Below are 55,392 nucleotides of genomic sequence, written 5' to 3'. Positions count from 1 at the left end.
TTCATCGGTGTAGCGTTCGCCGATCCAGGTACCGGTTACCGAGCGCGCAACGTTCTGTGGCGTGAGCTTGCTCAGGTCAACGCCTGGAGGCCCTCGAAAGCTGGCACTGGCGGAGAATTTTTCGTCGAGAAAACCGATCCCGTCGGCATAGCCATCACGGTACAGCCGGGTATAGGAGAGTGGCGCCGAGGGGGTGCCCAACAGTGGTTTGGGTGAGTAGGCGAACACGCTGTCGGGGTCGACGTCTTTCTGCTTGCGGCCGAGCAGGGCATTGAGGCTGAGCCTGGCGTGTGTATGCACGTAGTCGGTGAACGTCGTGAGGTTGGCTTCGGCATCGGGGCGTTGGTTGTAGGTGTGCAGCGCGCCGGCGGTATCTTCAGTCAGGCGGGTCAGGCGAGCTCTGTCGGGTGCGGTCGCCGAGCGATACCACAGCGGTGTGCCGTGTTGGTAATCGTCCACTCGTTCGGCATCGAGCAGATGCACCACCATGGCATCCAGGCAGTCGGTGTGGGCGCAGGATGGGCCGAATGTCACTTCGGCGTGTTCCTGGTCCGCGGGCTTGAAGCCGAGTCGCTTTAGGAATGCTGCCATTTTCGGGCGAAAGCGCAGAGGAACCTGCTCGATCAGGTAGTCGCTCATCGTGCGACCTTTCAGCCGAGTTCGAGTGTCCGCCCAGCCCAGGATGTGGGCCTGGCATGCCTGCACGCTGTCAAAGCCGATGAAGTGCTGGTTGCCGGGGGCTTCCGGCGTACACAGCAGCAGGCGGGCCACCTGGCCATTGGCATGTTCTGCGCGCAACACCCAGAGGTCTTTGAGCTGCGCGCCATGCAGCAGGACCGTTTGAGCCCGCAGATGGGGGTGATGGTTGGCGCGAAGCTGTTCGAAACGCTGGTGATCGGCGGCATTTAGATGACCTTGCAGCGTGGCGATGCGGGCCAGCAGTACCAGGCGCGCATCGAGCATTTCGCGCGCGGCCTGTTTGATTTCAGGGGTGCCCAGGTGTTGTTCCTGCACCACGGCGAAATCCACCCGCGGCTGCAGGTCCTGGATCAGCGTGAGCAGGCTCTGTGGCGTCAGCCCGGCATGTCGCCCCGTCAGTGCGGTGCCCGCGTAAGTCAGGGTCGTGTTGGCCAGGAATGCCGAGCCGGCCTGTTCGTCGCCACTGTGCAACCCCCGCAGGGCCAACTCAACCAGGCTGCGTGCCTGTTCATAGCGACCGACATTGGCCACCTGACGGTGGGTGAGGACATGCAGTTGGTCCGGTTCCAGGTCATGAATGTCCAGCTCATCGGCCAGGCGTTCCACCAGCGCCAGGCGTGCCAGGGCATGCGGGGTCGCGGCTGGACCGATCAGGTCGATGAATGCTTGACGCGCCTGGTTGTAGGCCTGGGCCTGCTCGCCCAGCAGTTGCCGTTGTGCGAGTGCGGCATTGCGGTACCAGTCCGGCAGGCTGTTGTACACCGCCTGTTCCAGCAGGCGCTGGGCGCGCAGGTCCAGCCGGGCAGCCAGGTCGGGGAGGGCAGCGCCGATGGCGCTGTCCAGGGCTTGCTGCAATTGGTGGGCGTTGCAGTGCCCCTCATCGGCCCGGTTCAAGGCCAGGTCAATATCGAGCCGACGCTTGTCGAGCAGCGCCTGGTAACTGTGTTCGAACAGCGGCAGGCCCTCAATGGCTTGCAACGTCAACGGCCAGATGCCGGCCACGTCGAGGTGTTGGTAATTTACGGGCAAGTGCCGCGTGAACTCTTCGCGGCCGGCTGGTTGCGCCATGAGCGTCTTCAGGCCTTGGTCAAGGTCGCGCAGCGTCTCGAACGCTTCGATGCCTCGGGAGGGACTGAACAGCAATACTGGCCCGACCTTTTCGTCGCCGCTCATGTGATCAACCCGCGGGATGGCCTGGCGAGTCAGTACGAACGCGCCGGCAAACACGACGTTCTGCGCCTGGTAGCTGAACGACAGTGCATACATACCGGGTCGCAGCGAGGGCCCCAGGGAGCAATCCTCGATCATGCGTTGATCGGCAGGCGACAGCAGCAGGTCTCGCACCTTCAGCTGCGCCTCCTGTTCCAGCGCCCTGATACCTGCGGTGTAGGTTAGAAAATGCTTGCGGCCCTGGTCGCCGACTTTGCGGGTGTCGTCCAGGTCCTGCAGTTGGGTATTCAGGTTGGTCTTGAGGCGGGCGAGCAGCGCTTTGCCGTCGATTGTCGTGAGGTCTGACTCGGTCAGTGCCTGATACAGCGTGCGTGCCTGGTTGAAGAAGTGAGTATTTGCGGTCGCCAGCGTGGTGCTGAGGTTTTCCAGTGCTATCGAGAGGGACGAACGAACGATCGGCGGTTGGCTTTGGGAGCTCAGGCCAGGGTCGATCTCGAACAGTTGATTGCGTAATTGCTCTAGCGTGGGTTGCGTCGTGCTCATCGGCATCGTCTCCAGGGTGAAGGAATGAACCTTCAGCATGGAGGGCGAAACCCACGGCCCAGCGGTAGATACGTAGGCGTTGGCCGGCCTGTACGGGGGCTCATCAGCGCCCGGTATTCTGTGCTAGTCTGCTGGCCCTTTTAGTTCTGGACGGTACCGGGGGCTCGGTATTCATGCCGGTTTTTCAGTGCCGTTCTACAGCGGAGCCTTTCATGTCCGAAGTTAACCTGTCCACCGACGAAACCCGCGTCAGCTACGGTATTGGCCGTCAACTGGGCGACCAACTGCGCGACAACCCGCCACCGGGCGTGAGCCTGGACGCGATCCTGGCCGGCCTGACCGACGCCTTCGCGGGCAAGCCAAGCCGTGTTGACCAGGAACAAATGGCTGCCAGCTTCAAGGTCATCCGCGAAATCATGCAAGCCGAAGCGGCTGCCAAGGCTGAAGCGGCTGCTGGCGCTGGCCTGGCCTTCCTGGCTGAAAACGCCAAGCGTGATGGCATCACCACTCTGGCTTCCGGCCTGCAGTTCGAAGTACTGACTGCCGGTGAAGGCGCCAAGCCGACCCGTGAAGATCAAGTGCGTACTCACTACCACGGCACCCTGATCGACGGCACTGTGTTCGACAGCTCCTACGAGCGCGGCCAGCCTGCAGAATTCCCGGTTGGCGGCGTGATCGCCGGCTGGACCGAAGCCCTGCAACTGATGAATGCCGGCAGCAAATGGCGCCTGTACGTGCCGAGCGAACTGGCTTACGGCGCTCAAGGCGTTGGCAGCATTCCGCCGCACAGCGTGCTGGTGTTTGACGTCGAGCTGCTCGACGTTCTGTAAGACCTGTTTTTGATTACCTGTAGGAGCGAGCTTGCTCGCGAAAAACGTCAACGATAACGCAGCGTGTTTGGATTAACGCAGCGGTTTCAAGTTCTTCGCGAGCAAGCTCGCTCCTACAGTGTTTTGCGTGGTGGCTCATGGATGGAACTTGCCATGCAGCTCCGTGGCCGGGCGCAACGCTCGGGCATAGCAGAACAGAAACAGATTGCGCACCACTTCCTTCAGCACCCCGGGTTCACTTGAACTCAGCCCGTTGACGTCCAGGTCGCCCTGGTCCTGCAGTTCATTCAGCGCTTCTTCTTCCAGCACCGCACAGACTTCACCGGTTTCCCGGTGCAGGATCCGCAGGTAAGGGTGTGGGCGATCCAGCCAGGCATCTATCAAATAAGTCATGGTCGTTCTCCTTGATGGGTTCAATGAGAATAATTCTTATTCGTAGAATAGCAAGTGCCTATTGGCGGTTTCTGGTTTTTTCTGTGTGGCGAGTGCGGGGGGATCAAACGAGAGGGCGAAACGCCATCCCGCGGCGGGCGCGGGATGGAGGCAGCAGGTTCAGACTTTGCGCACGAACTCGGACTTGAGCTTCATCGGGCCGATACCGTCGATCTTGCAATCGATATCGTGGTCGCCGTCGCACAGGCGGATGTTCTTGACCTTGGTGCCGACCTTGACCACCAGGGAGGTGCCCTTGACCTTGAGGTCCTTGATCACCGTAATGGTGTCGCCGTCCTGCAGCACATTGCCCACAGAATCTTTCTTCACGCTTTCATCACTGGCCGCTTCGGGCTCGCCACTGGCAGACCATTCGTGGGCGCATTCCGGGCAGACCAGCTGGGCGCCGTCTTCGTAGGTGTATTCGGAATTGCATTTCGGGCAGGGTGGCAACGTGCTCACTAAAGCTCCTTGGGAGTCAGGGATGGCTAAAAGTCGCACATTATATAGGGTTTTGTGGTCTTGCACGTTGTATGGGATCCAAATATGGGAGGGGGCAAGCCCCCTGCCACATTGGTTCGCGTCGTTTTAGTGAGTGCGGGCGACCGCAAACTCACTCAGCTCAACCAGGGCGTCCCGGTATTCGCTGGCCGGCAGCGCTTCCAGGCACTTGATCGCACGGGCCACGTAGTCACGCGCCAGCTGCGCGGTGTAGTCCAGGGAGCCCGAGGCCTCGACGGCTTCGCGGATGCTCTCCAGGTCTTCGATCCCGCCTTTCTGGATCGCCTTGCGCACCAGGGCCGCCTGTTCTGGCGTACCTTCGCGCATGGTGTAGATCAAAGGCAGCGTCGGCTTGCCTTCGGCCAGGTCGTCACCGACGTTCTTGCCCAGGGTCTCCGCGTCGCCCTTGTAGTCGAGCAGGTCGTCCACCAGTTGGAACGCCACGCCCAGGTGATCGCCAAAGGTGCGCAGGGCCTCGGCCTGTTCGGCGGTGGCACCGCACAGCGCAGCGGCACTGTGGGTGGAGGCTTCGAAGAGCATCGCGGTCTTGCCGCGAATCACTTCCATGTAGGTTTCTTCGGTGGTGCTGGCGTCGCGTACCTTCGACAGTTGCAACACTTCGCCTTCAGCGATGATGCGCGTGGCCTGTGAAAGGATCTTCATCACGGGCATCGAGCCCAGTTCGACCATCATTTCGAACGAGCGCGAGTACAGGAAATCGCCGACCAACACGCTGGGCGCGTTGCCCCACATGGCATTGGCGGTCTCGCGGCCACGGCGCATGCCGGACATGTCGACCACGTCGTCGTGCAGCAGGGTCGCGGTGTGCAGGAATTCGATGGTGGCGGCCAGCAGGCGCAGGTCGTCGCCCTCACGGCCCAAGGCCTTGCCGCACAGCAACACTAATAAAGGACGCAGGCGCTTGCCGCCCGCCGAGGTAATATAGTCGCCAATTTTGGAGACCAACGGCACTTTGGACGTCAATTGCTGCTTGATGATGCCGTCGACGGCGCTAAAATCGTCCGCTACCGCGCGGTAGAAAGCTTGGGGTTGCATCAGCGACAGTCGCTCCAGAAGGGTTGCGCGGCATGCTAGGACCCTGACCCCCGGGTGTCAAGGCACGATGGGCGGCCACTTGCAACGTGCCAAAGCCTTGCGTACAATCGCGCACCCTGAACTTCCTGGGCAGCACCTGCCTTACGCAATTGCATTCGGGACGTCCATCCCATGCAGCCATGCCAGCCAATACCTTTTCTTATAAAGCGCTGGGTGAGCAGGATTATCGGAGAAATACCATGTCGTATGCAGTAATTGTTACTGGTGGCAAGCAATACAAAGTCGCCCCAGGTGAATACCTGAAGATCGAAAAACTGGAAATCGCTACCGGCGAATCCGTTACTTTTGATCGCGTTCTGTTGGTCGCCAATGGCGATGACGTGAACATCGGCGCTCCAGTTGTTGCTGGCGCTACCGTTGTGGCTGAAGTGATCTCCCAAGGTCGTCACGATAAAGTCCGCATCATCAAGTTCCGTCGTCGTAAGCACCACATGAAGCGTATGGGCCACCGCCAGTGGTACACCGAGATCAAAATCACCGGTATTCAGGCTTAATTTCAGCCTAATTCCTCACTAGGAGAATTGACTCATGGCACACAAAAAAGCTGGTGGTAGTACCCGTAACGGTCGCGATTCAGAAGCCAAACGCCTTGGCGTCAAGATGTATGGCGGCCAGAAAATCATTCCGGGCAACATCATCGTGCGTCAGCGCGGCACCCAATTCCACGCCGGTTACGGTGTAGGCATGGGTAAAGATCACACCCTCTTCGCGAAAATCGAAGGCGTGATCAAGTTTGAAGTAAAAGGCGCGTTCAACCGCCGTTACGTGAGCGTTGTCGCAGCTTAATTGCGAGATCGCTGGAAAAGCCCTGTCTTGCGACGGGGCTTTTTCGTTTGTGGGGTGAGTCTCTTGCAAAGCTGTTTGTGATGGGCTCCAGCGTGGATTTGCGGTCGCTGATTGAGGTCGCTACGCTCATTTTTGCAAGAGTCTTATGTCTTGGTTTTTTAAGCTCGTCCGTGCGGCGAGAGGCGTTTTGTTATGAAGTTCGTTGATGAAGTTTCCATCCGAGTAAAAGCAGGCGACGGCGGTAACGGTTGCATGAGTTTCCGTCGCGAAAAATTCATCGAAAACGGTGGCCCCAACGGCGGTGACGGCGGTGACGGCGGTTCCATCTACATGATGGCCGACGAAAACCTCAACACCCTGGTGGACTACCGTTACACCCGGCACTTCGATGCCGAGCGTGGCTCCAACGGCGGCAGCACCGACTGCACCGGCAAAAAAGGCGAAGACCTGGTACTGCGCGTACCGGTCGGCACCACCATTATCGACTCCGCTACTCAGGAAGTGATTGGTGACCTGACCAAGGCCGGCCAGAAACTGATGGTTGTGCAGGGCGGCTGGCACGGTCTGGGTAACACCCGATTCAAGTCCAGTACCAACCGTGCACCGCGCCAGACCACGCCAGGCAAGCCGGGCGAGCAGCGTGATCTCAAGTTGGAAATGAAAGTACTGGCTGACGTCGGCCTGCTGGGCCTGCCGAACGCCGGCAAAAGTACCTTTATCCGCTCGGTCTCGGCCGCCAAGCCGAAAGTCGCCGACTACCCGTTCACCACCCTGGTGCCGAACCTGGGTGTGGTCAGCGTTGACCGCTGGAAAAGCTTCGTGATCGCCGACATTCCCGGCCTGATCGAAGGTGCTTCCGACGGCGCAGGCCTGGGCATTCGCTTCCTCAAGCACTTGTCCCGTACCCGTTTGCTGCTGCACCTCGTCGACATGGCGCCACTGGATGAAACCAGCGCACCGGACGCCGCCGAAGTGATCGTCAGCGAGCTGACCAAGTTCAGCCCGTCCCTGGCCGAACGTGATCGCTGGCTGGTGCTGAACAAGTGCGACCAGATCCTCGAAGAAGAGCACGAGGAGCGCGTCAAGGAAATCGTCGAGCGCCTGGAGTGGGAAGGTCCGGTCTACGTGATCTCGGCCATCGCCAAAGAAGGCACCGAGCGCCTGACCCGCGACATCATGCGCTACCTGGAAGACCGCGCCGACCGCCTGGCGGCCGACCCGGTGTTCAAGGCCGAACTGGCCGAACTCGACCAGCGCATCGAAGACGAAGCCCGCGCCCAGCTGCAGGCTCTGGACGACCAGCGTGCCCTGCGCCGCAGCGGCGTGAAGTCGGTCCATGACATCGGCGACGACGATTGGGACGAAGAAGACGTGGATGATGAAGACGGTCCGGAAATCATTTACGTGCGCGACTGATTCGTTGCAGTAAACTTGAACGCCGCTCCTTTTGGAGCGGCGTTTTAGTATCCGGGTTTAACGTTATGGGCCGCGCTGGGTCGCGCAGCCCTCAATCTAAGGTTGAAGATGATGCGGAGCAAAGTGACAGGTGCGCAGCGCTGGGTCGTAAAGATCGGCAGTGCGTTGCTGACGGCAGATGGCAAGGGGCTCGATCGCGCAGCCATGAGCGTTTGGGTGGAGCAGATGGTGGCCTTGCATGAGGCCGGTGTGGAGCTGGTGTTGGTGTCGTCCGGGGCGGTTGCCGCCGGGATGAGCCGCCTCGGCTGGACCGCGCGACCCAGCGCGATGCATGAGCTGCAAGCCGCCGCCGCCATCGGCCAGATGGGCCTGGTGCAAGCCTGGGAGTCCAGCTTTGCCGAGCACGGCCGCCACACGGCGCAGATCCTGCTGACCCACGACGACCTGTCCGACCGCAAGCGCTACCTCAACGCCCGCAGCACCTTGCGCGCGCTGGTCGAGCTGAAAGTCATCCCGGTGATCAATGAAAACGACACGGTGGTCACCGACGAAATCCGCTTCGGCGACAACGACACCCTGGCCGCCCTGGTGGCCAACCTGGTGGAAGCCGACCTGCTGGTGATCCTCACCGACCGCGACGGCATGTTCGATGCCGACCCCCGCAACAACCCCGACGCCCAGTTGATCTACGAAGCGCGCGCCGACGACCCGGCGCTGGATGCCGTGGCCGGCAGTGTCGGCGGTGCCCTGGGCCGTGGCGGCATGCAGACCAAGCTGCGTGCGGCGCGTCTGGCTGCACGTTCCGGTGCCCACACCATCATCGTCGGCGGGCGCATCGAGCGCGTGCTGGACCGTCTCAAGGCGGGCGAGCGTATCGGTACGTTGCTGTCGCCTGAGCGCGGCATGCTCGCGGCGCGCAAGCAGTGGCTGGCCGGCCATCTGCAAACCCGCGGCACGCTGGTGCTGGACGCGGGCGCCGTGTCGGCGTTGTCTCAAGGCAACAAGAGCCTGCTGCCGGTGGGCGTCAAGTTGGTGCAGGGCAGTTTCCGCCGTGGTGAGATGGTGGTGTGCGTCGCGCCCGACGGTCGCGAGATCGCCCGTGGCCTGGCCAATTACAGCGCCCTGGAAGCACAGAAGATCATCGGCCAGTCGTCTGATGCGATTGTGAGTCTGTTGGGTTACATGGCGGAGCCCGAATTGGTGCACCGCGACAACCTGATTCTGGTTTAACCAAAGGAATACACGATGCGCGTAATGAAGGGTTTGCTCGGCCTGTTGTTGGCCATGCCGTTGTTGGCCTCGGCCGAAGAAGTCGGCCAAGTGTCGACGGTCTTCAAGTTCGTCGGCCCCAACGACCGGATCGTCGTCGAGGCCTTCGATGACCCCAAGGTCGACGGTGTGACCTGCTACCTGTCCCGCGCCAAGACGGGCGGCGTCAAAGGTGGCCTGGGCCTGGCCGAAGACCGCGCCGAAGCCTCGATTGCCTGCCGCCAAGTGGGCCCGATCCACTTCAAGGGTGAGCTCAAGGATGGCGACGAAGTGTTCAAGGAACGCACGTCCCTGGTGTTCAAGACCATGCAGGTGGTGCGCTTCCTCGACAAGAAGCGCAACACGCTGGTTTACCTGGTGTACAGCGACCGCCTGATCGAAGGCAGCCCGCAGAACGCCGTGACCGCGATCCCGATTTTGCCCTGGCCGACCGCTCAGTAACCGGCGGGCGAGTTTTGCAATCGGCGTCTATGATTGCAGGCTTGTGGCCTGTAATCTCGAACAGCCGCTTTGCTAAGAACATGGGAAATCTGGAGTTCGTCATGAGTGCTTTCCACGACCTGAAACTCAAAGCTTTGGACGGACACGAGCTGCCGCTGGCGCCTTTCAAGGGGCATGTTGTGCTGGTGGTCAATGTCGCCTCCAAGTGTGGCCTGACCCCGCAATATGCGGCCCTGGAAAACCTCTACCAGCAATTCAAGGACCAGGGGTTTACCGTGCTCGGCCTGCCTTGTAACCAGTTTGCCGGGCAGGAACCGGGTTCCGAGGATGAGATCCGCGAGTTCTGCAGCCTTAACTACGGCGTGACCTTCCCTTTGGGAGGCAAGCTCGACGTGAACGGCCCGGACCGTCACCAGCTCTACCGCCTGCTGGCGGGCGAGGGCGCCGAGTTTCCTGGGGACATCACCTGGAATTTCGAGAAATTCCTGCTGGGCAAGGATGGCCGTGTGCTTGCGCGTTTCTCGCCCCGCACGGCGCCGGATGACCCCACCATTGTCCAGGCCATCGAAAAAGCCCTGAGCTGAAAACAGCTCCCGTGTAGGCGCGAGCTTGCTCGCGAAAAACCTGAGAGCGCCGCATTCCTCCAGAATGCCCGCGTTATCGTTGGTCACTTTCGCGAGCAAGCCCGCCCCACATTTAACCGGTCGCTTTTATCTCTTGATCATTCAAATCAATAGTGCTGTTAAGTCCTCTGAGCGACCAATATTATCCACGTCATAAACCCGCCTTACGTGGAGCACACCCATGCCTGTCCAAGCCTTGTTCAAACCCTTCCAGCTCGGTGCACTGCAATTGTCGACCCGCGTAGTCATGGCACCCATGACCCGCTCGTTCTCGCCGGGCGGCGTGCCCAATTCCAAAGTTATCGAATACTACCGCCGTCGCGCCGCCGCCGGTGTGGGCTTGATCATTACCGAAGGCACCGTGGTCGGCCACCAGGCTTCCAACGGCTATCCCAACGTTCCGCACTTCTACGGTGAAGCGGCCCTGGCCGGCTGGAAGAAGGTTGTCGATGCCGTGCATGCCGAGGGCGGCAAGATCGTCCCCCAGCTGTGGCACGTGGGCAGCGTTCGCCGTATCGGCACCGAGCCGGATGCCAGCGTGCCGGCCTACGGCCCGATGGAAAAGCTCAAGGACGGCAACGTGGTCGTGCACGGCATGACCCATCAAGACATCAAGGACGTGATCAACGCCTTCGCCCAGGCCGCCAAGGATGCCCAAGCCATCGGTATGGACGGCGTTGAAATCCACGGTGCCCACGGCTATCTGGTGGACCAGTTTTTCTGGGAAGGCAGCAACCAGCGCACTGACGAATACGGCGGCAGCCTGGCCAACCGCTCGCGTTTCGCCATTGAATTGATCCAGGCGACCCGCGCTGCCGTGGGCCCGGACTTCCCGATCATCTTCCGTTTCTCACAGTGGAAGCAGCAGGACTACACCGCGCGCCTGGTAAACACCTCCGAGGCGCTGGGTGAATTCCTCAAGCCGTTGTCCGACGCCGGCGTGGATATTTTCCACTGCTCCACTCGCCGTTTCTGGGAGCCGGAGTTTGAAGGTTCCGACCTCAACCTGGCCGGGTGGACTCGGCAGCTCACCGGCAAACCGACCATCACCGTGGGCAGCGTCGGGCTGGATGGCGAGTTCCTGCAGTTCATGGTCAACACCGATAAAGTCGCGCAACCGGCCAGCCTGGAAAACCTGCTGGAGCGCTTGAACAACGACGAGTTCGACCTGGTCGCCGTGGGCCGAGCCCTGCTGGTGGATCCGGAGTGGGCGGTTAAAGTGCGTGACGGCCGTGAGGGTGACATCCTGCCGTTCAGCCGAGAGGCGTTGACGAGCCTTGTATAAGGCAGGCTTGGAGCCCCGGATCGCCGTGTCCGGGGCCCCGCCTGTGTCGAGGAAGGCTTAAAAGGTGAGATGAGAAGGGTTTTGAGGGTAGTGTCCGGATGGAGGCAAGTTCGGATTGTTTTTCTGTTGTTCTAGAAATTTGGCCTCTTCGTCAGGTGTGGAGGCTCTGAAATTATCGGCTTGGAACCGGTTGTCCACGTTTGGAACCAGACCGGAGGCACTCGAGCAGTTGGTTTGCATAAGACGTTATTTCCTTGGGTAAAAAGTGCTTTGCACTTCCCTTCACGGGCCGACTGAACTGTCAGGACAAAACCGTACAGGTCCCTTTGAGTGTCTCTGAGCGGTAGTCAGGTCCAACTGGACGTTTACCAGACATGTCTCCCGCCCCATGCCCCGATGTGTTCAGATCAACCGGGACTGCTTGTCCGCCACAGGCTCGTCTTCGCAGGCACCCCGTAACTGTTGCTCGAATTGCTCGATGATCGCGGGCCAACCTTGGCGGCTGGCATGTTGGCGGGCATTCAAGCGGGCCCTGCGTAGATGCTCGCGCTCCTCCAGTAGCCAGTTGGCTGCATCGCAAAACGCAGCCTCATCCCCAGGCATCGCCAGCACGCCGCTGTAGCCATGGCGGATATGCTGGGTCGCGGCGGCCTGATCGTAAGCGACCACGCCGAGCCCTGACGCCATGGCCTCCAACACCACATTGCCGAAGGTTTCGGTGAGGCTGGGAAACAGGAACACGTCGCCTGATGCGTAGTGTCGCGCCAGTTCCTCACCCCGCTGGGTGCCGCAGAAGATGGCTTCGGGCAGGTCGCGCTCCAGCGCCGCGCGCTGTGGCCCATCCCCTACAATCACCAGTTGCAGCCGACGCTGTGGATAAGTGGCGCGCAAGGCGTCAAAGCTGCGCTTGAGCATCCCCAAATTCTTTTCCTGAGCCAGACGGCCTACGTGCAACACGGCAATATCGTCATTGCCCAGGCCCCAACGCTCACGCAGCGTGTTGTCGCGCCTCGCGGGGTGGAACAACTGGCTGTCAACGCCGCGCGCCAGCATGCCCAAACGCTCGAAATGCCTGCGCTCCAGCTCCAGGCGTTGGCTCACGCTGGGCACCAGCGTCAGGGTGGAGCGGTTGTGAAACCAGCGCAGGTAATGGGTGACCATCCGGCTCAGCAGGCTCAGGCCGTACTGGTTCGAATACTGCTGGAAATTGGTGTGGAAGCCGCTGACCACACTTATCCCCAGGCGCCGCGCCGCGCGCAGGGCGGACAAGCCCAGCGGGCCTTCGGTGGCGATGTACAGCACGTCCGGGCGCTGCCGGGTCCAGCGCCGCAGCAATTTGTGCATCGACGATTGGCCCCATTGCAGGCCCGGGTAGCCCGGCAGCGGCCAGCCGCGGCACAGCAGCAATTCGTCGTCGCTGGTGCGGCTCTGGTCAGCGTTCTGGCGCGGGCGCACCAATTCGACCTGATGGCCGCGCGCGCGCAAGCCGTCGCAGAGGCGGCCGAGGGTATTGGCCACCCCGTTGATTTCTGGCGGGAAGGTTTCGGTGATCAGGGTGATGTGAAGCGAGGCTGTCGTCATGACCCACAGTCTCGCTGTGGGCCATGTCGTCATTGTGTCACTGGCATGATGGATTTATGACGGAGTCAGGGTTTCGGCCCCTTGTTCGCGCACCCAGAACAACGTGGCACCGGCCACTGCCGCCGGCATCATCAGCAGGTTGACCACCGGCACCAGCAGCACCAGGTAAACGATGCCGCCGAAGCTCATGCTCTGCCAGCGTTTCTGGCGCAGCCAGGCGAGCATTTCGTTCCAGCCCAGCTTGTGGTTATCCGCCGGGTAGTCGATGTACTGGATCGCCATCATCCACACGCCAAACAACAGCCACAACGGCGCCGCAATCAGGTTGACCACCGGAATGAACGAAAGGATGAACAGCCCGATGGCCCGTGGCAGGAAGTAACCGAGCTTGCGCATTTCCCGCGCCAGGGTCCGCGGTACCATGGCGAACAATTCGCCCCAGCTGAAGGCCGGGAAGTCATCGGTGCCGCGCACCACCACTTCGACTTTCTCCGCAAGAAAACCGTTGAACGGCGCCGCGATGATATTGGCCAGCATGGTGAAGGTGAAAAACACCATCAGCACCACCAGCACCACAAACAGCGGCCACAGCAGGTAATTCAGAAAGCTCAGCCAGTTCGGCAATGTAGGCATCAGATGGTCGACCCACAGGCTGAACTGATGGCCGGCAAAGTAGATCAAGACGACGAACAGCACCACGTTGACCGCCAGCGGCAGCAGCACGAACAGGCGCAGGCCGGGGCTCAACACCAGTTTGAGACCTTCGCGCAGGTATTGCGGGCCAGAAAGAGCAGGGGCGGGCATGGAAAACTCCGGGCATAGGGGACGAACGCGCCGACCTTACCGGCTTTGCCTCTTGGGCGAAAGCTGCGACATTTGCGGTAACAAAGCGGTCGATCAGTCGGCTCAACTGCATAGAGACCGCCTATGAGCTGGATTGTTATTGCGTATTTCCTTAATCTTGCCCCCCTCTATACGCTGCACCCATTATTTTCAGGGCCTGCGAGTTCAAGCCTTCCCCAAGTGCTTCGTGGTCCCTTTTTTATTCCAGCCGCCTTGTTGTCCGGGCGGTCGACAGGAGTGAGTCATGTCTGATACCCGTCATTCGCGAGTGATTATTCTCGGTTCCGGCCCTGCCGGTTACAGCGCTGCCGTCTACGCTGCCCGGGCCAACCTCAAGCCGCTGCTGATCACCGGCATGCAGGCGGGCGGTCAGTTGACCACCACCACTGAAGTCGACAACTGGCCGGGCGACGTCCACGGCCTGACCGGCCCGGTGCTGATGGAGCGTATGAAAGAACACGCCGAGCGCTTTGAAACCGAGATCGTCTTTGACCACATCAACCAGGTCGACTTCTCCAAGAAGCCTTACAGCCTGACCGGTGACAGTGGCGTTTACACCTGCGACGCACTGATCATCGCCACTGGCGCCAGCGCGCGTTACCTGGGCCTGCCGTCGGAAGAAGCGTTCATGGGCAAGGGCGTTTCGGCCTGCGCGACCTGCGACGGCTTCTTCTACCGCAACAAGCCAGTGGCTGTGGTCGGTGGCGGCAACACCGCCGTCGAAGAAGCGCTGTACCTGGCCAACATCGCCAGCACCGTGACTCTGGTTCACCGCCGCGAGACCTTCCGCGCCGAGAAGATCCTGATCGACAAGCTCCACGCCCGGGTGGCTGAAGGCAAGATCATCCTCAAGCTCAATGCCACCCTGGACGAAGTCCTGGGCGACAACATGGGCGTGACCGGTGCGCGCCTGAAGAACAACGACGGCAGCTTCGACGAGCTGAAAGTCGACGGCGTGTTCATCGCCATCGGCCACACGCCAAACACGTCGTTGTTCGAAGGCGTGCTGGAAGCCAAAGATGGCTACCTGGTGGTGCAGGGCGGCCGTGAAGGCAACGCGACTGCGACCAACATCGAAGGTATCTTCGCTGCCGGTGACGTGGCTGACCACGTTTACCGCCAGGCCATCACCTCGGCCGGCGCCGGCTGCATGGCGGCCCTGGATGCCGAGCGTTACCTCGACGGCCTGCAGAACGCTTCGTTCTAAGTAACACCGCAAAACAAATGTGGGAGTGGGCTTGCCCCCTCCCACATTTGGTTCTACGTCTGACTCAGGATTTGCGGGCCAGCGGCTGTGCAGTGAACTTCACGCCGGCCAAACCGTGTGCAATCAGCGCCCGGATGTTGCCATGGTCGCTACCCTCTGGCGTCGCCACCACCGAGCGGTAATGCTCCCCAAACGCCAACAGCGCTTCCTGATCGCTCAATCCTTCCAGCAGCGCCAGACCGAGGGTCTTGCACGATCCTTCGTTCTGCCCGGCTGCGTTTTCCACATCGCCATTGCTGAAGGCTTGCGGCTGGTAGTCGTAACCGGCGGCCACGAAGGCCAGCGTGTCGGCAAACACATGTTCGCCGCTGTTGAGGCTGGTACGCAGGGTGTTCAGGTCAGTCATGGGTTTTTCCTTTGGCGAACGCGGCCTGTTGGTCGGCGCTGGCTTCTTTCTGGTATTGGGCTTTCCACTCGGTGTACGGCATGCCGTACACCACTTCACGGGCGTCATCGAGGCTCAGCTCGATGTGGCGCTCGTCGGCCTCGGCCTTGTACCACTTGGACAAGCAGTTACGGCAGAAGCCCGAGAGGTTCATCAGGTCGATGTTCTGCACATCCTTGCGGCTGTCCAGGTGCGCCACCAGCCGGCGGAAGGCGGCGGCTTCAAGTTCGAGGCGTTGTTGGTCGTTCATAGGGCTCACTGAAAATCCAGGTTTAGCGGCTGGCCGCCAGGGTAATTGAAACTGATTCGGCAAAACGCAGTGCGTGGGGCTTGTCCACTTCGACCTCGGCGTACAGCACCGATTCATTGCTCATCACCAGGTCCAGCAGCTCCTGGGTCAGGCGCTCCAGCAGGGCAAAGCGATTGCCTTCCACATGGGCAATGATGGCCTTGGTGATGGTGCGGTAGTTCAGCGCGTGGTCGATGTCGTTGTCGCGCACGGCTTCCTGGGCGGCATACAGGATGGTCAGGTTGATCAGCACGTCCTGCTTGTTGAGGATCTCATCCTCATTGATGCCGATATAGGTGCGCAGGCACAGGTCCTTGACCCGGATGCGCGCCATGCCTGGTTGAAGTTGTGGCATTGCTACTTGCTCCGTCCAATCAGTTGCAGGAACTCCATGCGCGTGGTGTTCGATTCGCGGAACGCGCCGAGCATCACCGAGGTGTTCATGGTTGAATTCTGTTTTTCCACGCCGCGCATCATCATGCACATGTGGCGGGCCTCGATCACCACCGCCACGCCGGCGGCCTGGGTCACGCTCTGGATGGCGTCGGCGATTTGCCGCGTGAGGTTTTCCTGGATCTGCAGGCGCCGCGCATACATATCGACGATGCGTGCCAGCTTCGACAGGCCCAGCACCTTGCCGGTGGGAATATAGGCCACATGGGCCTTGCCGATAAAGGGCAGCAGGTGATGCTCGCACAGCGAGTACAGCTCGATGTCCTTGAGGATCACCATCTCGTCATTGTCGGAGGTAAACAGCGCGCCGTTGACGATGTCTTCCAGGTTTTGCTCATAGCCATGACACAGGTACTGCATTGCCTTGGCGGCGCGCTTGGGGGTGTCTAGCAACCCTTCGCGCTCCGGGTTTTCGCCCAGGCCTTTGAGGATCTCGCGGTAGTGGTGGGGCAGGGTCATACAACATCCTCACAAACGGCTTACTTGATATGCCGCCCGCCGTTGACGGTCAGGGTGGTACCGGTCACATAGGGGTTGTCCAGCAGGTAGCGCACGCTCTGGTAGATCACCTCGGGCCCGGGCTCGATGCCCAGTGCCGACTTGGCCAGCACCTTGGCGCGGTAGGTGGCATCGTCGCCTTCGTTGAACATCACCATCGCCGGTGCGATGCCGTTGACCTTGATCAGCGGCGCAAACTGCGCGGCAAACGACAACGTCAGGCTGTCGAGCCCTGCCTTGGTGGCGCAGTAGGCGATGTGCTGGCGGCTGCCTTTGCGCACCACGTCATCGCTGATGTGCACGATGTCGGCGGGCGTCGAGCGTTGCAGCAAGGGTGAACAATGCAGGTTGATCAGATACGGCGCAAGCATGTGCACGCTGAACATATCGGTAAAAGCGTGGCTTTCGTCGTCGGGCGTTTCCGCGATCCAGGCCGAAGCGTTGTGGATGATCGCGCGCAGGCTTTGGGTGTGGGTGTGCAGCTGCGCGATAAACGCCAGGATGCCGGCTTCGCTGGAGAAGTCGGCAAACAGGCCGATGGCGCCCTGTTCGCGCAGGGCCTGTACGCCGGGGCGCTCGCTGCGATACGTGAAAATCACCCGGTGGCCGTCGTCCAGCAAACGCTGGGCGCAATGCAGGCCGACGCGCTGGCCGGCGCCGGTGATCAGGATCGGGGCGTCAGGTGCAATCATGGGGGGCTCGATTCGCTGGCAGGTTCAAATCATACCAGCGAGCGGCCCCCCTGTACTCATGCGGCCGCTTCAGTGGCCTTGCGGGGTGCGGGCGCAGGATGCAGCCAATTGGCCAGCAGGTGCGTCGACAGCGGGATGAACAGGTACACCATCAGCGGCGTGAGCGCCAGGGTGCTGACCATGACGCGCGGCACCAGCTCCAGCTCGCCGAGCAGCGGGCCCAGTACAAAGTTGAAAATCAACGACACCGGGAAAAATGCCAGCCAGATCGCCACCGCCTGTTTCCAGCGCGGCGGGCGTGCACCCACCGCACCGAACCAGCCATCGATGCCTTGCACGCGGTGCTCGGACGGGTCGGCAAACAGTTCGCTGCCACGGCTCAGCCAGGCACTGCGGGAGGCGGAAAACTCCCACGCATGCAGGGTCTGCTCATCGGCAAAGCGGAAAATAATCTGGAATTCATCATCGTTGGGCGGCGGGGCGAGTACGCCTGAGCCCAGGTAGCCGGGAAAGTCCGTGGCCAGCTGTTCGCCTTCGCGCAGCCAGGCCATCAACTCTTCGTAGCGCCCTTTGGCCACGCGGCGCGCAACCATCAAGGTGACGGGGGAGGTAGACATTGTGTATCTCCAAATGTACGGGTGCGCTGGACCGGGTAGGCGGCGCACGTGCGAGGCTGCGGGGTGTTGCAGCGACGCAGAAAAAACAGGCAAGGATTATTCCTGTTTCAACGAAATACGCCAGATACTTTTATCGGATAGCTGTGCAACTTGAATCGATCCACCGAATAAGCGTTAAATAAGGTCCAATCGACACGGACGTTTTTGACCTCTGATGCCCGAAACTCTTGCTCCTCAGCGTGAAGTTGCCGCTGCCTCCCTGCGCCCGGCCGATGATCTGTTTCCGATCCGCGAAGTCGCTCGGCTGACCGGTGTCAACCCGGTTACCCTGCGTGCCTGGGAGCGCCGCTATGGTCTTATTCAGCCAACGCGCACCGAAAGCGGGCACCGGCTGTATTCGAGCACCGACATCGACACCGTGCACCGCATACTCGACTGGATCGAACGCGGCGTGGCGGTCAGCAAGGTGGGCAAGATCCTTTCCCGCGAAAACCGCCACGGCGCGTCTTCATCCGGCGTAGCGGTTGAGGATGAGTGGGCGCAGTGGCAAACCCAGCTGCGCATGGCCGTCAACGCCTTCGATGATCGCCAGTTGGACCGGATCTACGCGCAGGTGTTGTCTGCGTACCCGCTCGTGGTGGTGTTTCAAGACATTCTCATGCCGCTGTGGCAGCAATTGTTGCGGCACCAGGGAAGCTTTGGCCAAGCCAGCGAATGGCTATTTTTCGACAGCTTCATGCGGGCACGCACCGCACAACGCTTGCAGATGGCATCCCCGCCATCACTGCCACGCGTGCTGTTGGCGGCCATTGCGGGGGAGTGCCGTGAGTTGGAGCTGCTGGTGGCGGGTCTGTTGATCGCGGGCGAAAAGCTCACCGTGAAGATACTCGGCGTGGGCCAGCCCTTCGACGAACTGACACTGGTCTGCGAGAAAACTCGGCCCGAGGCGCTGGTGTTGTTTTCCAATCGCGCGCCCACCAGCGAACTGCCGCTGCGGCTCAAGCGACTGGCGTTGACGCTCGACTGCCCGCTGCTTTTTGCAGGCGATGCTTCGGAACTGGCGGAAGAGAAACTGGCAGGCTCGCCCATCGGTTGCCTGGGCAATGAAGGGCGCCTGATGCAGAGCCGCTTGCAGCAATTCCTGTGCGGCAGTCTGGATACCTGACCTCAGGTGTGAACTTCGGGGTGCACCAATCGATGCTGGTGCAGGATGAACTGGCGCAAGCGCTCGGTTTCGTCCGCATCGCTCTGGCTCAACCTGTAGGCAAACAGGCCGCGCGCCGTCTCGCGCTCGAACGTCCCGCGCACCGCGATGCGCTCGTAGCCTGAAGGGCTGAACCACAACGAAAAGGTCTTCGGCGGTTTGACCCGGCCGCGAATTTCCACCAGCAACCCTTTGAACGACACTTCGTGCACCCATAACGCGCTGGTGTGGCCCTTGACGTTCTCCAATGCCACCGGCATTTCAAGCGCCAGGCGCCACGGGCGGATCATCGGCCCGTCTTCGAAAATCGTCGGGACACCCAGACGAAGGTGCACGGCATGGAATTCATCTTCAACCAGGTGCAGGGGGAAGGTCAGTTTCTGATTATCGAAGTTGGCCTGGATGGTCACATGATCATGGGCCGCCAACCGTGTGAGCAAATCACGGATCTGCGCGCCACCATTGACGGTCAGGCTCGAGGATGCATCCCGCAGGTTGAGCTGGGGGTTATGGTGCATCATCTGGATGAAATCCAGTTCGTCCTGGGTCAAGAGTGCGTCGCGTTGCATGCGGCTTGCTCGTCGAGTAGGTGTTAAAACGCCATTATCCCCCTAAAGACCGTTTTTCCTAAATTTTGTTAGATCCGCTCGTCGCCTTGAGCACGGCCAACTGCGCCTTGAGCTCAGCGACCTGGGTTTCCAATTGGGCCACGCGTTGCTGTGCCTTGACCTGAACGCTCACATCTTTTTGCACGCCGACGAAGTAGGTCTGTTTGTCGGCGGGGTTGTAGACGGTCGATAACGACAGCTCATTCCAGAACGGCGTGCCGTCCTTGCGATAATTGCGCAGGGTTTCACGGCAACTGCCGCCATTGCTCAGTGCGTCGCGAATGGCAATCAGCGCTGGCTGGTCGCGGTCGCCGGATTGCAGGAAACGGCAATCCTGGTAAAGCACTTCATCGCGGGTGTAGCCGGTCAGGCGCTCGAACGCCGGGTTGACGTAGATCAGCGGGAGGTCCTTGTCTTCGCGTTCTGCGATGACAATGCCGTCGTTGGAGGCATCGATGACTATTTGCAACAGTTGAGCGTTGATCATTGCAGGGGTTTGCCCATCCATTGGAGTTGTCGCAAGTCTAAGTCAATGTGCTGATCTGTCCATGTGACTGCGAGGTTTTTTCGTATGGCAGGGCGCAGCTGCTAAAATCCCACGCTTTCACTCAACTACAGGATCAGATTGATGAAAGTCGCCATCCTTTCCGGCTCGGTCTACGGCACGGCTGAAGAAGTTGCCCGTCATGCCGCCGGTATCCTCAACGCCGCCGGTTTCGAGGCCTGGCACAACCCCCGCGCCACCTTGGCGGACGTGCAGACCTTCGCGCCGGATGCCTTCCTGGCAGTGACCTCCACCACCGGCATGGGCGAATTGCCCGACAATCTGCAACCCCTGTATTCGAGCATTCGCGACCAGTTGCCGGCCGCCTGGCGCGGGCTGCCGGGTGCCGTGATCGGCCTGGGCGACGCCAGCTATGGCGACACCTTCTGCGGGGGCGGCGAGCAGTTGCGTGAGCTGTTCGGCGAGTTGGGGGTGCGTGAAGTGCTGCCGATGCTGCGCCTGGATGCCAGTGAAAGCGTCACCCCGGAAGCCGACGCCGAGCCGTGGCTGGCCGAGCTGGTCACCGCACTGCGCGGTTGACCGGAAACGTGCCCGACAACGCCTGCTCAGTCCGATCGCCGCGTCTTTATTGGCGGCGCTTCTCTGACGCTGTTTGCACAGACTTGAACTATTCTTGAAGCTGACTCGCAAGGCCATCAGGCTGGCTGCCAAGGCAACTACGGCAGTCGGGGTGTCTGACTAGACTGGCCCCATATTCCAGAAAAACAAGAATAAAGTCTGCCAAGGAGGTCGTTGCCGTGAGCCTAGCCCCCGTTCCATCGCCACAATGTGTCAAAGACCAGGTCAGCGCTGCCGAGTGGCAAACCCGTGTCGACCTGGCGGCCTGTTATCGCCTGGTGGCGATGCATGGCTGGGACGACCTGATCTTCACCCACATCTCGGCGAAGGTGCCGGGCACCGACGATTTCCTGATCAACCCTTACGGGCTGATGTTCCACGAGATCACCGCCTCGAGCCTGGTCAAGGTCGACCCGGCCGGCAACAAGCTGATGGACAGTCCCTACGAGATCAACCCGGCGGGCTACACCATCCACAGCGCTATCCATGAAGTGCGCCATGACGTCACCTGCGTGCTGCACACCCACACCGCCGCCGGTGTGGCGGTGGCGGCGCAGAAGCAGGGCGTGTTGCCCATCAGCCAGCAATCGATTTTCGTGCTGGCCAGCCTGGCCTATCACGCCTACGAGGGCGTGGCGCTGAATCACGAAGAAAAGGCGCGCTTGCAGGCCGACCTGGGCGAAAACAACTTCCTGATGCTGCATAACCACGGTTTGCTGACCTGCGCCAGTACCATCGCCGACACCTTCCTGATGATGTTCACCTTCCAGCGGGCCTGCGATATCCAGGTGCTGGCGCAAAACGGCGGTGCCGAGTTGATCCCGATCGGGCCGCAGATTCTCGCGGGGGCCAAGGCCATGGTGGCGGCGGTCACCAAAAGTGCACAAGGAATGGGGGGCGCGCTGGCCTGGCCGGCGTTGCTGCGCAAATTGGACACGCTCGATCCTGGGTACAAAACCTGATGCCACTCTCCGAGATTCCACTCAGCGCCTGGCGCAAACGCAGCATGAGCTTCGACTTTCGCGGCCGCACCCTGCGTTACTGGGTGGCGGGGCAGGGTGAGCCGCTGCTGCTGATCCACGGCTTTCCCACCGCCAGTTGGGATTGGCATTACCTGTGGCAGCCCCTGGCCCAGCGCAACCTGGTGATCGCCTGCGACATGCTCGGCTTCGGCGATTCGGACAAGCCGCTCGATCACGGTTATTGCCTGTTGGAGCAGGCGGATGTGCAGCAGGCGCTGCTGGAGCACTTGCGGGTGGATCAGCCGGTGCACGTGCTGGCGCATGACTACGGTGACAGCGTCGCCCAGGAACTGCTGGCCCGGCATGGCGAGGGGCGATTCCAGATGGCCAGTTGTGTGTTTCTCAACGGCGGGCTGTTCCCCGAAACCCATCGCCCGGCGCTGGTGCAAAAACTGCTGCTCAGCCCGCTGGGCTGGATGATCGGCCGCGCATTCGGGCGCAACGCCCTTGCCAACAGTTTCAGCCAGATCTTCGGCCCTGACACTCGCCCCAGCGAAAGCGCACTGGATGACTTCTGGAGCCTGATCGACCGCAACGATGGCCCCCGCATTCTGCACAAACTGATCGCCTACATCCCCCAGCGCCGGCGCTTGCGTGAGCGTTGGGTGGCGGCCATGCAGCACGGCGAAGTGCCGCTGCGGTTGATCAATGGCGAGGTCGATCCGATCTCGGGCGCCCACATGGTGGAGCGTTACCAGCAACTGGTGCCCCATGCGGACACGGTGCAGCTGGCCAATATCGGCCACTACCCGCAGATAGAAGCACCGGTGCAAGTGCTCAAGCACTACCTGGCGTTCCGAGAGCGCATTGCCGGACCGGTGTGGGAGCTGGCGTGCCTGCGATAGCAGCGCTGCTGTTCATTTGAAACGCCGAGGCGCTTGCATCCCAGGCACGCCAGTTCCCACCTGATCATCCCTCTGCCTTATCGAGCACTATTCAGGCTCAACCGTGGTTATTGTGACCCTGGCCCCTGTGCCTGACACTCACCCCATCCCCATTGTCCCTTTTTGGAGTTTGGTATGAGTGAGTCAGTGCAGTTTCAGGATAAGGTCGTGATCGTCACCGGTGCCGGCGGCGGATTGGGCCGGGCCCATGCGCTGTTGTTCGCCCGGCATGGGGCCAAAGTACTGGTCAACGACCTCGGCGGCTCCACCCAGGGTGAAGGCGCCAACGCCTCGGCGGCCGACCGGGTGGTCGCCGAGATACGCGAAGCCGGCGGTATCGCCGAGGCCAACCATGACTCTGTCACCGATGGTGACAAGATCGTGCAGCACGCCCTCGACGTGTTCGGCCGCATCGACGTGGTGGTCAATAACGCCGGCATCCTGCGCGACAAGACCTTCCACAAGATGGACGACAGCGACTGGGACCTGGTTTACCGGGTGCACGTCGAAGGCGCCTGGAAAGTCACCCGCGCCGCCTGGCCGCACATGCGTGAGCAAGGTTATGGTCGCGTGATCTTTACTTCGTCCACTTCAGGCATCTACGGCAACTTCGGCCAGTCCAACTACGGCATGGCCAAGCTGGGCCTGTATGGCTTGACCCGCACCCTGGCAATCGAGGGGCGCAAAAACAATATCCTGGTCAACGCCATCGCGCCCACCGGCGGCACGCGCATGACCGAAGGCTTGATTCCGCCACAGGTGTTCGAGCGCCTCAAGCCGGAACTGGTCAGCCCTCTGGTGGTGTACCTGGGCAGTGAAGCCTGCCAGGAAACCTCAGGACTGTTCGAAGTGGGTGGCGGCTGGATCGGCAAGACCCGCTGGGAGCGCAGCCTGGGTGTGGGCTTCGACCCCGAGGCGGGGTTCTCGCCGGACGATGTGGCCGCGCACTGGCAGCAGATCTGCGATTTCGATGGCGCCGCGCACCCCAAGGACACCATCGAGGCGCTCAAGCAGATGATGGACAACCTGCAGAAATACAGCCTGTAATCATTGCTGGAACGACATCCAATACAACGGGGCGCCTTGAGCGCCCCCTTTTATGCCGGGCATAAAAAAGGCCGCTGCATAGGCAGCGGCCGAAGTAAGACGTTTGATCAAGGAGCAATAAATCAACGTCAGTGAACACCGGTAACAGATTGAAAACAGGCATCAATCCATCTGAATCTGGCTGTTCTTCCAATTGGGAAGCGGGCGGTTTGCCCTGAGAGCCCGGTAAGAATAGTCGCTTGTAACAAGATGAGTAATCCCGGTTCATGACAAGGACTGTTGCTGAATCGGCAACAGTGGTGCCCGTCTCATCCATTCCCCTGATAACCCGCCATCCACCCCGCGCATGCACTGCGCCCAGACCCGGCCCAGAGCAGGTCGTCATCCTTTCGAGCGACAACACGAATCCCTCCTTGGTGCGCTTATCGCTCCCCATGCGCGGCAGTAGGGTGAGGCCTTCTGTCACTCACCGGGGAAGACGCATGACAAAAACAACAATGCGCGCCATCTTCAGGCCACAGGCGCTGGCCGCTGCGGTTGCATTGGGTTGCTGTGCCCAGGCACAAGCTGTTTCGTTCAACATTGGCGAGATCGAGGGTCAATTCGATTCCTCGCTGTCGGTAGGCGCCAGTTGGGGCACACGCGATGCCGACAAGAAGTTGGTGAGCACCGTCAACGGCGGCACCGGCCAGGCGTCCACCGGTGACGACGGACGCCTGAACTTCAAGAAGGGCGAAACCTTCTCCAAGATCTTCAAGGGCCTGCACGACCTGGAGCTCAAGTACGGTGACACCGGCGTGTTCGTGCGGGGCAAGTACTGGTATGACTTTGAACTGCAGGACGAAGACCGCGAGTTCAAACCCATCAGCAATCGCAACCGCAAGGAAGGCGCCAAGTCCAGCGGTGCGCAGATCCTCGATGCGTTCGTCTACCACAACTACTCGCTGGGCGACCTGCCGGGCACCGTGCGTGCCGGCAAGCAGGTGGTGAGCTGGGGCGAAAGTACCTTCATCGGCAACTCGATCAACAGCATCAACCCCATCGACGTCTCGGCGTTTCGCCGTCCCGGTGCCGAGATCAAGGAAGGCCTGATTCCGGTGAACATGCTGTTTGCGTCACAAGGCCTGACCAACCAACTGACCGTGGAAGGTTTCTACCAACTGGAGTGGGACCAGACGGTGCTGGATAACTGCGGCACGTTCTTTGGCGGGGATGTGGCGGCGGATGGCTGTAACAACAATTACACCGTAGGCGATCCGGCGATTGCGCCCTTGCAGGGGATTGCAGCGTCGCGGGGCCAGGGGTTCACGGTGCTCAGGGAAGGCGTGGTGGTGCAGCGGGCAGGGGACCGCGACGCCCGTGATTCCGGGCAGTTCGGCGCGGCCCTGCGTTGGTTGGGGGACGACACCGAGTACGGCCTGTACTTCATGAACTACCACAGCCGCACACCCACCGTGGGTACCATCACCAACAACACCACGCTGACCACCATTGGCGGGATCAGTGCCGCAGTCGGTGGCGGTGCGGCGGGCGCGGGCCTGGCGCGCAGCGTGATGCTCGGCCGTGGCCAGTACTACCTCGATTACCCGGAAGACATTCGTCTCTTCGGCGCAAGCTTCTCCACCACCTTGCCCACCGGCACGGCCTGGACTGGCGAAATCAGCTACCGTCCCAACGCACCGGTGCAACTCAACACCACCGACTTGACCCTGGCCCTGCTCAACCCTATCGCCGGCCAGACAGCGTCGCCGATCCGCAGCAACTTTGGCGACGACAACAAAGGGTACCGCCGCAAGGAGATCACCCAGATCCAGAGCTCCATGACCCAGTTTTTCGACCAGGTGCTGGGCTCTGAACGCCTGACCCTGGTAGGTGAAGCGGCCATCGTCCACGTCGGCGGGCTGGAAGACAAATCCAAGCTGCGTTATGGCCGTGATTCGGTGTACGGCGCCTACGGGTTCCAGGGGGATACCGACGGTTTCGTCACTTCCACCTCCTGGGGCTACCGCGCCCGGGCGATCCTGGACTACAACAACGTGATCGCCGGGATCAACCTCAAGCCCAACCTGTCCTGGTCCCATGACGTCGCCGGCTACGGCCCCAACGGCCTGTTCAACAAAGGCGCCAAAGCCATCAGCCTCGGTGTGGATGCGGACTACCGCAACACCTACACCGCCAGCCTCAGCTACACCGACTTTTTCGGCGGCGACTACAACACCCTGACCGACCGCGACTTCCTCGCCCTCAGCTTCGGCGTGAACTTCTGATCTGGCTAAAAGAAGGACAAGAATCCATGCGTAAGACACTCGCTGTATTGGCTCTGAGTTTACTGGCTGCGCCTGTCATGGCCGCCGTGTCACCCGATGAAGCCGCCAAGCTCGGCACCAGCCTGACCCCTGTCGGCGCTGAAAAAGCCGGCAACGCCGACGGCTCGATCCCGGCCTGGACCGGTGGCATTCCGAAAAACGCCGGTGCGGTAGACAGCAAAGGCTTTCTCGCCGACCCGTTCGCCAATGAAAAACCACTGTTTGTGATCACCGCCGCCACGGTCGACAAATACAAGGACAAACTCTCCGACGGCCAGGTGGCGATGTTCAAGCGCTACCCCGAGACCTACAAGATTCCGGTCTATCCGACCCACCGCACGGTCAACCTGCCGGCGGACATCTACGAGTCGATCAAGCGCAGCGCGCTGAACGTCAAGCCGATCAACGACGGTAACGGCCTGGAAAACTTCACCGGCAACCGCTACTACGCGTTCCCGATCCCCAGGAATGGCGTGGAAGTGCTGTGGAACCACATCACCCGCTACCACGGTGGCAACCTGCGCCGCATCATCACCCAGGCCACCCCGCAGACCAACGGCAGCTACACGCCGATCCGCTTCGAGGAAGAGGTGGCAGTGCCGCAACTGATCCCGGACATGGACCCGGCCAAGGCGGCCAACGTGCTGACCTTCTTCAAACAGTCGGTGACCGCGCCAGCGCGCCTGGCGGGCAACGTGCTGCTGGTGCACGAAACCCTCGACCAGGTGAAGGAGCCGCGCCTGGCGTGGATCTACAACGCGGGCCAGCGCCGTGTACGGCGTGCGCCGCAAGTGGCGTATGACGGGCCGGGCACGGCGTCCGACGGTCTGCGCACCTCCGACAACTTCGACATGTTCTCCGGCGCGCCCGACCGCTACGACTGGAAGCTGGTGGGCAAGAAGGAGATGTACATTCCCTACAACAGCTACAAACTGGACCAGCCGACGCTCAAGTACGACGACATCATCAAGGCCGGCCACATCAACCAGGACCTGACCCGCTACGAGCTGCACCGCGTGTGGGAAGTGGTGGGCACGGTCAAGCCGAGCGAGCGGCACATCTACGCCAAGCGCCACATGTACATCGACGAAGACAGCTGGCAAGTGGCGCTGGCCGACCACTACGACGGTCGTGGCCAACTGTGGCGCGTCGCCGAGGGTCATGCGCAGTTCTACTATGACCACCAGACCCCGGCCTATACCGTGGAAACCCTGTACGACCTCATCGCCGGGCGCTACATCGCCCTGGGCATGAAGAACGAAGAGAAGAGCAGCTTCGTGTTTGGTTTCAAGGCCAAGGCGGCAGACTACACCCCGGCCGCGTTGAGGGCTGAAGGCGTACGCTGACCACCCTCTGAAATACGGCTCGAACGGTGGGCGCTGGCTTGCTTGCGATGACGGCGGTGAATTCGCCACCGCCATCGCAGACAAGCCAGCGCCCACATTTGGTTTTATGCATGTCCGCCAATCACCCCGCTGAATCTTTCTTCAACAACCCCCAGCCACAGGACTAGGGTACGGCTCAGGTTGCATAACAATAAAAACGCAGGATGCAGCAATGACCGCCATGACTCGCTGCCTGGACCGTCCTGGATTCATGCCCCGGCTGTCCGCCCACCATGTGCTGCGCCCGCGGCTGACCGTGCCGTTGCTGACGGCGCAGGCTCGGGTCAGGTTGCTGTGCGCGCCCGGTGGCAGTGGCAAGAGCGCGCTGCTCGCCGAATGTGCATTGCAGGCGCCAGTGAGTTGCCGGGTGTACTGGCTGGCGCTCAATGGCGGGGCCCTGAGCCCCCTCGATTTATGCCAGCGCCTGGCACAGAACCTGGGCCTGGCGTTTCGCGATGAAGCGTCGTTGCTGCTGGACCTGGGTCGCTGGGAAACCCCGGCCTGGTTGTTCCTCGATGACTTCTGCCGCTTCGCCGCGCCCGACACCGACGCCTTGCTCGATCGCCTGCTCACGGCCAGCAGCCCGGCCCTGACCTGGTGGCTCGGTGCGCGGCGACGTCCGGCGTGCAACTGGCCGCGCCTGTTGTTGGACGATGAGCTGCTGGAATGTGGCGCCGACCTGGCGTTTACCCCGGCGGAGATCCAGCCACTGCTCAACCACGCGCCGGCGCAGAGCGTCGACAGCGTGCTGCAGTTCAGCGGCGGTTGGTGCGCCGGTGTACGCATCGCCCTGCTGGGCGACGGCCATCCGGAAAAGACCCTGCTCGATTACCTGCAGCATGAACTCTTCAGCACGCTGCCGGCCGAACTCGCTGAAGCCTGGCGCGTACTGGCTCACTTGCCACGCTTCAACATCGGCCTGTGCGAGCACCTGTTCGGTTTCGGCGATGGCGTTGAACACCTGCGAGACTTGCAGGCCCTGGGCGCGTTCGTCCAGCCCTGGGAAGACACCGACTGGTTGCAGGTTTTCCCGCCGTTGGCGCGGTTGCTGCGCGATGAACCCTGGCCGGCCAAACGCTCTTGGCACCGGCGCGCCTGCCAATGGTTCACCGCCGAAGAAGACTGGCAGGCCGCCTTTGAACAGGCACTGCTGGCCGAAGAATACGAAGTCGCCGTCAGCCTCTTGCAGCACTTCAGTTTCGAGGACCTGTTTCGCCAACAGAACGCCGCACTGCTGCTGCGTCTGCATGAGCAGCAGGGCGATGAGTTGCTGCTCGGCTCTGCGCAACGGGTCGGGCTGGTCACGGCGGCACTGTTGTTTGCCGGGCGTTTCGACCAGGCCGCGTCGTGCATCGACCAGTTGGCTCGGTTTACCCCGCAACCCACCGCTGCCTTGCAGCGCCATTTGCTCGCGCGCTGGCAGGCGCAGTGGGGGTGGCTGCTGCATTTGGGTGGTCAGGCCGAGCGCTCCCGCGAGCATTTCCTCGAAGCGCTGCAAGCCTTGCCCGAGAGCGCGTGGACGTCACGGCTGATGTGCCTGTCGGGGCTGACCCAGCAAGCCTTGCTGCGCGGTGAACTGGACGTGGCCCAAGGGCTGAGCCGCGAGGCGCTGTGCCTGGCCCGCGCCCATGGCTCGTTGCTGCTGGAGGCGTTGCTGGAGCTGGACCATGCCCAGTTGCTGGAACAGCGCGGCGCTCCTTATCGGGCGCAAAGCCTGTTGGAGCAGGTGCAGGGCATCTTGCTCAAGCAGCGCGTCAAGGCGGGGCCGCTCGTAGGCCGAATCGCCTTGCGTCGTGGGCATCTGGCGTTGCGCCAGGGGCAGGACAGCCTGGCCGCCGAATGCTTTGAAACCGGCCTGGCGATGTGCCTGCACAGCCAGGATAAACGCGTGCTCTACGGGTTTCTCGGCCTGGCCCTGCTGGCCGCCAACCGGGGTGATTATGCCCAGGCGTTTATCCAACTGCGCGAGGCCGAGCGCCTGATGCAGCAGCGCCAGGTACCCGACAGTGTGTACCGCGCGGTGCTGCTGCTGGTCAGTGGGCATTTCTGGCTGCAGCAGGGGCGCGCCGACTTGACGGCCCACGCGGTGCGCCGTGTGCTCCGGCATTTTCGCGGGCCCGAGGCCAAGCAAGCACCCCCAGCCACCCTGGAGCTGATCCCGCGCCTGGAATACCTGCTGGTGCTGGCGGAGGTGAAACTGGGCGTTGCCGAGCACCCCGTCGCTCGGCTCCAGGCGTTGCTCGAGGCCACCCATCAGCGCGGCATGCTGTGCCTGGAAACCGAATTGCAATTGGTGCTGGGGGAGGTGGCGTGGCAGCTGGGAGATTCAGTCCTGGCCCGTCGCGCGCTGCAAACCGGGCTGGAACTGGCGGCGCGATGCCAGGTGCAGCAAGCGATCCGCGAGCTGCGCTTGCGCTCACCGGGGCTGCTCAGCGAAGTGGGCCTGGAGCCACAGGCCTCAACCCCGGGCGCGGTGGAAAACCCCTTGAGCCACCGCGAACTGGAAGTGCTGCAATTAATCGCCTTAGGCAACTCCAACCTGGAAATCGCCGATCGCCTGTTCATCTCGCTGCACACCGTCAAGACCCACGCGCGGCGCATCCACAGCAAGCTCGGCGTGGAGCGGCGCACCCAGGCAGTGGCCAAGGCGAAGACATTGGGCTTGATGACCTAGGCGCAGAACGCCTGGCGGTATTCGCCGGGTGTGGCGCCCATGGCCTGGCGGAAACGGTGGGTAAAGTGGCTGGCGCTGGAGAACCCGCACATCAGCGCGATTTCGCCGAGGGGCAGGGCGCCGCTGCGCAGCAGGTGTTGTGCGCGGCTCAAGCGGCGTGCCAGCAGGTACTGGTGCGGCGGCAGGCCAAAGGTTGCGCGAAACATTCGCGCAAAATGGTATTCCGACAGTGCGCACAACCCCGCCAGTTGCCCCAGGCTGATGGGGTCGTCCAGGTGCTGGTCGATGAACTCCACCAGCAGCCGTCGCTGGTGCGCGGCCAACCCACCTTTCAACCGCAGCCCGTCACGCGCGCCGACCTGGCTGAGCAGGGCGTGGCTGAGCATCTCGTGGGCCAGGCTGCTGGTGAGCAAGCGTTCGGCGGGCTCGTGCCAGTTGAGGGCGATCAACTGGTGGAAGCGTTGCGCCTGGCTGGCGTCCTCCAGGAAAGTGCTTTCACGCAGTTGCAGCGTGCGCGGTTCGCGGTCGAGCAGGGTCACGCAGCCCAGGGCAAATTGCTCCGGGCTGAAATACACGTGGGCCAGGCGGATCTCGCCGTTGATCACCCAGGCTGACTGGTGCTCGGCCGGCAGGATGCACAATTTGTCGGGCCCGCCTTTGTTGCCCGGCTGTTCGCGGCGAAACGTACCGGTGCCACCGCCGATGTAGCACGATAACGTGTGATGGCTCGGTGCCTGGTAATCCTGCGCGTCGTGATGGTTGCTCCACACGGCCGCCGACAAGCCGTCACCGAGCTCGGCGCAGGCTTCAAGGCGTGCGTGGGGCGAGCGGTTAAGGGCTTGAAAGACGTGTAGGGATTCCAGTTCTGGCATTTTTCTCACTCTCCGACGCTTTGCATCCTACTCCGCGACGCGGGCGCTGTGATCCCACCCGCCGACAAAAGCGCAAGATTGTGCAAGCGGCTTGCACGGGGGTGGGACAACACTGTGGCTCAATCGATGGAGCCCGCTATGAACCTTTCCCTGTACTTACTCACCGTGCTGATCTGGGGCACCACCTGGATCGCCCTCAAGTGGCAGTTGGGTGTGGTGGCGATTCCGGTGTCCATCGTCTATCGCTTTGGCTTGGCGGCGCTGGTGCTCTTTGTGTTGCTGCTGCTGAGCCGCAAATTGCAGGTGATGAATCGGCGCGGGCACTTGATTTGCCTGGCTCAGGGGCTGTGCCTGTTTTGCGTGAATTTCATGTGCTTCCTCACGGCCAGCCAGTGGATTCCCAGCGGCCTGGTGGCCGTGGTGTTTTCCACGGCCACCCTGTGGAATGCGCTGAACGCTCGGGTGTTTTTCGGCCAGCGCGTGGCGCGCAATGTGTTGATGGGCGGCGGCCTTGGCCTGCTGGGGCTGGGCTTCCTGTTCTGGCCGGAGCTGGCGGGGCACACCGCCAGCCCGCAAACCCTGCTCGGCTTGGGCTTGGCGCTGCTGGGGACGATGTGTTTCTCGGCCGGCAATATGCTCTCGAGCCTGCAACAGAAGGCCGGGCTCAAGCCGCTGACCACCAATGCCTGGGGCATGGCATACGGTGCGGCGATGCTGGCGACCTGGTGCGTGGTGCGTGGCATTCCCTTCGAGATGGATTGGAGCGCACGGTACATCGGCGCACTGTGGTACCTGGTGATTCCGGGCTCGGTGATCGGCTTTACCGCCTACCTGACCCTGGTCGGGCGCATGGGGCCGGAGCGCGCGGCGTATTGCACGGTGCTGTTCCCGGTGGTGGCGCTGAACGTGTCGGCGTTGGCCGAGGGCTACCAGTGGACCGGCCCGGCGTTGGTGGGGCTGGTGCTGGTGATGCTGGGGAATGTGTTGGTGTTTCGAAAGCCCAAGCCACTGACCCCGGTCCTCAAGGCACAGCATAGCTGACCGAGTTGGCCTTTCTACTTGAGGCCAAGCCGCTTGGCCATGCGCCCCAGGTTGGCGCGGTCCAGGCCGAGCTCGCGGGCGGCGCTGGCCCAGTTGTGAGCGTGGCGTTCCAGGCAGGCACTGATGAGCTGACGCTGATAGTGTTCGGTGGCCTGGCGCAGGTCACCGGTCACCAGAGGGAGCGCCACCTCGGCTGCTTCGATCACCGGCGCGCTCACGTCCGGCAAGTCCAGGTCATGGGCGCTCAAGCTGAGAATCCTGGGCCGCTCGCGGCAGTTGCCCAGCGCCTTCAGCGCGCTGCGCCCGATCAGATGTTCCAGCTCCCGTACATTGCCCGGCCAGTTGTAGGCCAGCAACGCCGCCTGCGCATCGCTGGTCAGGCGCAGGCTGCCCAGGCCCATGCGTGAGCGGTTCTGTTCGAGGAAATACCCCGCCAGCAGCAACACGTCGCGGCCCCGTTCACGCAGGGCCGGCACTTGCAGCGGATACACGCTGAGGCGATGGTAAAAGTCGGCGCGGTAGCGGCCGTTGCGCACCTCCTCGGCGAGGTCGCGGTTGGTGGCGGCGATCAGGCGCACGTCCACCCGATGTTCCTTGTCCGAGCCCAAGCGCTGCAACTGGCCGCTTTGCAGCACCCGCAGCAGCTTGGCCTGTACGCTCAGTGACAACTCACCCACTTCATCGAGAAACAAGGTACCGCCATGGGCCAGTTCGAATTTGCCCCGGCGCTCATTCATCGCGCCCGTAAAGGCCCCTCGCACATGGCCGAACAGTTCGCTTTCCACCAGGGTTTCCGGCAGGGCTGCGCAGTTGAGGCTGATCAGTGGCTTGTCCGCCCGAGGCGATGCCGCATGGATGGCCTGGGCCACCAATTCCTTGCCCACCCCGGTTTCGCCGGTGATCAGCACCGTGAGGTCACTGCCGCCCACCAGCTTGATCTCTTCCAGCAGACGCTTGTGCGGCTTGCTCTGGCCGATCATCTCCTTGTGCTGCTGGCCGCTGGCCTCGCGGTAGATTTCGGCGCGCAGGGTCAGGCGTTCGATACGCTCAGCCACGTTGACGGTGGCGGCGGCCAGGCTGGCGAAGGCTTGCAGAGCGTCCAGCTCGACGCGTTCGAAGCGCTCGGTGTCGAGGGCGTCCAGGGTCAGCAGGCCCCAGGGCCGATCGTCGACGAACAGCGGGCAGCCCATGCAGTCATGCACTTCCAACTCGCCGTGTACGCCGGCGACCAGACCGTCGTAAGGGTCGGGCAGTTGGCTGTCACTGTCGAAGCGGGTCGGGCCGGGACTGCTGAGCAGCACCTCGAAACGCGGATGTTCGCTGACTTTGAAGCGCCGGCCCAGGGTATCGGGGCTCAAGCCGTCCACGGCCAGCGGCACCAGCCACGCCCCGTCCAGGCGCAGCAAGGCCGCGGCGTCGCAGGGCAGCAGGGCGCGCATGGCCTGCAGCAGCCGGCGGTAGCGTTCGCCTTCGGGCAGCTCGCGCGACAGGTCGGCGACCAGGGGCAGCAGCGTGGTGAGCAGGGATTGTGCAGTCATAACGACTCCTTGTAGTCGGTATGACTATAAGGTGTAGGAAGTCATACTGACTACATAATGTGTAAGCTGCTGAAATATAACGATAAATAAGTTGGCACGATAACTGACTAACTAAAGGCAATCAGTTAAAACACCCAGGAGTCTGCCATGCTTAGTGCCCAAGACCGTGCCATCGTCAAATCCACTGTGCCCCTGCTGGAAAGCGGCGGTGAAGCGCTGATCACCCATTTCTACCGCATGATGCTCTCCGAGTACCCTGAGGTGCGTCCGTTGTTCAACCAGGCCCACCAGGCCAGCGGCGACCAGCCACGCGCCCTGGCCAATGGCGTGCTGATGTACGCGCGGCATATCGACCAGTTGGACCAATTGGGCGACTTGGTGGCCAAGATCATCAACAAGCACGTGGCCCTGCAGATCCTGCCGGAGCACTACCCGATCGTGGGTGCCTGCCTGCTGCGGGCTATCTCCGAGGTGCTGGGCAGCGAGATCGCCACGCCCGAAGTGATGAACGCCTGGGGCGCAGCCTACGGGCAACTGGCGGATATCCTGATCGGTGCCGAAGCGGCCATCTATGACGAGAAGGCCCAGGCCATCGGCGGCTGGCGCGGTGCGCGGGCGTTCACGCTGGTGAAACGGGTGGAGGAGAGCGCCGAGATCATCTCCTTCTACTTTGCCCCTGTGGATAACGGCCCGATCCTCGCTGCCGCGCCAGGTCAATACATCGGCATGAAACTGGTGCTCGATGGCGAAGAAGTGCGCCGCAATTATTCCCTGTCGGCCCTGAGCGATGCGGGCCAGTACCGGATCAGCGTCAAGCGCGAAGCCGGTGGGCGGGTGTCGAACTATTTACATGACCAACTGCACGTCGGCGCGCCGATTGACCTGTTTCCGCCGTCGGGCGAGTTCACCCTCATCGACAGCGACAAGCCACTGGTACTGATCAGTGGCGGCGTGGGCATCACTCCGACCTTGCCGATGCTGGAAGCGGCGCTGGCCACCCAGCGGCCGGTGCACTTCATACACTGCGCGCGCAACGGCGGGGTGCATGCGTTCCGCGACTGGGTGGATGGCCTGGCGGCCAAGCACCCGCAGCTCAAGCGCTTCTACTGCTATGCCGAGGACGATGGCGTGAGCCCGGCGGCGGACAAGGTGGGTTTGCTCAGTCAGGAACAGTTGGCGGCGTGGTTGCCCGAGCAGCGTGATGTGGATGCCTACTTCCTCGGTCCCAAAGGCTTCATGGGCGCGATCAAGCGCCACCTCAAGGCCCTGGGCGTGCCGGAGAAACAAAGCCGCTATGAGTTCTTCGGCCCGGCGGCGGCATTGGAATAATTTCGACGATACGCCCCAGGTCAAATGTGGGAGGGGACTTCCCCCTTCCACATTTGATCCCGTATTCCTCCCGATTAATCTCCTGTTAACCCCTTTCTGTTTAAACCTCTCTCTGTGTGTAAACTTGCGGCCATTGGCACGACCAGACAAAGGGAAACAGAGATGAGTGACGAATTGCGTTTGGGCAGGGAGCGGCGCTTTCTGGTGTTGCTGGGCATCATCTGCCTGTCGCTGATCGGCGGTGCGTTGTACATGCAAGTGGTACTGGGCGAAGCGCCGTGCCCGCTGTGCATCCTGCAGCGTTATGCGTTGCTGTTGATCGCGATCTTCGCGTTCATCGGTGCCGCCATGCGTCGCAAAGGCGCGATCACGCTGTTCGAAGGCCTGGTGGTGCTCAGTGCCCTCGGTGGGGCCGCAGCCGCTGGCCATCATGTGTACACCCAGTTTTATCCACAGGTCAGCTGCGGCATCGATGTGCTGCAACCGATCGTCGACGACCTGCCGTTGGCCAAGGTGTTTCCCCTGGGCTTCCAGGTCGATGGTTTCTGCAGCACGCCGTACCCGCCGGTCCTGGGCTTGTCGCTGGCGCAATGGGCGCTGGTGGCGTTCGTGCTGACGGTGATCCTGGTGCCTCTGGGCATCTATCGCAATCGCCAGCGCAACGCCTGAGCGGATCACACAATCGCCCCGGCCCTTCTTCGTGGAGGCCGGGGCATTTTTATGCGTAGGGATTTGTGAAAGGGCTGTGACGAGGAGCAACTTTGGGTGCGCGCAGTGTGCGACATGTTGTCACACGGAGGCTGTCGCAGGACGATTTTCACCCGGCTGAACGCCGCAGAAATTTGCATCTGCCGGCTAAATTGTGCTGTCAGTTCGTCGTTTGGGGCGGGCGTTGAACCGTGCGCCAGGCGTGCGATCCGGTGATGTCCCAATGCCTTGTTTTATGGGGGGTTCGATGGGTTTTGCAAGCCCTTACGCTGTGTAAGGGATGGCCCGCGCACCCGAATATCAGGGCAATTTTTGTGGTTTTTGTTGGGAATCGAACGCGATAAGATCGCGAACCTTTGCGATTTTGGTGAAGGATTATTGCTGTAATCGATAAAAATTATTTCTTTATAAGACATGGTTTATACATCGCTAGCTAACTACAATCGCCCGCACTGAATGTCCGGTGCTGTTCAATATTTGAGCACTGGAGCGGTCGAGGGGCAGATGGATGGCTCTGTGCGACCCCAAGGTTCCGGCAGCCTTTCAACTACCCGCACCAAATGGAATTGGTCTGTAACAAGGCCTTTAACCACGAAATCGAATAAGAACTCACCGCAGGTCCGTGAAACGTACAGTGATGGCGTGATGGACAGGCTCTTATTCAATCGAAGAGAAATGCCAACCCTTGGCAGGGTGAAGTGTTGGCGATCAAAACCCAACTGCATTGCGCAAGCTGCTTTAGAGGTCGTGAGATGAGTAAAAACAGGTACCCCCGATTACTAGGCTTTTTGCCGCTGCTTGGCATGATGTTAATGCTGGGAGGCTGCAAGTGGACCTTGATGGACCCTAAAGGACAGATCGGTCTGGATCAACGAAACCTGATCATCACCGCTACCCTGCTGATGCTGTTGGTCGTGGTGCCTGTGATCATCATGACCTTCGCCTTCGCCTGGAAATACCGCGCGTCGAACACCAGCGCGACCTACGCGCCGAAGTGGTCGCACTCGACCAAGATCGAAATCGCGGTGTGGCTGGTTCCGGTCCTCATCATTATCGCCCTGGGTTACATCACCTATAAGTCGACCCACGAGCTGGACCCGTACCGTCCGCTGGAATCCGACGTCAAGCCGATCAACATCGAAGTGGTCGCGCTGGACTGGAAGTGGCTGTTCATCTACCCGGACCTGGGTATCGCCACTGTCAACGAGATCCAGTTCCCGGAGAACACCCCGCTTAACTTCCGGATCACCTCCGACGCCGTGATGAACTCGTTCTTCATCCCTGCTCTGGGCGGCCAGATCTACGCGATGGCAGGCATGCAGACCCGCCTGCACCTGATCGCCAACGAAAAAGCTGAAATGGAAGGCATCTCCGCTAACTACAGCGGCGCTGGCTTCACCGGCATGAAATTCAAAGCGATCTCGACGAGCCAGGAAGATTTCAACGCCTGGGTAGCCGAAGTCAAGGCCGCACCTAAACAGCTTGATCAAGCTGAATACGACGCCCTGACCAAACCAAGCCAGAACAACCCAGTCGCCCTGTACTCCACGTACGAGCCGAACCTGTTTCAGAAAATCGTCGACAAGTACGAAGGTATGAAGCCAGGCAAGCCGGTCAAGCACGAGAAGAAAGAAGTGGCCGCGGTTGAAGGTTCTGACACGGGCTCGCATTCAACTGCTGGGGCAGAGGAGTAAACGATGTTTGGTAAATTAAGTTGGGATGCGGTCCCGTTCCACGAGCCGATCGTGATGGTGACCATCGCCATGATCGCGCTGGGTGGTCTGGGCCTGTTTGCGGCAATCACGTATTTCAAGAAATGGACCTACCTGTGGACCGAGTGGCTGACGTCTGTCGACCACAAGAAAATCGGTGTCATGTACGTCATCGTTGCCATGGTCATGCTGCTGCGTGGCTTTGCCGACGCCATCATGATGCGTACCCAGTTGGCCATGGCCACCGAGGGTTCGCCTGGCTACCTGCCGCCTGAACACTATGACCAGATCTTCACCGCTCACGGTGTGATCATGATCATCTTCATGGCGATGCCATTCTTCACCGGCTTGATGAACCTTGCCTTGCCGCTGCAGATCGGCGCGCGTGACGTGGCTTATCCGTTCCTGAACTCCCTGAGCTTCTGGCTGCTGGTTTCCGGCGTCGTGCTGATCAACGTTTCCCTGGGCGTCGGCGAATTCGCCAAGACCGGTTGGGTTGCGTATCCGCCATTGTCGGGCCTGCAATACAGCCCGGGCGTGGGTGTGGACTACTACATCTGGGCGCTACAGTTATCAGGACTCGGGACGACATTGACGGGGGTCAACTTCCTGGCCACCGTCCTGAAAATGCGCGCCCCTGGCATGAAACTGATGGACATGCCGATCTTCACCTGGACCTGCACCTGGGCCAACGTCCTGATCGTGGCTTCGTTCCCGATCCTGGCCGCTACCATGGCGCTGCTGTCGCTTGACCGTTACCTGGATTTCCACATTTTCACCAATGAACTTGGTGGCAATCCAATGATGTACGTGAACCTGTTCTGGGCATGGGGTCACCCTGAGGTGTACATCCTGATCCTGCCAGCGTTCGGTATCTTCTCTGAAGTGATCTCGACCTTTACCGGCAAGCGCCTGTTCGGTCACCACTCGATGGTTTACGCATCGGGCGCGATCTCTGTACTGGGCTTCATGGTGTGGCTGCACCACTTCTTCACCATGGGTTCGGGTGCCAGCGTCAACGCCTTCTTCGGCCTGGCGACGATGCTGATTTCCATCCCGACGGGGGTGAAGCTATTCAACTGGCTGTTCACCATCTACCACGGCCGTCTGCGTATCACCAGCCAGGTTCTGTGGACCCTGGGCTTCATGGTGACCTTCGCCATCGGCGGCATGACCGGCGTACTGCTGGCCATCCCGGGTGCTGACTTCGTGTTGCACAACAGCCTGTTCGTGATCGCTCACTTCCACAACGTGATCATCGGTGGTGCTGTATTCGGTTACATCGCTGGTTTCAGCTTCTACTTCCCGAAAGCGTTCGGCTTCAAGCTGCACGAAGGTTGGGGCAAGGCTGCATTCTGGTTCTGGATCTCGGGCTTCTTCGTCGCGTTCATGCCGCTCTATGCACTGGGCTTCATGGGCATGACCCGTCGTCTGAACGCCACGACCAACCCTGAGTGGGTGCCGTACCTGTACGTCGCCATGTTCGGTGCGATCATGATTGCTGTGGGTATCGCCTGCCAGCTGATCCAGTTGTACGTGAGTATCCGTGACCGCAAGCAAAACGCGTGCGACTCCGGCGACCCATGGAATGGCCACACCCTGGAATGGTCGACCTCGTCGCCACCTCCGTTCTACAACTTCGCCGTGATCCCTACTGCGAACACCATTGATGCGTTCACCGAAGCCAAGGAAGACGGTACTGCGTACCAGAAGCCGGCTAAATATGAACCGATCCACATGCCGAACAACACCGCCACTGGCGTGGTGATGGGCGCGCTGTTGACCGTGTTCGGTTTCGCGATGATCTGGCACATCTGGTGGCTGGCAATCGTTAGCCTGGTGGGCACCATCGGCTACTTCATTGTCCACGCTGCACGTGATGATCAAGGCTACATGGTGCCGGTCGAAACGATCGAGCGCATCGAAGCCGAGCAGCACGCTCGCCTGGTCGCCGAGAAGAAAATCCCGGCCAACCGTGTAGAAACCTCGTTGGAACAGGCTTAAACCATGTCGAACTTAGTGACCAATGCTGGACACGCCCATGTCGATGATCATGGGCACGATGACCATCACCACGACTCGGGGCCGATGACCGTTTTCGGTTTCTGGCTCTACCTGATGACCGACTGCATCTTGTTTGCGTCGATCTTCGCGGTGTACGCGGTACTGGTAAACAACGTAGCGGGTGGCCCGTCGGGCCACGACATCTTCGAACTGCCTTACGTGCTCGGCGAAACCGCCTTGCTGTTGTTCAGTTCGATCACCTACGGCTTCGCCATGTTGGCCTTCTACAAGGGCAACAAGAAAGGCGTACTGAGCTGGTTGGGCCTGACCTTCCTGTTCGGCCTGGGCTTCATCGGCATGGAGATCAACGAGTTCCACCTGCTGATCTCCGAAGGCTACGGCCCGCACCGTAGTGGTTTCCTGTCCGCGTTCTTCACGCTGGTAGGCACCCACGGTCTGCACGTGACTGCCGGCCTGCTGTGGATGGCGGTGATGATGTATCAGGTCAATAAACACGGCCTGACCAACACCAACAAGACTCGCCTGAGCTGCCTGAGCCTGTTCTGGCACTTCCTGGACGTGGTCTGGATCTGCGTCTTCACCGTTGTTTACCTGATGGGGACTCTGTAATGGCTAATGCACACTCCCATGACCATGACAGCCATGATGCGAGCCACGGTAGCGTCAAGTCATACGCCATCGGCTTCATCCTGTCGGTAATCCTGACGCTCATCCCGTTTGGTCTGGTGATGTACCCGACCCTGCCTAAGTCGATCACCTTGATGATCGTGCTGGCATTCGCGGTGATTCAGGTACTGGTTCACCTGGTGTACTTCCTGCACCTGGACCGTTCCAAAGAGCAGCGCGACAACGTGATTGCGTTCGTGTTCGCAGGGTTGGTAATCCTGCTGTTGGTTGGCCTGTCGATATGGATCATGTTCAGCATCCATACGTTCATGATGGCGAAGTGAGGTAAGACCCGATGTCGCTTAAGCACTTTATCCAAATCACCAAACCGGGGATCATTTTCGGTAACGTGCTTTCTGTGGCGGGCGGTTTCTTCCTGGCCTCCAAGGGACATGTCGATCTGGCCATCTTCCTGGCTGCGATGATCGGCACCTCCCTGGTGGTTGCTTCCGGTTGTGTCTTCAACAACTGCATCGACCGTGACATCGATATCAAGATGGAGCGCACCAAGAACCGCGTGCTGGTCCAGGGCCTCATCTCCCTGAAACTGGCACTGGTCTACGCGACCATCCTCGGTGTTGCCGGTGTGGCGTTGTTGTACAAGGTGGCCAATCCGTTGGCGGCGCTGTTTGCCGTGATCGGCTTTGTCATCTACGTCGGTCTCTACAGCCTGTACCTCAAGCGCAAGTCGGTTCACGGCACGCTGGTGGGCAGTCTGTCGGGGGCGATGCCGCCGGTGATTGGTTATGTGGCTGTAACCAACAGCTTCGACATGGCCGCGCTGACGCTACTGGTGATGTTCAGCCTGTGGCAGATGCCGCACTCCTACGCCATTGCGATCTTCCGCTTCAATGACTACCTGGCTGCGTCGATTCCGGTATTGCCGGTCAAGCGTGGCATCCAGGTGGCCAAGAAACACATCCTGCTGTACATCCTGGCCTTCCTCGTGGCGACCTTGATGTTGACCTTCAGTGGCTACGCCGGCATGAGCTACCTCGCCGTCGCTGCCGCCATGGGCATGTACTGGTTGTACATGGCCTGGACCGGCTACAAGGCGGTGGATGACACCGTCTGGGCGCGTAAGCTGTTCGTGTTCTCGATCTTCACCATCACCGCGCTGAGCGTGATGATGTCCCTGGATTTCCAAGTGCCGAAAGAGCTGTTGCTGACCTACGCTCACTGAGTGGTCCCGCAGTGAAAAAGCCCCGCCTTCGAGAGAAGCGCGGGGCTTTTTCTTGGGCGGTTGTTTAAATCAACCGGTGCCTTTCTCGTCATACCCCTGTGTACCTGCTGTACGAATCCATCACCCGCCCTGTAACAAGGAGTTGTCATATGGTCAGCGTGAGCCGTCGGTCCCTTCTCGCCGTGGGCGCTGCACTGCCGTTGCTGGGACGTCTGGATTGGGCGGTTGCGGCGCCCGCGCCGGCAGCGTCCGACAAGGTGCTGCTCAACTACAACGAAAGCCCCTACGGCCCCTCACAGGCCGCCCGCACCGCGATGCAGGCGGGCATCGCGAGTACCGGGCGTTATCCCTACGAACACATGTACGCGTTGGCGGCGTTGTTTGCCCAGCAGCAAGGCATTGCCGAAGAACAGGTGGCGGTGTTTTCCGGCTCCATGGCCGCGCTGCGCTACGCGGTGCTGGCCTTCACCAGCCAAACCCGTGGCCTGGTGATGGCCACGCCATCCTACGAAGTGCCGCGCCAGGCCGCCGAGTCACACAAGGCCCCGGTACGGGAAGTCGATCTCAACGCCGACCACGCCCACGACGTCCCCGCCATGCTCGCGGCGGACCCCAACGCCGGCATGCTCTACCTGTGCAACCCCAACAACCCCACCGGCACCGTCACCCCGGTGGAGGCAATCCGCCAAGCCTTGGCCAATAAGCCCAAGGGCAGTGTGCTGGTGGTGGACGAGGCCTACATCGATTTTGCCGACGTACCCAGCGTAGTCGGTTGGGTCAAGGACCACGACGACCTGCTGGTGCTGCGCACCTTCTCGAAAATCTACGGCATGGCCGGTGCCCGCCTGGGCCTGGCAATCGGTCACCCTGCGCTGCTGGAACGCCTGGCGGTGTTCGGTGGCGATAACGTCCCGGCTGGCACCAGCCTGCTCGGCGGCCTTGCCAGCCTGGAAGACGTGAAGCTGCTGCCACAACGCAAGGCGCTCAACCAGCAATTGCGCGACGAGACCACCGGCTGGCTGAAAAGCCGCGGGTTTACCTGCACGGTTTCCCAGGCCAACTGCTTCATGATCGATGTGAAGCAACCGGCCGAGCAGGTGATCGAGAAACTGGCGACGCAGGGCGTGATGATCGGCCGGGTGTTCAAACGCTGGCCGCAGTGGGTACGGGTGACCGTGGGGGATAAGCAGGAGATGGCGCGGTTTCGCGAGGTGTTTGCGGCACAGGTCAGTTGATGCGACGCAGACCCTGTGTGGAAGCTGGCTTGCTTGCAATGCAGACGCCTCGGTACACCCGGGATACCGAGGTCATGCTATCGCAGGCGAGCCAGCTCCTACACTCAGGTGTGCGGTGTTTAGGTTACTGCTGCGCGATGCTGTAACCATCAAACGCCGTCTGCTGCTGCAGCGCAGTAATCACGCTTTTGCGGCTCAGCGGCTGCTCGGCACCTGAGTGATCCACAAAGCTTTCGACTTCCAGTTCGGCCTCATCGCCTTCACCCACAAAGCTGAAGCCCAGGAACTCAAACGCCTCACGGTCCACATTCAGCTTCGAGCGCGGCGTGCGCAGGGGCAGCGTGACGCTGATGCCGTCCTTGCTGATCACAAACACTTCGGCTTCTTTTTTCGGGCGCGAGGCTTTGCTCTTGCCGGCGCTCGGGTTGCTGATGGCCTGATGACTCTGGTTCAGCACTTTGAGGGCCAGGCCGTAGACCAGCTCCTGGAACTCGGGGTCGTCCTTGAAGCTGGACAGGATGCGGCTGATGGAGAACTTGCTGCTCAGGTCTTCCAGCGCGAGGCTGTCGGCGGCTTCGGCGTCCTTGAGTTGCTTGAGCTGGCCCATCAGGTCGTAGGCCTTGTCGTCGTCGAACGCATCGTGGGCCTGGCGGATGGCGACGCGCAGTTCGCGGATCTGATCGCTCTCCTTGGAGGTGTGGAAGGCGTCCAGCACCATCTCGCTGATGATCTTGGCGGCGGGCACGTGCTGTGAAAGATTGATGGCGTTTTCGTATTCAGCTTTGGAGCGCAAGGTGACTACGGATTCTTCGGCGGACTCTGCGGTGTAGGAATCGGACATTGAAATTTCACTACTTCAGTAAACGGGACAAAAAAGCGTCGGGCATTTTCAGGGGGGAGGGGGATCAGGTCAAGGCAGCACTCTGCCCCCATCGCTTTGTCCGTTTGTCACTCAAGCTGTCAGCTGTTTGAAACACGCCTCCAGGATATCCAGCCCCTCTTCAAACACGGCAGGTTCGGTGGTCAGCGGTGCCAGCAAGCGGATGATATGCCGCGATTTACCGCTGGGCATCAGCAGCAGGCCGGCGTTACGCGCCAGCTCCAACAGGTGCGCCAGTTGCCGGGGGGCAGGAGTGCCGTCGGCGTTGGCCAGCTCGATGCCGCGCATGGCGCCGACGCCGGTCAGGCGGCCCAGGTAAGGCGACAGGCCTTGCGTGCGCCAGGTTTCGTAGCGAGCGACAATCGCCTGTTCCTGCTGCGCGCCCCAGGTTCGCAGGTGGCTGTCGCTCATCGCCTCCAGCGTCGCCAAGGCGGCCGCGCAGGCAATGGGGTTACCGGAATAGGTGCCGCCGAGGCCGCCCTTGGGCAAGTTGTCCATCAGCGTCTTGCGCCCGACCACTGCGCCCAGCGGTACGCCGCCGGCGATGCTTTTGCCCAGCAGGATCACGTCCGGCTCGATGCCCAGCCGCGAGAAGGCGAAACGTTGGCCGGTGCGACCAAAGCCGGACTGGATTTCATCAGCAATCAGCAGGATGGCGTGCTCGTCGCAGAAGCGCCGCAGTGCCTGGGCGAAATCGATATCCAGGGCGAGGAAACCGCCTTCGCCCTGCACCGGTTCGATGATGAAACAAGCGACGTCGTTCACGTCGATTTCCACGCTGAACAGGCGGTCCATGGCTTTCAGTGCTTCGGCGCAGGACACGCCGTTGTCGGCACTGGGGTAGGGCAGGTGATACACAGGGCCGGGCAGTACGCCGACTTTTTGCTTGTAGGGCGCGACCTTGCCGTTCAGGTTCAAGGTGGCGAGGGTACGCCCATGGAAGGCCCCGTCGAAGGCGATCACTGCCGTGCGGCCCGTGGCGCCGCGCACAATCTTCAACGCGTTCTCCGCCGCTTCCGCGCCACTGTTGGTGAGCATGCCGCTGACGGGGTAGTCCACCGGGATGAACGCGGTCAGGCGCTCCATCAGTTCGATGTAGGGCCCATGCGGGGCGGCGTTGAAGGCGTAGTGGGTGAGCCGGGTTGCCTGTTCACGGATGGCGTCCACCACGCCGGGATGGCAATGGCCCAGGTTGAGTACGCCGATGCCGCCGACAAAGTCGATATAGCGTTTACCTGCAGTGTCCCAGACCTCGGCGTTCCTGCCGTGGCTGAGGCTGATGGGGTGGACGATGGAGATCGACTGGCTGATGGTTTCGCGGCTCATGAATCCTGGACTCGGCAGTGGCGGGCGTCTGCGCATCTAAGCGGCTGGCCGGGGCGCGTCGCAAACGAAATAAAGTCTTCGGGTCATTCCAATTCGGAAGGAGTTGTTGCCGAAAGGTCGTTTGTGGCCAGGCGCCCTATCTGTCAATACTGCCGCGCAGCATCAATAAAACCGGCGCGGGCTGTGTGGCGTCGAATAAAAAGGATCGACAAGGAGCGCCTCCCATGACCCCATTCAAATCCACCCTGGCCGTTATCAGTGCCGTCGCCGCACTGGGCTTGGCCAGCACCGCCCACGCCGGGGCGACCCTGGACGCGATCCAGAAAAAAGGCTTCATTCAGTGCGGCGTCAGCGACGGCTTGCCGGGCTTTGGCGTGCCGGACAGCACCGGCAAGATGACCGGCATCGATGTGGACGTCTGCCACGCCGTCGCCGCTGCGGTGTTTGGTGATGCATCGAAAGTGAAGTTCACCCAGTTGACCGCCAAGGAGCGCTTTACCGCGCTGCAATCCGGCGAGATCGACCTGATCTCGCGCAACACCACCTGGACCAGCTCGCGGGATTCGGGCATGGGCCTGGTGTTCACCGGCGTCACCTACTACGACGGCATCGGCTTTCTGGTGAACAACAAACTCGGCGTTACCGGCGCCAAGCAACTGGACGGCGCGACCGTGTGCATCCAGGCCGGCACCACCACCGAACTCAACGTGTCCGATTACTTCCGCACCCATGGCATGAAATACACCCCCATCACCTTCGACACCGCCGACGAAAGTGCCAAGGGCCTCGAAGCCGGGCGCTGCGACGTGCTTACCACCGACCAGTCCGGCCTGTATGCGCAACGCATCAAGATGGCCCATCCTGAAGAGTTCGTGGTGCTGCCGGAGGTGATCTCCAAGGAACCCCTGGGGCCGCTGGTTCGCAAGGGCGATGACGAGTGGTTCAGCATCGTCAAATGGACCCTGTTCGCCATGCTCAATGCCGAAGAAATGGGCATCACTTCGCAGAACGTCGAAGAACAGGCCAAGACCAGCAAGAGCCCGGATGTTGCGCGGCTGCTGGGCAGCGACGGCGAGTACGGCAAGGATCTGAAACTGCGCAAGGACTGGGTGGTGCAGATCGTCAAGCAGGTGGGCAACTATGGCGAGGTGTTCGAGCGCAACATTGGCCAGGGCAGCGTGCTGAAGATCAAGCGCGGGCTCAATGCGTTGTGGAGCAATGGCGGTATCCAGTACGCGCCGCCAGTGCGGTGACCTCACAGGCGCAGGCCTGCTGACGAAAATCGGGTTGGCGACGCGTTAGCCCTGGTTTGGCGCGTTATCGTTCACGATCATCGTCGGCACGCCGGCTCCTGCATCGGGGGCCAGCATTTTGGTGCGTGCATGACCGTCCGCATTGTGCTGGTAAATCGCTGCGGGCTGGCCCTGTTCATTGAAATACACTTGGCCGATCCCCGCCGAGTTCCACAAGCGCTCTCCGGCTTCGGCATGTTCCGGAATGTGCGGCACCACCTGCATGGTGCGTCGGCGGGTGAACCAGTTGAGGGGCGAGCGGGGTGAGTAGAGCCAGCGGTTGAGGCGGTCGAACCACTCCAGCAGGCGGGGCGGGAATTCATTCTTGATGCCGCTGCTGGTGATCTGCCAGATGCGCGGGCCGGCATTGCGGTGGCGGATCAGTACTTCGTAGACGAACGAATAATGCACGTCACCCGACAGGATCACGTAGTTACCTGGCGTACGCGAGTGCCGGAAAATGTTCAGGATCACCTGGGCGGCGCCGCGATGGGCCATCCAGTTTTCCGCGTCTACCAGCAAGGGGTGCCCGCACCAACTGAAGACTTTCTGCACGGTTTCGATCAGCTTCACGCCAAAGATCGGCGCCGGGGAGACAATGATCGCCGAGGGGTGATCCAACAGCGCTTGTTGCAGTTCGCTCAAGGCTTCCCAATCCAGCAGGCCGGACGGCTGCTTGAGGGTGAACTCACTGCGCCAACGCCGGGTGCGGGTGTCGAGCACCACGAGGGCAGGGGTCGTGGGTAGCACGTAATGCCATTGCTGGAATTTGAGCAGGGTTTCTATCAACCCGTCCTGGGTGGCGGCGTTGAGGTGATTGTCCTGCTCGCGCTGGGTAAGGGCCTGGGCCTGGCTGACCAGTTCGCCGAATGCATCCGGCTGGTTACCCCAGCCCTGGCACAGCAGGTACGCGAGCAGGGCATTGCCGATGATGCGTTTGGAGAACGGATGCCCGTAGGCGGTTTCTTCCCATTGGGCGCTGAGGTTCCAGTCGTCAGTGATGTCATGGTCGTCGAAAATCATCAGCGTGGACAGGTGCGCAAACACGCGCGCAACCCCCGGCAGGCCGGCGCGGAACCGTTCGATCTGAACCTGCTCGCGGGCATAGCGCCGTTGTTCTTCATCACTCAAGGCGGGCGGCTGCGGGTCGATCAGGCTCCAGGGTGTCGGTGACCAGACCAGCAGGTACATCGCGACCACTTCGGCGAAGGTCACCAAATGGTTGTCCGCTGTGCTGCTGGTGAAAATCGGTTTTTTCACCCCGCCAAAAAAACGCTCGCGCAGGGTTTTGTTGCTGTCCAGCGCCGGCAACAGATCGGCGCGATGGTAGTAGCTGGCGCGATGCCCATAGAGGCTGGCGCTGTCGGTGATCACGGCGCCTTCGAGGTACTCGTCGAACAGGCCCAGGCGCTCGATCAGCGCGTGAATCGCGCGCAACATCGGCCCGGCCACATCGTCGGCGTAGACCTGATCGCCACTCATCATCAGCAAGGCGGGGCGATCGGCGGGCGTGTTGGCGGCTGCCAGCAGGCGATCGACACACAGCAGGCCTTCGTCGGCACTGTGATGGGGCTTGCGGCAGGAGCCATGGACCAGTTGGTGGATGCGGCTGTGCAGGATGAAATTCGGGGTTGCGGTGTACAGCAGGTGCGGCGCCCAGTCGGCGATCCCGTTGCCATCAATCAACAGGTCGTAATCGATGACCACATCCTGGGGCAGGACGTCGTCCAGGTGCACGTCGATCAGATGAATAAAGGCGTGACGTCCCACCGGCACCACTTGGCACTGGCGCTGGTCGAGGGGGATCGTGCGGGTCTGCCCGGCAACCTGCAGCGTCAGTGTCATCGCCAGTTCGCGGGTGCCCACCAGCCACATCGCCAGACGATGGGGTTCCAGGCGACGTAGCAACGGGCCGACCAGAACGGCGGGCAGTGAGTCAGGGTGTGGCATGCAGGCAGACGCTCCAGACAGGATGTAACCGGCGAGCTTAGCCTAATGAATGTGAGTGTTTTGTTAAGGCGCGGCCCTGAAGGCGACAGAGGGCAGCGCAAGTGTTGCCCTCTGTTGCGTCGGCATCGATGCCGGTTCGATCAGGTATGCGAATCCCCAATCACCTTGGGCACCGTAAACCGGAACTCACTGCCACGGCCCACCTCACTTTCGGCCACGATCTTGCCGCCGTGGGCCTGGATGATGCCTTGGGTGATGTACAAGCCCAGGCCGCTGCCGGTGGGATTGTTTTCGGTCTGGGTCCAGTAGCGATCAAACACGTGGGGCAGTTGTTCGGGCGCAATGCCCTCGCCGGAATCGCGCACCGAGAACACGATCTCTTCGCCATTGCTCATGGCGCTGATGCCGATATTGCCCTGGCGTGGCGTGAACTTGATGGCGTTGCCGATGAGGTTGGACAGCACCTGGAACAGCCGCTCCGGGTCAGCGTTGATCAACAGGCCGGGCTCGGCGTTGAACGACAGGTCGATGCCTTTCTCCATCGCCAACGGTGCCAGCAGCGAATACGCCTCTTCAAAAATCTGGGTCACATCGAGTGCCACCGGCTTGACCACATAACGCCCGGCTTCGATCTTGGAGGTGTCGAGCAAGTCTTCCAGCAACACGTTCATGCGCCCGGCGGCCTGTTGCATGGTGTCGATGGCCGAGGAAATCCGCCGCGAGGTGTGCGGGCCATCGGAGCTGAAGGCTTTTTGCATCATGCCGCAGAGCATGGAGATGACGGTCATCGGGTTGCGCAGGTCGTGGGACACCACGGCCACCAGCTCATCACGCGCACGCACGGCCTGTTGCTCGCGCAGCACCTGGCGCGCCAGGTCGTTTTCCAGGGCCGAGCGACGCAGGTCGTTGGCGGCAAAGCGGTCGCCATGGCTCCACTTGGTGGAAATGCCGGCCATTTCAACCTTCCAGATTTCAAACGAAGTGCGTGGGCGAAGGCGCAAGCCTGCGTCGGAATTTTCCAGGTCTAGCGGCTTGGTCGGGTCGCCGCTCCAATTGATGTTCTCTTTCACTTCCGGACGGAACCACAGCACGCCGTTATCCACAGGCTTTGGCAGGCTCATCGCCAATACACCGCTGGCCACGTGCTGGAACTCGCTGGCCGGCGCATACACCGCCGACAGGTTATGGCTGGAAAATACCGGCTCGCCACTTTCCTGCAGCCATTTGTGCAACGCACGAATCTGCGCCGGCTCCGGGCAGTTGCCGTAGCGGTGCAGTTGCTTGTCTTCGATGATTGCCACGCCGCCGGACAGGGTCAGGTCCATCAGCACCTGCGGTTGCTGAGACAGGCCGTCAAATACGTTTTCTTCCGAGGCCTTCATGGCGCGGGTCAGAACGGCCAGGGCTTCGACTTTTTCTTCGCGTTGGCGGCTCAGGTCCAGGGCTTCCATGGCGCTGATCTGAAGCGACAGTACCTGGCCGATGGTCTGACAGGCTGTGCGCAGATCGTTGGGCACCAGCAGCGGTTCGCGGTTGCCGCAACTGATCAGGCCCCAGAGCTTGTCGCCCTTCATCAGCGAAATGCTCATGGACGACAGCACGCCCATGTTCTGCATGTACTGGCAGTGAATCGGCGACACGCTGCGCAGGGTGGCGAAGCTCAAGTCCAGCGGTTGGCCGGTGTCCGGGCGCAGCTTGGGCAACAGTGGCACCGGTTCGTAGGCTGCGTTCGGAATGATGCGTAGCCAGTTGGTGCGATACAGCTCGCGCGCCTGCTCGGGGATGTCGGACGCGGGGAAGAACAGCCCGTTGAAAAGCTCCATGGACGGCGCCGATGCTTCGGCAATTACCTGACCGTGGCCTTCCTCTTCGAAGCGGTAAATAAGCACGCGGTCGTAGCCGGTCATGGCCTGAATTTCATTCACACTGATTTCGTACAGCGCTTGCAGGGTTTTCGCCGATTGCAAACGCTGCAGCATCTTGCCCAAGTCGCTGGTGCGACCATTCAGCGCCCGTGGGCGAAAATCCTTGAGCAGCGGTTCGAACTCCAGCACCAGCACGTTCTGGTGGCGGTGCAACAGGCCTTCGAATTCAGCGCCGTTAAACGCAACGTGCAGCGGCGGGGCGTCAAAAAATGAATGGTTGTCGGCCATGGTCGCCACGGCGTGGGCATGCTCGGCGCCTACCAGGGTGTGCAGTGGCTGGCCCAGCAGCGCCTCGGGGGCGTGGCCAAACAAGGTGCCGACGTTGGCGCTGACCTGGATGATCGTCAGGTCCGGTTCCGACAAGGTCAGCAGCACGCCGTGGGGCTGGATCGCCCCCGGAAAGCGGATCGGCTCGTCGGCACAGTTGGCAAGCAGCTCTTCAAAATCGTCGGGTTTCATAGCAGTACCTCCTGGCTGTCGAGCCATTGCTCAAAGCAGCTGAATGTTGAACGGGCCGCATCTACCGCGTGCTGTCTAGCATGAGCATCCAGCGGCATACGGCCAAGGTAATCGAGAAAATCCTTCCAGCGACGGCCGGTCTCGGCGCCATAAATATCGAGAAATGCACCACCGTTGCGGGCATCGATGCCCAGGCGTTGGGCCATTTCCCGGCGCAGCACCTGGCCACCCAAGGTCGCGCCTTCGAGCACATACAGGGCGCCCAGGCAGGCGGCGGGCGTTTCTAAAGTGGGCAGTTCGGTGCAGCGGGGGAGGGCCTTGACCGTCGTCTCGCTGAGACCGAGGGCGTACAGGTCATTCAGCAGCGTAGGTGTTTTCACACGCAGTACCCGGTCAAACCCTTCAGGAATCAGATCGCAGTCGTACAGCGCAGCTTCCATCGGCTGATAAAAACCGTAATACGCCTGGAGCAGACGCTGGTACCAATCGGCATTCAGGTCGTCGGAGAAAAACGGCAGGCGTTTTTCCAACGCTACGTGCAGCAGGGCAGTGCCTGTGCGCAAGGCTTCCAGTAGGGAAGGTGCGCCAACGTCAGGGGCCTGTGAATGCATTCAGTAAGCTCGAACTGTGGGCCTATCGGCCATGAATGACGCGTGGAAATGGGCGACGATTCTACACATATCAAAGCTGACAGCCGCACACACAAGGCGAAAAGGCTGACCAGCGGATCAGAAAAGTCGCTCCGTGCTTCATAAATGACCGCAGGGCGTGTGGCTAAGTTCGATTTCGGTGATATCGCGACGCTATCAATGCATGGACAAACCTTGCTGGATCAACGCCGTTTGCACACATTCAAGCAGGTGCTCGGTGCTCCAGGGTTTTGGCAAAAAACGCACCGAGCCTCCCAACTGCGCGGCCAGTTTGGAATTGCCTGATGTCAGCACCACCGGCACCGAGGGCCAGCGATGGGCCACCACCCGGCTCAAGTCATACCCATTGAGCAAACCCGGCATCTGGATATCGCTGACAATCAAGTCCACCGGATCATCAGCCCGCTCCAGATAAATCATCCCTTCATCCGCTGAAGGAAACGACGTCACCACTGCGCCGAAATCCTCCAGTACATCCACCATCAACGACCGAATGATCTCGTCGTCTTCCAACACTAAAATCGATGGCTGAGCCATGATCCTTACTCCACCATCTGGGTTCACTAGGGTGGAGTAGAACACACTTGTTTAGGTTCGATTGGATGTGGCTCAAGCGATGGATGGTCATAAAAAAGGGTCTAGCACATGGGTTCGCGTCAAACAGGCATAATTGCCCCGCACTCAATGTGGAGACTTTCATGAAGTATGCACTGCTCGCCCTCACGCTCATCTTCAGTACCGCACAGGCCTATGCCGCCGGCGATGCCGAAGCGGGTGGCAAACTCTTCACCAAGACCTGCGGCGGCTGCCACAGCATCGGCGAGGGGGCTCGCGGCGGCTTCGGACCAGAGCTTAATGGGATCATCGGTCGGCCCGCCGGGACCACCACCGACTATCAGTATTCAGATGCTATGAAAAACTCCGGCGTGGTCTGGACCCGGGACAAACTCGCTGCCTATATAGAAGCGCCGAAAAAAGTCGTGAGTGGTACACGCATGATCTTCTGGGGCATCAGTGACCAGGAGAAGATCGAGAACATCCTGGCGTACCTCGAAACCTTCCAGCCCAAATAATTCGAATGGATGTACGCAGGGCAGATGCGGGAGTTGCAGAATCCCGGCGAGGCTGTGAAGGCATCGCGGTATTTCGCCCCGTTGAGGAACATTTCGTTCAGAACCAGGTCCAGTCATCACCCCACATATCGATAAGGACATCCTCGTTGTGAAGCGAATCGCACTGCTTTCCCTCATCACCCTGGCGCTCTGCGCCTGCAACTCCAACCAACGCGACTCCTCCCCCTCGCTGTTCAAGGACGGCGTGCAGTTGCGCCAGAAAACCGTAGCCGTCGACGCCGACCACGCCAAAGTCATCATGAAAGCCAACGGCGGCACCAACCCTGTGGAGTTCGCCATCCGCCGCGAAGGCGACCCTGACCAACGCCTGGAAACCCTCGGTACCGTGATGGACACCGGCGAAGGCAAAGTCTTCAACTGGATCGCCAAGCTTAACCAGACCGTCGCCAGTGCTGGGTTCAAGCGCTTCCCCCAATTGGAAATCCAGGCAGACCCTGGCAAGAAACTCACCGTGTCCAGCTCGGCGAGAAGCCAGGGCACCGGCGCTTACTACAGCTGCGGGCCGGTGATGAGCACGTTCAGCCCGGAGAAGGCGAAGGTGTATCTGGTGGAGTTTCAGTTCAAGCAAAACAGTTCGACGTGTGGGCAGCAGGTGTTTGATGTAACAGACCCTGCTCAACGCATTCCGGTTGAGGGGGTGGGGAGTGGTGTGACGCCGGGCTGATCAGCCATCGCGGAATAATTGCACCACACCGAGCAACGTGTGGGAGGGGCCCCCGATTGCGGTGGCTCCGCCGACATCAATGAGACTGTCGGCGTTTTTTTCTGGCGATCAGCTCAACAAATGCTTGGAAATCAACCGGGAGATTTCCACAATCGAGGTCTTGCCGGTGAATTCAAACTTCACCTGCCCCAGCGACGAAAAGTAGATCTCCAACTCTGAATCCAGGTCGAATGTCCCGGATGTCTCCACCGAGTACGCCACGATGTTTTTGTACGGCAGGGAGGTGAAGTCCTTCTTGCTACCGGTGATCCCCTGCACGTTCACCGCGATGATGCGCTTGGTGGTGAACACCACGCCGTCGCGCATGGCCTTGTACGCATCCACCACTTCCTCACCGTCCAGCAGCAGGGCGCTTACGCGCTCGGCGTATTCGTTGTTTTGCTTGAGTTTGAAGAAGCCTTTGTTGTTGAAGTCGATCATGTGCCTGCCTCGTGGGTGTATGCCGATTTGCTCGCGGATCTGTATCTAACGCGGGCATTTTGAACGCCTTACCATGACGGCCAACCTTACAACCTTGGCCAGATGTTTCAACGAACGGAGCCGAATCATGCCTGAACTGTCCAGCTGGCTTGCCTATGCGCTGATTTCCCTCGGCATGGTGCTCACTCCCGGCCCGAACATGATTTACCTGATTTCCCGTTCAATTTGCCAAGGCCGGACCGCTGGGTTGATTTCCCTGGGCGGCGTGGCGTTGGGGTTCCTGGTGTATATGCTGTGCGCGGCGTTAGGCATCACCGCGTTGGTGATGGCGGTGCCGTTTGCCTATGACGCGCTGCGGTTTGGTGGGGCGTTGTACTTGGCATACATGGCCTGGCAAGCGATCCGGCCGGGTGGACGCTCGCCGTTTCAGGTGCGGGACTTGCCAGCGGACAGCCCGCGCAAGCTGTTCACCATGGGTTTGGTGACCAACCTGCTGAACCCCAAGGTGGCGGTGATGTACCTGTCATTGTTGCCCCAGTTCATCGACCTGAACGGCCATGGCAGTGTGCTGACGCAATCGTTGGTGCTGGGTTTTACGCAGATTTTTATCAGCGTGAGTGTCAATGCGGTAATCGCTACCCTGGCTGGCTCCATCGCAGTGTTCTTCGTCACTCGGCCGGGTTGGCAGGTGGTGCAGCGCTGGATGATGGGTTCAGTGTTGATGGGGTTGGCGGTGCGTATGGCGGTGGAAGGGCGGCGATAGGACGCCTCACTGAATGTCGTGCAAGTAATCCTTAAGCATGCCTAACCGTCTTGGCAGTTCATCAAGTTGCTCAACGCACTGCACGTCCACCGCCAGGCGCTGCAATTCACGTCCCAGTACGCTTTCAGCCCCGCCCACGGCCACCAGTACCTGGTCCACGCATTGATCAACCTTTAACAGAACGGCGGCCAAATCCCCCTGCCGCACGAGCAACCCAAACACCTCTCGGTCATACCCGACCATCACCGGATCATCTCGCAAAACCGGGCTGCCACCGTCGACTTCGTGCACCAGTTTCAGTGCATAAAGCGCCACAGCTTCCAGCGTCAATTCCATGGTTTCGGTTCCTCAACAGTAGGGGGAGGGCGATGATCCCTGTTCCTTGGCGCAAAAGACAAGCCCGACGGAGAGCCCCGCGCCTATCGCGTTCGTGGCGCTCATGTCACCCACACATTGTGTTTGATGAGTGATGGCAAAATGCCGTATTTTTGGCGCCGGAAATTCACAGACAGAACGGACGTTATGCACTCTTTATTAAAACTGGCGGCAGTCGTGACGGCGGCTACCTTGCTTGCAGGCTGTGGTGGCGAAGATTTCAGCGGTGCTTACCGCTTCAAGGTGCCGGGTGCCGACAGGATCATGGTGCTCAACGTGCACGGTGATGAAGCCGAGATTTTTGCCGAGGAGAATCGCGGCGCACGGATCAAACCCCTGGTGAAGATGAAGGCGTCGGTCAAAGGCGAGAAGCTGCTGCTGGACGACCTCAACAGCTCCGAGCGTCTGGCCCTGCAACGCAATGTGGATGAGCGCAGCCTGGATTGCCTTAACTGCAAGGTGCTCAACATTAAGGACGGCGCGCTCTGGAAGTACGACCCCAAGGGGCCGTATGACGTTGCCCAGTTGCTCAAGGATCAGGCGCGCAAGGATGAAGCAGCCCTGAATGCGCAGATGGAGCGCATGCAGCAGCAGATCATCGACAACGTGAACCGCGAGAAGGAGGCTGCCAAGCTCACGCCGTATGAGGGCGAGTGGGTGTACCAGCGTATGTCGAAGCGCGACTCGCTGAGCATCATGACGATCTGGCGTAAAAGCCAGGTCAAGCAATGGGCCTTCAATTTTGAGAGCATGGACCGCCTGGGGCACGACCTGCCGGTATTCGAAGTGACGGAGGCGGGGCTGAAGATTGGCCAGCCGGGTGAGGCCCGTCTGTATACCTTAAGTGCGGACAAGCAAATCCTGACCTGCGTGGATTGCGCAAAGACTGAGCGTTGGGTGAAGGCGGATCCGAAGAAGGATCTGAGTGATCGTCATTACGCGCGCCAACTGGCCGGCAATCCTTCAGCTATATAGGAAGGGGCTTGGCGAAAGAGCAGTATCAGGGGATGGCGTGGGCGTCCTTGGCAACCTGTTCACCTGTAAGGGAAAAGAATTGCCAAAGGGGGGTTGACCACGTTTTCGGATACTGTATTATTCGCCTCCCGCTGACGAGAGATCTGAAGCGCAAGTGGTTGAAGTTGTTGAAGAATTCTTCGAAAACTTCTGAAAATAATCACTTGACAGCAAATGAGGCTG

General features: G+C 60.8%; 55 protein-coding genes (1 of these 55 only partly in view). 31 read left to right on the top strand and 24 right to left on the bottom strand.

The features are described from left to right. Positions 1-2,412, bottom strand: the beginning of a protein-coding gene (locus tag CQ041_RS21110) for a membrane-targeted effector domain-containing toxin (RefSeq protein ID WP_105524263.1). 3,291 nt of this gene lie to the left of the window's left edge; the window shows 2,412 of its 5,703 coding nt (coding positions 1-2,412); it begins with the start codon at positions 2,410-2,412; its stop codon lies beyond the left edge, outside the window. A gap of 212 nt (positions 2,413-2,624) precedes the next feature. Between CQ041_RS21110 and CQ041_RS21105 the strand changes: the two genes are divergently transcribed. Then, positions 2,625-3,242, top strand: a complete 618-nt coding sequence (locus CQ041_RS21105) for an FKBP-type peptidyl-prolyl cis-trans isomerase (RefSeq protein WP_105524262.1) — start codon at positions 2,625-2,627, stop codon at positions 3,240-3,242. Between the two features lie 135 nt (positions 3,243-3,377). Here the strand turns inward: CQ041_RS21105 and CQ041_RS21100 are convergent, their stop codons facing one another. The 3 genes from CQ041_RS21100 to CQ041_RS21090 form a co-directional block, all read right to left on the bottom strand. After that, complete coding sequence (locus CQ041_RS21100; protein WP_017735021.1) at positions 3,378-3,635, bottom strand: hypothetical protein; 258 nt, start codon at positions 3,633-3,635, stop codon at positions 3,378-3,380. A 159-nt stretch (positions 3,636-3,794) separates the two neighbouring features. Next, complete coding sequence (locus tag CQ041_RS21095) at positions 3,795-4,136, bottom strand: zinc ribbon domain-containing protein YjdM (protein ID WP_105524261.1); 342 nt, start codon at positions 4,134-4,136, stop codon at positions 3,795-3,797. A 126-nt stretch (positions 4,137-4,262) separates the two neighbouring features. Continuing rightward, complete coding sequence (locus CQ041_RS21090) at positions 4,263-5,231, bottom strand: polyprenyl synthetase family protein (protein WP_105524260.1); 969 nt, start codon at positions 5,229-5,231, stop codon at positions 4,263-4,265. A 239-nt stretch (positions 5,232-5,470) separates the two neighbouring features. Between CQ041_RS21090 and rplU the strand changes: the two genes are divergently transcribed. The 7 genes from rplU to CQ041_RS21055 all read left to right on the top strand — a co-directional run bounded on the left by rplU (position 5,471) and on the right by CQ041_RS21055 (position 11,111). Further along, positions 5,471-5,785, top strand: coding sequence for a 50S ribosomal protein L21 (gene rplU, locus CQ041_RS21085; RefSeq protein ID WP_003176051.1), 315 nt, complete (start codon positions 5,471-5,473; stop codon positions 5,783-5,785). Positions 5,786-5,819: 34 nt separating this feature from the next. Further along, positions 5,820-6,077 carry a 50S ribosomal protein L27 gene (gene rpmA / locus CQ041_RS21080; RefSeq protein WP_003176049.1) on the top strand — a complete coding sequence of 86 codons (258 nt, stop codon included), beginning with the start codon at positions 5,820-5,822 and terminating at the stop codon, positions 6,075-6,077. A 192-nt stretch (positions 6,078-6,269) separates the two neighbouring features. After that, a complete protein-coding gene (gene cgtA / locus CQ041_RS21075) occupies positions 6,270-7,493 on the top strand; it encodes an Obg family GTPase CgtA (RefSeq protein WP_105524259.1) in 1,224 nt (407 codons plus the stop codon). A 111-nt stretch (positions 7,494-7,604) separates the two neighbouring features. Next, positions 7,605-8,723, top strand: a complete 1,119-nt coding sequence (gene proB / locus CQ041_RS21070) for a glutamate 5-kinase (protein ID WP_105524258.1) — start codon at positions 7,605-7,607, stop codon at positions 8,721-8,723. 15 nt (positions 8,724-8,738) lie between these two features. Then, complete coding sequence (locus CQ041_RS21065) at positions 8,739-9,203, top strand: CreA family protein (protein WP_003194082.1); 465 nt, start codon at positions 8,739-8,741, stop codon at positions 9,201-9,203. A gap of 101 nt (positions 9,204-9,304) precedes the next feature. Further along, a complete protein-coding gene (locus CQ041_RS21060) occupies positions 9,305-9,787 on the top strand; it encodes a glutathione peroxidase (RefSeq protein ID WP_105524257.1) in 483 nt (160 codons plus the stop codon). A gap of 220 nt (positions 9,788-10,007) precedes the next feature. Continuing rightward, on the top strand, positions 10,008-11,111 hold the full coding sequence (locus CQ041_RS21055) for an NADH:flavin oxidoreductase (protein WP_105524256.1): 1,104 nt from the start codon (positions 10,008-10,010) through the stop codon (positions 11,109-11,111). Positions 11,112-11,513: 402 nt separating this feature from the next. On the opposite strand, the gene CQ041_RS21050 is transcribed toward CQ041_RS21055, so the two are convergent. Continuing rightward, entirely contained in the window at positions 11,514-12,692 is a 1,179-nt protein-coding gene (locus tag CQ041_RS21050) for a glycosyltransferase family 1 protein (RefSeq protein ID WP_105524255.1), read from the bottom strand. A 54-nt stretch (positions 12,693-12,746) separates the two neighbouring features. After that, positions 12,747-13,496, bottom strand: coding sequence for a sulfate transporter CysZ (cysZ, locus tag CQ041_RS21045; protein ID WP_105524254.1), 750 nt, complete (start codon positions 13,494-13,496; stop codon positions 12,747-12,749). A gap of 283 nt (positions 13,497-13,779) precedes the next feature. Here cysZ and trxB point away from each other — a divergent pair, with 283 nt between their 5' ends. Next, a complete protein-coding gene (gene trxB, locus CQ041_RS21040) occupies positions 13,780-14,742 on the top strand; it encodes a thioredoxin-disulfide reductase (protein WP_016976180.1) in 963 nt (320 codons plus the stop codon). Positions 14,743-14,806: 64 nt separating this feature from the next. On the opposite strand, the gene CQ041_RS21035 is transcribed toward trxB, so the two are convergent. From CQ041_RS21035 to CQ041_RS21010, 6 genes are read right to left on the bottom strand one after another with little or no spacing between them, the layout of a single operon-like run. Then, positions 14,807-15,148 carry a HopJ type III effector protein gene (locus tag CQ041_RS21035; protein ID WP_163001991.1) on the bottom strand — a complete coding sequence of 114 codons (342 nt, stop codon included), beginning with the start codon at positions 15,146-15,148 and terminating at the stop codon, positions 14,807-14,809. After that, positions 15,141-15,437, bottom strand: a complete 297-nt coding sequence (locus CQ041_RS21030; RefSeq protein ID WP_122427509.1) for a DUF1244 domain-containing protein — start codon at positions 15,435-15,437, stop codon at positions 15,141-15,143. Before CQ041_RS21030 ends, CQ041_RS21035 begins: the two co-directional genes overlap by 8 nt. A gap of 22 nt (positions 15,438-15,459) precedes the next feature. Next, complete coding sequence (folX, locus tag CQ041_RS21025; protein WP_003176029.1) at positions 15,460-15,831, bottom strand: dihydroneopterin triphosphate 2'-epimerase; 372 nt, start codon at positions 15,829-15,831, stop codon at positions 15,460-15,462. A gap of 2 nt (positions 15,832-15,833) precedes the next feature. After that, entirely contained in the window at positions 15,834-16,388 is a 555-nt protein-coding gene (gene folE, locus CQ041_RS21020; protein WP_105524251.1) for a GTP cyclohydrolase I FolE, read from the bottom strand. Positions 16,389-16,408: 20 nt separating this feature from the next. Next, complete coding sequence (folM, locus tag CQ041_RS21015) at positions 16,409-17,119, bottom strand: dihydromonapterin reductase (RefSeq protein WP_105524250.1); 711 nt, start codon at positions 17,117-17,119, stop codon at positions 16,409-16,411. A gap of 56 nt (positions 17,120-17,175) precedes the next feature. Further along, positions 17,176-17,736 carry an antibiotic biosynthesis monooxygenase gene (locus CQ041_RS21010; protein ID WP_105524249.1) on the bottom strand — a complete coding sequence of 187 codons (561 nt, stop codon included), beginning with the start codon at positions 17,734-17,736 and terminating at the stop codon, positions 17,176-17,178. A 214-nt stretch (positions 17,737-17,950) separates the two neighbouring features. On the opposite strand from CQ041_RS21010, the gene CQ041_RS21005 reads away from it, so the two are divergent. Continuing rightward, the gene (locus CQ041_RS21005) at positions 17,951-18,901 is read left to right on the top strand and encodes a MerR family transcriptional regulator (protein ID WP_105524248.1); all 951 of its coding nucleotides are present in this window, start codon (positions 17,951-17,953) and stop codon (positions 18,899-18,901) included. Between the two features lie 2 nt (positions 18,902-18,903). Here the strand turns inward: CQ041_RS21005 and CQ041_RS21000 are convergent, their stop codons facing one another. Together CQ041_RS21000 and CQ041_RS20995 are read right to left on the bottom strand one after the other, a co-directional pair. Then, positions 18,904-19,509 carry a hypothetical protein gene (locus CQ041_RS21000; protein WP_105524247.1) on the bottom strand — a complete coding sequence of 202 codons (606 nt, stop codon included), beginning with the start codon at positions 19,507-19,509 and terminating at the stop codon, positions 18,904-18,906. 58 nt (positions 19,510-19,567) lie between these two features. Beyond that, positions 19,568-20,035: a PAS domain-containing protein gene (locus CQ041_RS20995; protein ID WP_105524246.1), complete on the bottom strand. Its 468-nt coding sequence runs from the start codon at positions 20,033-20,035 to the stop codon at positions 19,568-19,570. Between the two features lie 141 nt (positions 20,036-20,176). Between CQ041_RS20995 and CQ041_RS20990 the strand changes: the two genes are divergently transcribed. From CQ041_RS20990 to CQ041_RS20960, 7 genes are all read left to right on the top strand, one after another. Continuing rightward, positions 20,177-20,632, top strand: coding sequence for a flavodoxin (locus tag CQ041_RS20990; protein WP_105524245.1), 456 nt, complete (start codon positions 20,177-20,179; stop codon positions 20,630-20,632). A gap of 218 nt (positions 20,633-20,850) precedes the next feature. Continuing rightward, on the top strand, positions 20,851-21,633 hold the full coding sequence (locus CQ041_RS20985; RefSeq protein ID WP_105524244.1) for a class II aldolase/adducin family protein: 783 nt from the start codon (positions 20,851-20,853) through the stop codon (positions 21,631-21,633). Next, positions 21,633-22,538 carry an alpha/beta fold hydrolase gene (locus tag CQ041_RS20980; RefSeq protein WP_105524243.1) on the top strand — a complete coding sequence of 302 codons (906 nt, stop codon included), beginning with the start codon at positions 21,633-21,635 and terminating at the stop codon, positions 22,536-22,538. Before CQ041_RS20985 ends, CQ041_RS20980 begins: the two co-directional genes overlap by 1 nt. Positions 22,539-22,712: 174 nt before the next feature. Then, positions 22,713-23,624 (top strand): SDR family oxidoreductase, encoded by a 912-nt coding sequence (locus CQ041_RS20975; RefSeq protein ID WP_105524242.1) that lies wholly within the window; start codon positions 22,713-22,715, stop codon positions 23,622-23,624. A gap of 482 nt (positions 23,625-24,106) precedes the next feature. Then, a complete protein-coding gene (locus CQ041_RS20970) occupies positions 24,107-25,891 on the top strand; it encodes a DUF1302 domain-containing protein (protein ID WP_105524241.1) in 1,785 nt (594 codons plus the stop codon). Positions 25,892-25,917: 26 nt separating this feature from the next. Continuing rightward, positions 25,918-27,276 carry a DUF1329 domain-containing protein gene (locus CQ041_RS20965; RefSeq protein WP_105524240.1) on the top strand — a complete coding sequence of 453 codons (1,359 nt, stop codon included), beginning with the start codon at positions 25,918-25,920 and terminating at the stop codon, positions 27,274-27,276. Between the two features lie 211 nt (positions 27,277-27,487). Further along, entirely contained in the window at positions 27,488-29,989 is a 2,502-nt protein-coding gene (locus CQ041_RS20960; protein ID WP_105524239.1) for a LuxR C-terminal-related transcriptional regulator, read from the top strand. Here CQ041_RS20960 and CQ041_RS20955 read toward each other — a convergent pair. Beyond that, positions 29,986-30,861: a helix-turn-helix domain-containing protein gene (locus CQ041_RS20955; RefSeq protein WP_105524238.1), complete on the bottom strand. Its 876-nt coding sequence runs from the start codon at positions 30,859-30,861 to the stop codon at positions 29,986-29,988. The genes CQ041_RS20960 and CQ041_RS20955 overlap by 4 nt on opposite strands. A gap of 138 nt (positions 30,862-30,999) precedes the next feature. Here CQ041_RS20955 and CQ041_RS20950 point away from each other — a divergent pair, with 138 nt between their 5' ends. Then, entirely contained in the window at positions 31,000-31,902 is a 903-nt protein-coding gene (locus CQ041_RS20950; RefSeq protein ID WP_105524237.1) for a DMT family transporter, read from the top strand. Positions 31,903-31,916: 14 nt separating this feature from the next. On the opposite strand, the gene norR is transcribed toward CQ041_RS20950, so the two are convergent. Continuing rightward, complete coding sequence (norR, locus tag CQ041_RS20945) at positions 31,917-33,440, bottom strand: nitric oxide reductase transcriptional regulator NorR (protein ID WP_105524236.1); 1,524 nt, start codon at positions 33,438-33,440, stop codon at positions 31,917-31,919. Positions 33,441-33,587: 147 nt separating this feature from the next. Here norR and hmpA point away from each other — a divergent pair, with 147 nt between their 5' ends. The 8 genes from hmpA (at position 33,588) to CQ041_RS20900 (ending at position 42,298) form a co-directional block, all read left to right on the top strand. Continuing rightward, positions 33,588-34,769 carry an NO-inducible flavohemoprotein gene (hmpA, locus tag CQ041_RS20940; RefSeq protein ID WP_105524235.1) on the top strand — a complete coding sequence of 394 codons (1,182 nt, stop codon included), beginning with the start codon at positions 33,588-33,590 and terminating at the stop codon, positions 34,767-34,769. A gap of 162 nt (positions 34,770-34,931) precedes the next feature. Next, positions 34,932-35,438, top strand: coding sequence for a disulfide bond formation protein B (locus CQ041_RS20935; protein ID WP_105524234.1), 507 nt, complete (start codon positions 34,932-34,934; stop codon positions 35,436-35,438). A gap of 791 nt (positions 35,439-36,229) precedes the next feature. After that, positions 36,230-37,171 carry a ubiquinol oxidase subunit II gene (gene cyoA / locus CQ041_RS20925; RefSeq protein WP_105524233.1) on the top strand — a complete coding sequence of 314 codons (942 nt, stop codon included), beginning with the start codon at positions 36,230-36,232 and terminating at the stop codon, positions 37,169-37,171. A gap of 3 nt (positions 37,172-37,174) precedes the next feature. Continuing rightward, complete coding sequence (gene cyoB, locus CQ041_RS20920; protein WP_105524232.1) at positions 37,175-39,193, top strand: cytochrome o ubiquinol oxidase subunit I; 2,019 nt, start codon at positions 37,175-37,177, stop codon at positions 39,191-39,193. Positions 39,194-39,196: 3 nt separating this feature from the next. Then, on the top strand, positions 39,197-39,823 hold the full coding sequence (locus tag CQ041_RS20915) for a cytochrome o ubiquinol oxidase subunit III (protein WP_017734786.1): 627 nt from the start codon (positions 39,197-39,199) through the stop codon (positions 39,821-39,823). Beyond that, the gene (gene cyoD / locus CQ041_RS20910) at positions 39,823-40,164 is read left to right on the top strand and encodes a cytochrome o ubiquinol oxidase subunit IV (RefSeq protein WP_010206434.1); all 342 of its coding nucleotides are present in this window, start codon (positions 39,823-39,825) and stop codon (positions 40,162-40,164) included. The genes CQ041_RS20915 and cyoD overlap by 1 nt, the downstream gene beginning before the upstream one ends. A gap of 11 nt (positions 40,165-40,175) precedes the next feature. Further along, positions 40,176-41,063 carry a heme o synthase gene (cyoE, locus tag CQ041_RS20905; protein WP_105524231.1) on the top strand — a complete coding sequence of 296 codons (888 nt, stop codon included), beginning with the start codon at positions 40,176-40,178 and terminating at the stop codon, positions 41,061-41,063. Positions 41,064-41,212: 149 nt separating this feature from the next. Continuing rightward, positions 41,213-42,298: a pyridoxal phosphate-dependent aminotransferase gene (locus CQ041_RS20900; RefSeq protein WP_105524230.1), complete on the top strand. Its 1,086-nt coding sequence runs from the start codon at positions 41,213-41,215 to the stop codon at positions 42,296-42,298. A gap of 124 nt (positions 42,299-42,422) precedes the next feature. On the opposite strand, the gene CQ041_RS20890 is transcribed toward CQ041_RS20900, so the two are convergent. Continuing rightward, positions 42,423-43,139 (bottom strand): hypothetical protein, encoded by a 717-nt coding sequence (locus tag CQ041_RS20890; protein ID WP_105524228.1) that lies wholly within the window; start codon positions 43,137-43,139, stop codon positions 42,423-42,425. 111 nt (positions 43,140-43,250) lie between these two features. Continuing rightward, positions 43,251-44,504 (bottom strand): aspartate aminotransferase family protein, encoded by a 1,254-nt coding sequence (locus tag CQ041_RS20885; RefSeq protein ID WP_105524227.1) that lies wholly within the window; start codon positions 44,502-44,504, stop codon positions 43,251-43,253. Between the two features lie 224 nt (positions 44,505-44,728). Here CQ041_RS20885 and CQ041_RS20880 point away from each other — a divergent pair, with 224 nt between their 5' ends. Continuing rightward, positions 44,729-45,757 carry an amino acid ABC transporter substrate-binding protein gene (locus CQ041_RS20880; protein ID WP_105524226.1) on the top strand — a complete coding sequence of 343 codons (1,029 nt, stop codon included), beginning with the start codon at positions 44,729-44,731 and terminating at the stop codon, positions 45,755-45,757. Between the two features lie 45 nt (positions 45,758-45,802). Here the strand turns inward: CQ041_RS20880 and CQ041_RS20875 are convergent, their stop codons facing one another. The 4 genes from CQ041_RS20875 to CQ041_RS20860 all read right to left on the bottom strand — a co-directional run bounded on the left by CQ041_RS20875 (position 45,803) and on the right by CQ041_RS20860 (position 51,317). Further along, positions 45,803-47,746, bottom strand: coding sequence for an alkaline phosphatase D family protein (locus CQ041_RS20875; RefSeq protein WP_105524225.1), 1,944 nt, complete (start codon positions 47,744-47,746; stop codon positions 45,803-45,805). Between the two features lie 140 nt (positions 47,747-47,886). After that, positions 47,887-50,130, bottom strand: a complete 2,244-nt coding sequence (locus CQ041_RS20870) for an ATP-binding protein (RefSeq protein ID WP_105524224.1) — start codon at positions 50,128-50,130, stop codon at positions 47,887-47,889. Then, positions 50,127-50,741 carry a biliverdin-producing heme oxygenase gene (locus CQ041_RS20865; RefSeq protein ID WP_105524223.1) on the bottom strand — a complete coding sequence of 205 codons (615 nt, stop codon included), beginning with the start codon at positions 50,739-50,741 and terminating at the stop codon, positions 50,127-50,129. The genes CQ041_RS20870 and CQ041_RS20865 overlap by 4 nt, the downstream gene beginning before the upstream one ends. A gap of 195 nt (positions 50,742-50,936) precedes the next feature. Further along, complete coding sequence (locus CQ041_RS20860) at positions 50,937-51,317, bottom strand: response regulator (RefSeq protein ID WP_105524222.1); 381 nt, start codon at positions 51,315-51,317, stop codon at positions 50,937-50,939. Positions 51,318-51,478: 161 nt separating this feature from the next. Between CQ041_RS20860 and CQ041_RS20855 the strand changes: the two genes are divergently transcribed. Together CQ041_RS20855 and CQ041_RS20850 are read left to right on the top strand one after the other, a co-directional pair. Further along, positions 51,479-51,853, top strand: coding sequence for a cytochrome c family protein (locus tag CQ041_RS20855; RefSeq protein WP_105524221.1), 375 nt, complete (start codon positions 51,479-51,481; stop codon positions 51,851-51,853). A 148-nt stretch (positions 51,854-52,001) separates the two neighbouring features. Beyond that, positions 52,002-52,577, top strand: a complete 576-nt coding sequence (locus CQ041_RS20850; protein WP_105524220.1) for a hypothetical protein — start codon at positions 52,002-52,004, stop codon at positions 52,575-52,577. A 108-nt stretch (positions 52,578-52,685) separates the two neighbouring features. On the opposite strand, the gene CQ041_RS20845 is transcribed toward CQ041_RS20850, so the two are convergent. Then, complete coding sequence (locus CQ041_RS20845) at positions 52,686-53,057, bottom strand: PH domain-containing protein (protein ID WP_105524219.1); 372 nt, start codon at positions 53,055-53,057, stop codon at positions 52,686-52,688. A 127-nt stretch (positions 53,058-53,184) separates the two neighbouring features. On the opposite strand from CQ041_RS20845, the gene CQ041_RS20840 reads away from it, so the two are divergent. Then, complete coding sequence (locus CQ041_RS20840; protein WP_105524218.1) at positions 53,185-53,820, top strand: LysE family translocator; 636 nt, start codon at positions 53,185-53,187, stop codon at positions 53,818-53,820. Positions 53,821-53,826: 6 nt separating this feature from the next. On the opposite strand, the gene CQ041_RS20835 is transcribed toward CQ041_RS20840, so the two are convergent. Further along, positions 53,827-54,156 (bottom strand): hypothetical protein, encoded by a 330-nt coding sequence (locus tag CQ041_RS20835; protein ID WP_105524217.1) that lies wholly within the window; start codon positions 54,154-54,156, stop codon positions 53,827-53,829. A gap of 186 nt (positions 54,157-54,342) precedes the next feature. Here CQ041_RS20835 and CQ041_RS20830 point away from each other — a divergent pair, with 186 nt between their 5' ends. Then, entirely contained in the window at positions 54,343-55,170 is an 828-nt protein-coding gene (locus CQ041_RS20830; protein WP_163002582.1) for a hypothetical protein, read from the top strand. The last annotated feature ends 222 nt before the right edge of the window (positions 55,171-55,392 follow it).

This window comes from Pseudomonas sp. MYb60, from assembly GCF_002979555.1.
In the GTDB taxonomy this organism is placed as follows: Bacteria; Pseudomonadota; Gammaproteobacteria; order Pseudomonadales; family Pseudomonadaceae; genus Aquipseudomonas.
This window is presented reverse-complemented; position numbering and strand designations above follow the sequence as displayed.

What these genes read in the sequence shown, in the direction of transcription:
- CQ041_RS21105 (WP_105524262.1), top strand. Translation starts at nt 2,625, where the DNA reads ATGTCCGAAGTTAACCTGTCCACCGACGAAACCCGCGTCAGCTACGGT.
- CQ041_RS21100 (WP_017735021.1), bottom strand. Translation starts at nt 3,635, where the DNA reads ATGACTTATTTGATAGATGCCTGGCTGGATCGCCCACACCCTTACCTG.
- CQ041_RS21090 (WP_105524260.1), bottom strand. Translation starts at nt 5,231, where the DNA reads ATGCAACCCCAAGCTTTCTACCGCGCGGTAGCGGACGATTTTAGCGCC.
- rplU (WP_003176051.1), top strand. Translation starts at nt 5,471, where the DNA reads ATGTCGTATGCAGTAATTGTTACTGGTGGCAAGCAATACAAAGTCGCC.
- rpmA (WP_003176049.1), top strand. Translation starts at nt 5,820, where the DNA reads ATGGCACACAAAAAAGCTGGTGGTAGTACCCGTAACGGTCGCGATTCA.
- cgtA (WP_105524259.1), top strand. Translation starts at nt 6,270, where the DNA reads ATGAAGTTCGTTGATGAAGTTTCCATCCGAGTAAAAGCAGGCGACGGC.
- proB (WP_105524258.1), top strand. Translation starts at nt 7,605, where the DNA reads ATGCGGAGCAAAGTGACAGGTGCGCAGCGCTGGGTCGTAAAGATCGGC.
- CQ041_RS21065 (WP_003194082.1), top strand. Translation starts at nt 8,739, where the DNA reads ATGCGCGTAATGAAGGGTTTGCTCGGCCTGTTGTTGGCCATGCCGTTG.
- CQ041_RS21060 (WP_105524257.1), top strand. Translation starts at nt 9,305, where the DNA reads ATGAGTGCTTTCCACGACCTGAAACTCAAAGCTTTGGACGGACACGAG.
- CQ041_RS21055 (WP_105524256.1), top strand. Translation starts at nt 10,008, where the DNA reads ATGCCTGTCCAAGCCTTGTTCAAACCCTTCCAGCTCGGTGCACTGCAA.
- CQ041_RS21050 (WP_105524255.1), bottom strand. Translation starts at nt 12,692, where the DNA reads ATGACGACAGCCTCGCTTCACATCACCCTGATCACCGAAACCTTCCCG.
- cysZ (WP_105524254.1), bottom strand. Translation starts at nt 13,496, where the DNA reads ATGCCCGCCCCTGCTCTTTCTGGCCCGCAATACCTGCGCGAAGGTCTC.
- trxB (WP_016976180.1), top strand. Translation starts at nt 13,780, where the DNA reads ATGTCTGATACCCGTCATTCGCGAGTGATTATTCTCGGTTCCGGCCCT.
- CQ041_RS21035 (WP_163001991.1), bottom strand. Translation starts at nt 15,148, where the DNA reads ATGACTGACCTGAACACCCTGCGTACCAGCCTCAACAGCGGCGAACAT.
- CQ041_RS21030 (WP_122427509.1), bottom strand. Translation starts at nt 15,437, where the DNA reads ATGAACGACCAACAACGCCTCGAACTTGAAGCCGCCGCCTTCCGCCGG.
- folX (WP_003176029.1), bottom strand. Translation starts at nt 15,831, where the DNA reads ATGCCACAACTTCAACCAGGCATGGCGCGCATCCGGGTCAAGGACCTG.
- folE (WP_105524251.1), bottom strand. Translation starts at nt 16,388, where the DNA reads ATGACCCTGCCCCACCACTACCGCGAGATCCTCAAAGGCCTGGGCGAA.
- folM (WP_105524250.1), bottom strand. Translation starts at nt 17,119, where the DNA reads ATGATTGCACCTGACGCCCCGATCCTGATCACCGGCGCCGGCCAGCGC.
- CQ041_RS21010 (WP_105524249.1), bottom strand. Translation starts at nt 17,736, where the DNA reads ATGTCTACCTCCCCCGTCACCTTGATGGTTGCGCGCCGCGTGGCCAAA.
- CQ041_RS21005 (WP_105524248.1), top strand. Translation starts at nt 17,951, where the DNA reads ATGCCCGAAACTCTTGCTCCTCAGCGTGAAGTTGCCGCTGCCTCCCTG.
- CQ041_RS21000 (WP_105524247.1), bottom strand. Translation starts at nt 19,509, where the DNA reads ATGCAACGCGACGCACTCTTGACCCAGGACGAACTGGATTTCATCCAG.
- CQ041_RS20995 (WP_105524246.1), bottom strand. Translation starts at nt 20,035, where the DNA reads ATGATCAACGCTCAACTGTTGCAAATAGTCATCGATGCCTCCAACGAC.
- CQ041_RS20990 (WP_105524245.1), top strand. Translation starts at nt 20,177, where the DNA reads ATGAAAGTCGCCATCCTTTCCGGCTCGGTCTACGGCACGGCTGAAGAA.
- CQ041_RS20980 (WP_105524243.1), top strand. Translation starts at nt 21,633, where the DNA reads ATGCCACTCTCCGAGATTCCACTCAGCGCCTGGCGCAAACGCAGCATG.
- CQ041_RS20975 (WP_105524242.1), top strand. Translation starts at nt 22,713, where the DNA reads ATGAGTGAGTCAGTGCAGTTTCAGGATAAGGTCGTGATCGTCACCGGT.
- CQ041_RS20970 (WP_105524241.1), top strand. Translation starts at nt 24,107, where the DNA reads ATGACAAAAACAACAATGCGCGCCATCTTCAGGCCACAGGCGCTGGCC.
- CQ041_RS20965 (WP_105524240.1), top strand. Translation starts at nt 25,918, where the DNA reads ATGCGTAAGACACTCGCTGTATTGGCTCTGAGTTTACTGGCTGCGCCT.
- CQ041_RS20960 (WP_105524239.1), top strand. Translation starts at nt 27,488, where the DNA reads ATGACCGCCATGACTCGCTGCCTGGACCGTCCTGGATTCATGCCCCGG.
- CQ041_RS20955 (WP_105524238.1), bottom strand. Translation starts at nt 30,861, where the DNA reads ATGCCAGAACTGGAATCCCTACACGTCTTTCAAGCCCTTAACCGCTCG.
- CQ041_RS20950 (WP_105524237.1), top strand. Translation starts at nt 31,000, where the DNA reads ATGAACCTTTCCCTGTACTTACTCACCGTGCTGATCTGGGGCACCACC.
- norR (WP_105524236.1), bottom strand. Translation starts at nt 33,440, where the DNA reads ATGACTGCACAATCCCTGCTCACCACGCTGCTGCCCCTGGTCGCCGAC.
- hmpA (WP_105524235.1), top strand. Translation starts at nt 33,588, where the DNA reads ATGCTTAGTGCCCAAGACCGTGCCATCGTCAAATCCACTGTGCCCCTG.
- CQ041_RS20935 (WP_105524234.1), top strand. Translation starts at nt 34,932, where the DNA reads ATGAGTGACGAATTGCGTTTGGGCAGGGAGCGGCGCTTTCTGGTGTTG.
- cyoA (WP_105524233.1), top strand. Translation starts at nt 36,230, where the DNA reads ATGAGTAAAAACAGGTACCCCCGATTACTAGGCTTTTTGCCGCTGCTT.
- cyoB (WP_105524232.1), top strand. Translation starts at nt 37,175, where the DNA reads ATGTTTGGTAAATTAAGTTGGGATGCGGTCCCGTTCCACGAGCCGATC.
- CQ041_RS20915 (WP_017734786.1), top strand. Translation starts at nt 39,197, where the DNA reads ATGTCGAACTTAGTGACCAATGCTGGACACGCCCATGTCGATGATCAT.
- cyoD (WP_010206434.1), top strand. Translation starts at nt 39,823, where the DNA reads ATGGCTAATGCACACTCCCATGACCATGACAGCCATGATGCGAGCCAC.
- cyoE (WP_105524231.1), top strand. Translation starts at nt 40,176, where the DNA reads ATGTCGCTTAAGCACTTTATCCAAATCACCAAACCGGGGATCATTTTC.
- CQ041_RS20900 (WP_105524230.1), top strand. Translation starts at nt 41,213, where the DNA reads ATGGTCAGCGTGAGCCGTCGGTCCCTTCTCGCCGTGGGCGCTGCACTG.
- CQ041_RS20890 (WP_105524228.1), bottom strand. Translation starts at nt 43,139, where the DNA reads ATGTCCGATTCCTACACCGCAGAGTCCGCCGAAGAATCCGTAGTCACC.
- CQ041_RS20885 (WP_105524227.1), bottom strand. Translation starts at nt 44,504, where the DNA reads ATGAGCCGCGAAACCATCAGCCAGTCGATCTCCATCGTCCACCCCATC.
- CQ041_RS20880 (WP_105524226.1), top strand. Translation starts at nt 44,729, where the DNA reads ATGACCCCATTCAAATCCACCCTGGCCGTTATCAGTGCCGTCGCCGCA.
- CQ041_RS20875 (WP_105524225.1), bottom strand. Translation starts at nt 47,746, where the DNA reads ATGCCACACCCTGACTCACTGCCCGCCGTTCTGGTCGGCCCGTTGCTA.
- CQ041_RS20870 (WP_105524224.1), bottom strand. Translation starts at nt 50,130, where the DNA reads ATGAAACCCGACGATTTTGAAGAGCTGCTTGCCAACTGTGCCGACGAG.
- CQ041_RS20865 (WP_105524223.1), bottom strand. Translation starts at nt 50,741, where the DNA reads ATGCATTCACAGGCCCCTGACGTTGGCGCACCTTCCCTACTGGAAGCC.
- CQ041_RS20860 (WP_105524222.1), bottom strand. Translation starts at nt 51,317, where the DNA reads ATGGCTCAGCCATCGATTTTAGTGTTGGAAGACGACGAGATCATTCGG.
- CQ041_RS20855 (WP_105524221.1), top strand. Translation starts at nt 51,479, where the DNA reads ATGAAGTATGCACTGCTCGCCCTCACGCTCATCTTCAGTACCGCACAG.
- CQ041_RS20845 (WP_105524219.1), bottom strand. Translation starts at nt 53,057, where the DNA reads ATGATCGACTTCAACAACAAAGGCTTCTTCAAACTCAAGCAAAACAAC.
- CQ041_RS20840 (WP_105524218.1), top strand. Translation starts at nt 53,185, where the DNA reads ATGCCTGAACTGTCCAGCTGGCTTGCCTATGCGCTGATTTCCCTCGGC.
- CQ041_RS20835 (WP_105524217.1), bottom strand. Translation starts at nt 54,156, where the DNA reads ATGGAATTGACGCTGGAAGCTGTGGCGCTTTATGCACTGAAACTGGTG.
- CQ041_RS20830 (WP_163002582.1), top strand. Translation starts at nt 54,343, where the DNA reads ATGCACTCTTTATTAAAACTGGCGGCAGTCGTGACGGCGGCTACCTTG.